This window comes from Cohnella sp. AR92 (genome assembly GCF_003990975.1).
Classification (GTDB): Bacteria; Bacillota; Bacilli; order Paenibacillales; family Paenibacillaceae; genus Cohnella.
In genome coordinates, this window is the sequence record NZ_RZJR01000023.1 from 1 (window position 1) to 57671 (window position 57671).

Consider the following 57671-nt stretch of genomic DNA (forward strand, 5'->3'; position numbering starts at 1 on the left):
GTTTTGTTCTTCAAGCTTTTTCAGCTTTTCATAATCAACAAACACCTGCGATTTTTCTCCGGCATTAGCAAACTTTTTTCTCCATGCACGAATGCTGCTTACGGGAATGTCCAGCTCTTTAGAAACTTCAGCTGGTGTTTTACCGTTCTCTTGCATGTGTTTAATCGTTTGACGCTTAAACTCATCATCAAAATGCTGACGGATATCGCCCATGACACACCTCGACCTTTTTAGTGATTTTATTGTAGCAGGTCGCTGTTACAGCGTGTCTACTTTCTAGACTACATCCATTCGTGCGCTGTTATTGAACAAAGTTCAATAACTCGGAGCCGCGAACCGCCATTCGTGCGCCGTTATTGAACAAAGTTCAATAACTCGGAGCCGCGAACCGCCATTCGTGCGCTGTTATTGAACAAAGTTCAATAACTCGGAGCCGGGGACCGCCATTCGTGCGCTGTTATTGAACAAAGTTCAATAACTCGGAGCCGGGGACCGCCATTCGTGCGGCGCGCCTTAAGCCACAGAGGTGTGCGAGTTAGTCGAAGAAATCGACTAACGACGCGCCCCAAGGCTCCGATGCAGGCGAGATAGTCGAAGAAATCGACTAACGACGCACCCCAAGGCTCCGATGCAGGCGAGATAGTCGAAGAAATCGACTACCGGAGCATCTCGAGGCACAGGAGCAGGCGAGATAGTCGAAGAAATCGACTATCGGAGCATTTCGAGGCACCGAAACAGACGAGATAGTCGAATAAATCGACTATCGGAGCGCCTGGAGGCACCGGAGCAGGCGAGATAGTCGAAAAAATCGACTATCGGCGCGCCTTAAGCCACAGAGGTGTGCGAGTTAGTCGAAGAAATCGATTATCGTTTGCCCCCTCCGACGCGCCATACGGCAGCAGACGACGCAAAAAAGCCGCTCCCCGGTCGCGGAGGACTCGGCGGAGCGGCTAACTAGAGCTTTATTTTCCCATTAGCGCATGATCTTGCAGATGTCGTTCGTGAACGCCACCGGATCCTGAACCGGCAGGCCTTCGATAAGCAGCGCCTGGTTGTACAGCAGGTTCGTGTACAGGCTCAGCTTCTCCTTGTCGTTCTCGTACGCGTTCTTCAGCGATTGGTAGACCTCATGGTTCACGTTGATCTCGAGCACCTTGTCGGCTTGGATGTCTTGGCCGCTCGGCATCGCCTTGAGAATCTTCTCCATCTCGATCGTCACGTCACCTTCGGTGGACAGGCAGACCGGATGGCTCTTCAGGCGCTTGGATGCCTTGACCTTCTTCACCTTGCCCGCGAGCAGGCCGTTCATCGACTCGAACAGGTCCTTGCTCTCGTTCTCTTCCGCTTCCGAAGCCTTGTCGTCCTCGCTAGGCTCGATGCCGAGATCGCCGCTGGAGACGGAACGGAATTCCTTCTCCTTGTAGCTCATGATCATCTTGATCGCGAACTCGTCCACGTCGTCGGTGAAGTACAGAATCTCGTAGCCCTTGTCCGCGACCACTTCGGTCTGCGGCAGCTTCTCGATCCGCTCGATCGATTCGCCGGATGCGTAGTAGATGTACTTCTGGTCCTCCGGCATGCGGGACACGTACTCTTCGAGGCTGACGTTCTTCTTCTCCTTGGAGGAGTAGAACAGCAGCAGGTCCTGCAGCGTGTCCTTGTGAGCGCCGTAGTCGTTGTAGACGCCGAACTTGAGCGTGCGGCCGAACGACTTGTAGAACGCCTCGTACTTCTCGCGGTCGTTCTTCAGCAGGTTCAAGAGCTCGCTCTTGATCCGCTTCTCGAGGTGCTTCGCGATCATCGTCAGCTGGCGGTCCTGCTGCAGCAGCTCGCGGGAGATGTTCAGCGACAGGTTCTCGGAGTCGACCATGCCCTTCACGAAGCTGAAGTAGTCCGGCAGCAGATCGGCGCACTTGTTCATGATCAGGACTCCGTTCGAGTAGAGCTCAAGCCCCTTCTCGAACTCCTTCGTGTAGTAATCGAAAGGAGTGCTCTCCGGAATGTACAGGATCGCGTTGTAGACGACCGCTCCGTCCGCGCTGATGTGGATGTGCTTCACCGGCTGGTCGAAGCCGTAGCGCTTCTCCATGTAGAAGTTGTTGTAGTCTTCGTCCGTCAGCTCGCTCTTGTTCTTGCGCCAGATCGGGATCATGGAGTTGACGGTTTGCTCTTCCTTGAACTCCTCGAACTCGCCTTCTTCGCCTTCCTTCGGACGGCGGGACGTCATCTCCATCTTGATCGGATAGCGGATGAAGTCGGAGTACTTCTTGATGATCGCGCGCAGGCGGTACTCTTCGAGATATTCATCGTAATTGTCGTCTTCGGTGTTGTCCTTGATCTTGAGGAAAATGTCGGTGCCGACCGTTTCCTTCTCGGCAGGAGTGATCGTGTAGCCGTCCGCCCCCGTGGATTCCCACTTGAACGCTTGGTCGCTGCCGAGCGCGCGGCTGACGACGGTAACGGTGTCCGCTACCATGAACGCGGAGTAGAAGCCGACGCCGAACTGGCCGATGATGTTGTGGCCGTCCTTCGCTTCGTTCTCGTTCTTGAACGCCAGCGAGCCGCTCTTCGCGATCACGCCGAGATGGCTCTCCAGGTCTTCGGCCGACATGCCGATGCCCGTATCGGAGAGGGTAAGCGTGCGGGACGCCTTATCGGCCGTCACCTTAATATAGTAATTGTCCTTGTCGAAGACGAGGCTGTCGTCGGTCAAGGCCCGGTAATAGATTTTGTCGATCGCGTCGCTGGCGTTGGAGATCAATTCCCGGAGGAAAATCTCCTTCTGCGTATAGATCGAGTTGATCATCATCTCCAGCAAACGTTTGGATTCCGCTTTGAACTGCTTCTTGGCCATGCCGTGGATCTCCTTTCCTTCATTGAGAGATATGGGATTGTTTCTTATCACCGTTATTTTAGCACTCAATGCCGTCGAGTGCTAATCTTTTTTTCGGACGGAAGGCGGCTACGTGATAAAATCCTTCATTCTTTGCTTGCCCCATTCGTACATCATCAGAATGATCGGCAGCAGGCTCTCGCCAAGCGGGGTGAGCGAGTATTCCACCTGGATCGGAACGACCTCGTGGTACACCCGCCGGTGAACGATGCCGTCCTCCTCCAGCTCCCTCAGTTGATTGGTCAGCACCTTGTGGGAAATCCTCGGAAACAGCTTCTGAATGGCGTTGAATCGGTGCGGTCCTTCGACGCCCAGATGATAAATAATGACGACCTTCCATTTGCCGCTAATGATGGACAGCGTCAGCTCTTTCTCGCAATTGAACTCTTTGTTCTCGATTTTGGTCCGAATCTCTTGCCGTAGATCTCTCATTAACGAATGCCCTCTTCCTTATTCTAAGGTTGCCTGGAGGTAACCGCGTAACCTAGAAGTGCGTCCTTATCTTAACGTTCGGTCTGTTATAGAATAAACGAATCGTTCCCAAATAAAAAATGAACCGAGAATAGGAGACCTACCATGCAATTGAACAACCAAACCGCTATTATTACAGGCGCTGGCAAAGGAATCGGCAAAGCCATTGCGACTATGCTGGCCAAGGAAGGCGTACACGTCGGACTCATTGCCCGCAGCGCCGCGGATCTTGAAGCATTGCAAGCATCGTTAACGAACGAGTACGGCATCCGGGCGTATATCGCTTCTGCCGATGTTTCTAATGCTTCCGAAGTCGAGGCAGCCGTCGCCTCCCTGAAGAAGCAGCTCGGCTCCATCGACATTCTGATCAACAATGCGGGAATCGCGCAATTCGGCGCCTTGGTCGATATGGATCCGGCGCAGTGGGAACGGATCATTCAAGTCAACCTGATGGGCACCTACTACGTGACCCGCGCGGTGCTGCCTACGATGCTCGAGCAGAACAGCGGCAGCATCATCAACGTCGCTTCGACGGCGGGCGAGCGCGGCTTTGCTACCGGATCGGCCTACTGCGCTTCCAAATTCGGTGTACTCGGCTTGACGGAATCGGTGCTGCAGGAGGTTCGCAAATCGAACATTCGCGTGACCGCATTGACTCCGAGCACTGTCAACACGGAGCTGTCCGTCAATGCCGGCCTCAAGATCGGCGACGAGGACCGCATGATGCAGCCGGAGGATGTGGCCGAGCTGGCGCTTGCGACGTTGAAGCTGCCGAAGCGCGTGTTCGTGAAGGCCGCGGGGATCTGGACGACGAATCCTCAATAATCCGTAATAGAATTGTTATCCGTTATCCTAATAATTAAGCAGCCTGCCCGGCCCCTCGAAGGAGTCGGGCAGGCTGTCTTTTTACCAATTATTCACCGCATGCTCCGCGAAAGCGACCAAGTCCTTGAACTCGACCGTCCGCCCGTCGTCCAGAACGGCTCGGCCCGAGAACGTTCCGAACACCTGATGGATGCAGTTGTCGACGAACAGCATTTTCGTGATCTGCAGGTTATCGTAGATCGGAACGAACTCCATATCGAGCCTTCCGTCGTCGCTGACGATTCTCTTCTTCGACAAGTAGCCGCCGCCCGCCAGATCGAAGATAACCTTGCCAAGCTTATGGGCGGTGCCGTCGTAGAACAGCATGTTCTCCGTCGCCGCGGACGTATTGCCGAAGCCGTAGCCGATGTTGAAGCCGAAGCGCTTGCCGTCGACGTACCCGCTCCCGCTTCCCCAGTACCATTCGTGGTGGAACGGCCACACGCCGCGCCCCCAGTCGAGCAGGCCGAAGGCGCTGTCCGGCTCGAACCGGTACTCCTTCTCGCCGATGCGCACCGTTCCTTCCGCCGGCATGCAATTGATCTTGTGATTGTAATAGAAGTAGGCCGGATTCTCGTCGAAAGGAGTGGCGATGACGATAGACGACGGATCGGGCTGGGCGAGCTTGATATCTACCGTAATCGGCGGCGACTTCTTGTCGGTCGCTTCGCAGCGGAGCGACCTCTCTCCCGCCGACTGGCGGAACTCCATCTTCATTCCGCCGCTGCGGTATATCACGTCTCCTTGCTCCGCCGACGAAGGAAGCTTCAGCCGGTTGAAGGGCAGGACCAGCATCTTCGTGATCTCGTACCGGACGCCCGTCTTGAACTCGAACAGCTTAACCGAGACGTTGCCGGCGTAGGACACATGGCCGATCGTCATCTGGAGACAGAAGTCGTCGTTCGACACCTGATAGAAATCCCACTCCTTGATCTTCCAGGGAGCGGCCTTGATTCCGTCGCGATTGTAATGAAGAACCGATCGGGTGGAGTAGCCCCTCTGCTGCAGGGAGCCGTTCGGCCCGAGCACCGGACCGGCGTTCGTGATGCGGGTTTGCATGCTTTTATCCCTCCAAGTGAGTTGAAGAATCCGTGGGTACGGACGAGCCTAAGCGGCGCATGGCTTGCTTCGCGGCGGGAATGAGCGGCAGGAACGTAAGCAGCGTCACGGCCGCCGCGATCAGGAACAGCGTCTCATTCGGAACCATGCCGGCCACGCCGTCGATCTCCATATGGACGCCATGATGCTGGATCACCGCGTTGGAGATCAGCGGTCCGATCACCATCGGCACGCAGACGGCGAAGATCATGCGTACCCCTTCGAATTGGCCCCTCTGCTGCTCGGGGAACAGGTTCTTCACCCAAGCGGTGATCGTCTGAATGACGAGCACGTAGCCCGCTCCGGCGAAGAACGTGCCGATCAGGAGCACCGCGATCTGAGAGGACAGGTAGATCAGCAGCAAGCCGATGAAGTTGGAAACGACCGAGATCGCGATGATCCGAGCGGTCTTCTGGGCATTGATCCACTTGGCCGCCGGCAGCGTGAGGAAGATCGCCGCGACGAGACCGGCCGCCTGGATGCCTCCGGACAGCGTGTAGTTCATGTCGAGATAATTATTGAAATAGATCGTGATATACGGAAAATAAACGTTGAAGGAGATGAAGTAAACGGCGTTGACGACCAGCACCCAGAAGAGCTCCTTGTGGCGCAGCACCGTGCGAACGTGGAACACTTCCGCGAATTGCTTCCAATAGCCTCCGGCATTCCGGCGGGCGGTTACCTTCGGATCATCCTTCAAAGCGAAGAGAGAGAAGACGCCGATCAGGGAGACAAGGCTTCCCATCAGGATAAAGAAGGGGAAGAAGTCGAACAGGTCCACGAGCATCCCGGAGACGACGGCGCCGAAGATCGTGGCCAGCACCGGCATGGAAGCGAGCGCTCCGCCGAGCTTGCCCCGGTTGCGTTCGTTCGAGATGTCCGTCGTCCAGGGCTGATAGGCGGCGTCATAGCCCGTCGAGCCGAAGAAGCTCATCACGGCGTCCGCCGCGACGACGAATACGATGGCCGCGATCAGGGGATCGCGGGGAAGAAACTCCGCCGTGCCGAACGCAATCGTGAAGATGCCCCAGCAGATATAACCGACCGAGATGAACGGCTTGCGCCGGCCGGCCCGGTCGCTCCAGGTACCGATGAAGAACGTCGCGAACGTCGACACGATCGCGCTGACCGCGACCATCCACGTGATGATCGCCGAGTCCTTGGCGATCTTGTCGTAGACGAAGTTATTGAACCAGGAATTCTCGATGTTCCAGCAGATCTGGCCGGCCATGCCCAAGATCCAGATCAGCGTCCAATTCCGCCTCGTAATCCGCTCATCCGCCATCCGTTGCCCGCTCCTCTTCGCATGCGCGCGTTTCTCGCGATTCTATGAACCGATGCAGCTCCCGCAGCCTCGCGGGATCGATCTTGACGACCTCGCGGTCGTACGTCATCAGGCCGTTCGCTTCGGTCTCCACGTCCGTCAGCTGCGTATAGACCGCGGCGGACAGCCCTTGGGGAATCAGCGGCTTCAACTGGTCCTCGATGAGCGATCTATACTTCTCGTAAAGCTGCTCCGCGCTCTTATACTTCCGATAGCCGAAAGACTTGCCCTCCCGCCACGCATGACCGGGGAGCGGCAGTCCGTATCCGCCGTATTCGGACAGAACGTAAACTCTCTCTCGGCTCCCCTTGTCTCGCGGCTTCCGCAGCTTTCGAAAGTAGGTATGAACGCTTTTCAGATCTCCGTAGCCTTGATCGTGCCAGCCGCTCGCATGATCGACGGGCCTCGTCGGATCGCAGCTCTCCACCCAGGCTGCCGTCTCCGCAGCGTGGAATTGTCCCCATGCTTCGTTGAACGGCACCCACATTCCGATGCACGGGCTGTTGTAGAGCGCATCGATCATTTCTTTTAATTCCTTGCGGTACTGTTCCCGATTCGCCGGATCCGCGCGGCCGAGCGCCCGCAAGGTTCGCTCGGAGCGGTCGTCGATCCTCGCCGAGCCGAACAGGTTCGGCAGAATCAGATGATGAAGGTGGTTCCAGCCCGCTCCGCCGTTCGGCATATCCTGCCAGACGATCAATCCTAACCTGTCGCAGTGATAGTACCATCGGGCCGGCTCGACCTTGATATGCTTGCGGATCATATTGAACCCCATCGCCTTCGCCATCTGCGGATCATAAGCGAGAGCTTCGTCCGTCGGCGCGGTATACAAGCCGTCCGGCCAGTAGCCTTGGTCCAGAAGCCCGTGCTGGAACAAGGGTTCATGATTGAGGCACAGCCGCTTTCGACCGCCGCCGTCCGCCTCGATCGTGAAGCTTCTCATCCCGAAGTAGCTCCCGATCCGGTCGAGCACAACGCCGTTCTCGCCAAGGAGCCGGATCTCGAGCCCATAAAGGAACGGAGTCGCAGGGCTCCAGAGCTTCGCTTCCGGAATCCGCAGCTTGATCGGGGAAGACGCCTCACCTAGAGCGGAGGCGACTTCCTTCCCATCCTCCATGGCGACGGCTTCGACCGTCAACAATCCCGACGCCTCGCCCATATCCAGCTCGATCGTCAACTCCCCGGCGTCGATATCGGGAGTAAGCCGGAAGGAGCGAACGTGCCGCTCGGACACCGGCTCCAGCCAGACCGTCTGCCAAATCCCCGATACGGCGGTGTAGAACAAGCCCTTCGGTTGTAGCGTTTGCTTGCCCCTCTCCTGCCCGTAGGCATCGGTCGGGTCCCAGACGATGATAGCGATTACATTTTGCTCCGCGAAGCGGATATGGCGAGTGATGTCGAAGCGGAACGGACAGTACCCGCCCGAGTGCTCGCCGACGACCTGCCCGTTGACCCGAACCTCCGTCTTCCAATCCACGGCTCCCAGATTCAGGATCACCGAGCGCCCTTCCCACTCCGCGGGCAGCTCGAAGCTTCGCCGGTAACACAGCCTCTCCTCCGGCCTCATCGGCCGACCAACGCCCGACAAAGCCGACTCGATCGGGAACGGGACAAGGATCGTCCCGTCATAATCCTTGTCGGCTGCCTCTTCCGCTTCGAGCGGGCGAACCGCGTACTCCCACAGCCCGTTCAGATTCATCCACTCGTCGCGAACCATCTGAGGCCTCGGGTACTCGGGCAGCACGGCCTCCGGATCCACATCCGCCGACCATCTCGTGCGCAGCCCCTCGCCAGCCATTCGCCATTCCCGCTCTTTTTGGCCGATTGCCGTCACGCCCGTCATCCTCTCCCGTTGTACTCAGACCGCCTTGGTCCCATGGAGCTTCGTCAGCTTCGATGTCTTCCCGTCATGCTTCACGAGAGACAGGAAAACCAAGGCGATCAGCATGCCGCCCGCCGCGCAGACGAACAAGGACCGATAGCCGAATTCGTCTATCGCCAGCCCCAGCAGCGGAGGCGACGAGATCGCCGCGAGCGAGGATGCGAGATAATAGATTCCCGTGCGAGTGCCTACGCTGCTCTCTTCTCCCGTCGATACGATGAAGGGGTATGAATTGATATTGATGCACGCCCAGAAGATTCCGCCGAGAGCCAGCAGCACGCGAAGCAGAAGCAAGGACTTCGCCAGCGGAACCGCCGCGAAGACGAGGAACAGCCCGCAGATGCCGATCAGGATCGTTTTTTTCTTGCCGTAGCGGTTGCCGAGCCAGCCGCTCGGGATCGCGAACAGGACGAAGAACAGCGAGAAGAACGTCAGCGAGAAGGCCGCGGCGCTCTCCTCCAGGCCTAATTGATGCTCTCCGTACAGGGTGAACAGAGCCTCCACGCCTTGATAGGAGACGAACCAGAAGAAGATCGCCCCGAGCAGCAGCACCGTCGTTCGGTCCAGCTCGTCTCTCCACTTGATCCGGATTTTCTCTTCCGCGGCCGGGACGATACCGTCCCGCTTCTCGTTTACCGTGCGATAGAGAATCAGCAGGGAGAGGAGCGTGATGCAGGCCGCCGCGAAGAAGGGGAACGACTTGTCCGAGTCGTACAGAATGGAACCGGCCCCGTAAGCGAGAATGCCCCCGATGCCGCCCATAAAATTGACGATCCCGTTGGCTTTCGTCCGCTGCGCTTCCGGAGTCAGATCGGGCATCAAAGCGACCGTCGGGGAACGGTAGAGGCTCATGGCCAGATTCATCAGCATCATGAACAGCACGAGGGTGAACAAGCCGGTGTGAAAAGGAATCAACGTGACGAAGACCGCGGCCAGCGGCATTCCGATGAGCAGGTAAGGCATTCTCCGGCCGAATCGGGTATTCGTCTTATCGCTTCGGCTGCCGATCCAAGGCTGCAGGAACAGCGCGAAGTAGTTGTCGATCGTCATCATGAAGCCGATCAAGGCCGTGCTCTCGAGGTAATCGTCCAGGAAGAACGGAACGAAGCCGTTGTACAGCGCCCAAGTGATGCTGATGCTGAAGAAGCCGAAGCCAAGCAGCCAGGTTCTTCTCATCAAGCGTCCTCCCGGGACTCGCGAATGACCTCGGCCAGGCGGTCCGGATAATCGGTGATGATTCCCGCCGCTCCCGCCTCGATCAATCGGCTCATCGTCGCGGCGTCGTTCACGGTCCACGGATAATAGACGATGCCCTTCGCGGCCGACTGCTCGACCCATTCCGGCAGCACCGCATAATGATAGGCGTGCAACGCGGACGCGCCGATTCCCGCCGCATACTTCCAAGGCTCGTACAAGCCTTCCATATAGAGAATTCCCGTGCGAATCTCGGGAGCCAGCAGCTTGCACTTCACCAGCGAATAGTGATTGAAGCTGGAGAAAATGACCTGCTCGCTCAGCCCGAAACGCCGAATCTCCTCGATCGCCGCTTCCTCCATCCCCGGATAGAGCACGACGCCGTTTTTTAACTCGATATTGACGACGAGATCCGTTCCCCGGACAAGCGCAAGCAGCTCCGCCAGCGTCGGGATTCTCTCTCCCTGGAACTGCGGGCCGAACCAGGAGCCGGCATCCAGCTCCTTAAGCTCCGCCAGCGTAACGTCCTTCACCAGCTTGGGCGAGCCCGTCGTGCGCTTAAGCTGTTCGTCGTGAATAAGGACGAGCTGGCCGTCCGACGTCATCTGCACGTCCGTCTCGATGCCCGTCGCGCCCAGCTCGATCGCTTTGACGAAGGCGGCCATCGTGTTCTCCGGACAATAGGCCGAAGCGCCCCGATGGGCGAAATTTAGGATCGTAGCCATTGCTTCATTCCTCCTGCAGACCGCTTAATTCGATGAATCATTCCGATTATACAGGATACTAAGGCAAAGATAACCCATTTTGCGTAAAAAAGAAAGCGTTATCATTACGAGGCAAGGACGATTGGACGGTTCTATGCGGAATTGCTCGAAGACGGACGGTCGCAAACCGATAGCAAACAGGGCAAGAATGGAGAGTCAACCATTCCCTCGAAGAATGTCGCATTGGAGGGAATCAGCGGGATTGGCCGTCGCTGCCGCCGAAGAGGCTTTGCAGGTGCCGCTCGAAGCTCCGTCCGTATTCCTCCGACCACACCGTCAGGCCGCCTCGCCGGATCTCGGTCTCGTAATGCTTCGGAGGGGGCACCTCCCGCTCCGATTTCCGAATGACGAGGAAGGTCAAGGCATCCTTGACGGTCCTGCGGCCCATCCGAATGTCGACGAAGGCGGGGCGGTAGACTCCGCTATGTACCCCTTCCCTGCGCTTCAGGTACTCCAGCGCCTCCTGTCCGATCCGATAGACTTTGCCTTCGACGATTCCTCCCAGCTCCGCCATGTCGGCCCTTCCTCCGTCTTTGGCTTGGTGCGAGAACTTCAGGGAATACCCATGCAGCGTCCCTTTGCCCAGCATGTCTAGGAATAGGTGCGCCTTGCCCGCCCTTATGAATCTCTCGTCATCCATGCAGGAGCCGTAAGCGAAGTAAAGCAAGGGCTTGCCATCCCTCGCCCTTCGGTCGTACTTCCAATCTCCCAGCTCGATCGGCCGCGCTTCGCCGCTCCTTTCCGCTGATTGGATATAGACATATGCCTCCACCGTCCCGGAATCCGTGTGCACCGGCTGGCTCACGCGCAGGCTGTTCCTGCCCCGCCCATCCTCGTCGCACCCTTCCCAGGCATTCAATCTGCGCAAAATAGCGGGACTTACCCGGTACAGCTCCCCATACACGCTGCCGTTGCCGCCTGGAATCATAACGGGATAGCCGTTCCCCGTATCGTAAAGCCGGCCGGCCGTGCGGCATTGCTCCGCGGCAAGCTCCGAACCGGCGAGCAGCCGATGATTGCCTTCGTTCTTGCGCATGTTGCCATAGTGGAACACGAGAGAATTAGGTATGTTCATGGGATGGACACCCTCCTTATACAATCTCAGCAACCTATCGTATGAGCGTGAACGGCTTATCAGAAGGTCCTGCCCGATGCGGGAACGATTCGGAAGAGTTCGGATGCGCTGGGAGGCAATCTAAAGCCGTTGAGATGCGCGGAGGATGCGTTGGGAAGCCTTCGAATGCTGGTACTGGATGCAACAAATCGAGCGGGGATGCGCGGGAATGCGTTTGAATGCGCTTGGGGAGCAAACTCCTGCGGATAGGGCGGATACACATGCCATTCCCTCCGAATGCTCATATTTTAGGAGAACGAGGGGGGACGAACGTGAATCGGTATCGAAGCGTGTCCATCAAGAGCAAGTGGGTCAAAACGAAGTGGCTTCTGGGAAGCGAAGCTTTAAAGGATCATGTTCCTCCAACCGTGCCCTTCTCTCGGGACGCCTTGAAGCGAATGCTGGAGAAATACCCGACGGTTTACTTCAAGCCTACCGGAGGAACGGGCGGGTTCAATATCATCCGCATCGCGAAGCAGGGAGCAGGCTTCCGGACGAAGCAGAAGTCGGCCGTGCGCCGGCACTCCGGACTCGATGCGCTTTACGGTTTCTTGAGTCCGAAGGCAAGCCGCGAGCCTTACCTTCTTCAGAAAGGGATAGCGCTCGCAACCGTCAAAGGCAAACCCTTCGACATTCGCGTCATGGTCCAGAAATCGTCGGAGGGCGTCTGGACGAGCACCGGGGTCTTCCTGAAGATCGGGAAGCCGGGTACCGTGGCAACGAATTACGCCCAAGGCGGCAAAATCGGCTTCCTCGAGCCGTCCCTATCCGCTGCCGGCTTCAGCCGGCAAGGCATCGCGGAGGTGCGCGGCGACCTGGAGAGGCTGGGCGTTCAAGTAGGCAAGCTGTTCGATAAGCGCAAGAAGGGCTTCCGGGAGCTTGGGCTTGACGTGGCGTTGGATAAGCACGATAAATTGTGGATTCTGGAGGTCAATACTCGGCCCCAGTTCTATCCGCTCCGGAAGGCGGGAGACCGGAAGCTCTTCCGAAGGATCCTCTCGTTCGCCAAGCAATACGGCCGAACGCGATAACAATAGGGGCCGTCTCCGAGTCTTCACGACAGGGAGACTTGCCCCTATTTCCTTAGCAGCGGCGATTATTGCTCCAGCTCGATGCGGTAAACGCCGGAGCCCAGCCGGAAGCTTAAGCCCTGCGGCGCTTCCGTCACCCGCGAGACGCCTGCCGCGCTCGCCAGCGGTTGGCCCGAATCCTTGGCGCCCGCCAGCTTGGCGCCCGCCAGCACGACGTCGGCGGAAGAGTTAGCCGGAATCGTCAGCTCGTAGACGATGCCGCCGTTTCCGCCGCGGCTCCATGCCGAGCGGATCTCCCCGTACGGCGAATCCAGAGTCGCTTCGGCGTATGTCAGGGAGCCGCCCGGCAGAGGGCACAGCTTGATGCGGCGATAGCCGGGCTCCTCCGCATCCGCGTCGATGCCCGCTACGGCGCCGAACAGCCAATCCCCCACCGCGCCGTAAGCGTAGTGATTGAACGAGTTCATGTCGTCGCTCCAGAAGCTGCCGTCCGGCTTGATGCCGTCCCAATGCTCCCAGATCGTCGTCGCCCCGCGCACGACCGGATAGAGCCAGGACGGATATTCCCGTCGCTCCAGCAGCCGGTAGGCAAGCTCCCCGTATCCGTAACGAGCCAGAACGTGGCACAGATAAGGCGTTCCGACGAAGCCCGTCGTCAACTGGTTACCGCTCTCCTCGATCAAGCGGGCGAAGCGGTCCGCGGCTTGCGGGCGATCCTTCTCGTCGAGCAGGTCGAACATCAGCGCCACCGCGTAAGCCGTCTGCGTCGGCGAAGCGACCCTGCCGCTCGGGGTCACGAATTCCTCTCGGAACGCCGACACCACGCGATCGTGCAGCTTCGCGTACTCGGCCTCCTCCCGCTCGAAGCCGAGCGCCTTCGCAGCCTTCGCCACGATTCCCGTCGAGTAGGCGTAGAAGGCCGTTGCGATCAGCTCTCGCGGAGTGGCTCCGACGTAGCTGTTCTCCTTCGCGTCGAGACCGAGCCAGTCTCCGAAGTGGAAGCCCGTGTTCCACAGGTATTCGTTGTCGCCCTGCGCCCGAATGTACTCGACCCAGCCCTTCATGCTCGCGAACTGGTCTCGCAGAACGCGCTCGTCCCCATAGCGCTCATAGACGACCCAAGGGCAGATGACCGCCGCGTCGCCCCATGCGGCCGAGTTATGGCCGGCCATCTTCACCTCGGGAACGACATGCGGAACCCCGCCGTCCGGCTGCTGGTCCGCCGCCAGATCCTTCAGCCACTTCGCGAAGAAGGGCGCGACGTTCCGGTTGTACGTAGACGCCCGGATAAACGCTTGGGCGTCGCCGGTCCAGCCCAGCCTCTCGTCCCGCTGCGGGCAATCCGTCGGCACGTCGACGAAGTTGCCGATCTGGCCCCATACGATGTTGTCGGCCAGCTTGTTGATCAGCGGGTCCGAGCACCGGAAGCGGCCCGCGGGCTTCAGATCGCTCGTCAGCACGCAGCCGGCGAATCTCCCGGCAATCCGCTCGGCGGGTATCCCCTCTACCTTCACGTAGCGGAATCCTTGGAAAGAAAAGGTCGGCTCGAACGTCTCCGGCCCCTCGCCGGAACAAATATACGTGATCTTCTGCTTCGCCGTTCGCAGATTGCCCGCGTAGAAGTTGCCTTCGCGGTCGAGCACCTCGGCATGCTGCAGCGTAATGGTCGTGCCCGCCTTCTCCTGCACGGTGAACCGCATCCAACCGACCATGTTCTGGCCGAGATCGAGAACGGTCTCTCCGCGCGGCGTCGTTATTACCGACACCGGGACAAGCTCCTCGACCTGCCGAACCGGTTCGTTCTCTTGGGCGACGAGCGTGGTCTTCCCATAGGCATAAGGCTCCGCGTTCCCCCACCCTCCGTCCTCGCAGCCCGCCAAGCACCAGTCCTTCTTTTCCAACCGCGCATCATGAATCTCGCCGTGATAAATCTCGGACAAGCGAAGCGCCCCATCCGAGCCCTTCCAGGAGCCGTCCGTGCCGACGATCTCTTCCGAACCGTCCGCGTACCGGACGTGAAGCTTCGCCAGCAGCGCCCGCGTATTCCCATACAGGCGCTCCGGCTGGAAGCCCAGCTCGCTCCGATACCAACCGTTGCCCAGCATGGCGCCGAGGGCGTTATCCCCTTCCGTCAGAAGGCCGGTCACGTCATAGGTCTGATACTGCAGCCGCTTCCCGTAGCTCGTCCATCCGGGGTTCAAGTGCGTGTCGTCGGCCGCCCGGCCATTGACGAACAGCTTGTAGGCGCCCAGCGCGGTTGCATGGATGCGAGCGGCTGCGATCGGCCCTTTCAAGCGGATGCTCTTGCGCAGGTAGGCGATGGGCTCGTTGCCCTGTTCATCCGCAGGCAAGGGATAGGAGATCCAGTCCGCGCCGCCCCATTCTTCCTCCGAGTAATAAGCCGTCTCGAAGAACGCGGGAGCGCTCCACTCCGATTCGGCTCCGTTCGCTCCCCAGACCTTGACCCGATAGAAGTACCGCGTTCTCGGCCGAAGCGCTTCTCCCTTGTAGGACACGAGTACCGATTGGCCGCTCTCGACCTTGCCCGTATCCCAGACCGGCGGTTGCGCGAAGCTCTCGTCCTCGGCCGCCTGGAGGCGATAGGCCCCCTGAAGGAATCCCCTGTCCGTCGAACGAAGCTTCCAGCTCAGCCTAGGCTCCCGATCGTCGATGCCGACCGGATTCGTCTTGTGATTGCACGTCAACTCATAGATTTCGATGTTCGCCATCCGTCTCTCTCCTGTTCGGATCAAGTTTTCTACTTGCCTGAGAGGAGTGTAACGCGCTAACATCGCTAGTAATAGGGCTGAAACGGACGGATTACGGTGGTAAAATGGACATCGTAACCCGAAGACTCGGATGCGAAAATGGCGGATTGCGGATACGTTGGAAAATCGGGTTGAGCGGATATGCAGACATTAAAGGGTGGAGGCTCCTTCATGAGAACATCCCGGCATACGCTGAGAGGCAGCGAGCTGTTCCGAGAGGGACAGCGGATCTACGTCAATCGGATCGAGGAGAAGTTCGATCTCGGCCAGCACGAGCATGACTTCATCGAATGGAATTACGTGGCGGAGGGCAACGGCTATCACTACCTGGAGGATCGGGCGCTGCCGGCCTCGCGCGGCGATCTGTTCGCCCTCCCCGTGGGCAGCTCCCATGTTTTCCGTCCTTATTCTCTGGAGAAAAACCGTCGGCTGGTCGTCTACAACGTCGTGTTCGCCGAGGAGCTTATGGGCGAGATCGCGGAATCCGCGCCGGAGCTCGGGCTCGGCGAGCTATGGCGCTCGCTGTCCGCGGGCCCGCTCGAAGCCGGCATCGTGCGGGACCCGCTGCTTAGGCTGGAGCCGCTGTTCGAGCGGATGCACGAGGAGCATGCCGCCGCCAAGCCCGGCTACGGCGCCCTGCTCCGCTCGATGCTCGCGCAGCTCGTCATCGAGTGGGCGCGCCTGCTTTGCGCGGAGGCGGTTCCGGGGAATCGAACCGGCAGCGATCTGATCGGCGATGCCGCCTCCTTCGTCCGCGAGCGGGCGGCGGAACCGCTGACGATCCGCGAGGTCGCGGAAACGTTCCGCTTGAGCGAGCGGCACTTCCGCCGTCTGTTCAAGCGCCATACGGGGCAGACGTTCCACGAATTCGTGCAGCGCCAGCGAATCCTGACCGCCTGCGAGCTGCTGCGCACGACCCGCCACAAGCTGGACACGGTGGCGGGGATGGTCGGCTACCGGGATCTCCAAACCTTCTCGCGCGTCTTCAAGCGGATCGAAGGCAGCTCCCCGGGGCGGTATCGGAAGTCGTTCTTCCGGTGACGAGCCCTGCCTTGCCATTTCGCGTTCCGGCAAGACTTACCTCCGCCCGCCTCACCCATGCCACCGACTCACATTCCTGGACAGAGTCGATTCTCATTCGTTGGACAGTGTCTATTCTCTAACGGAACTGAGAGACCTTATTCAGCTTCAAAAGCACGATTTTAAATTCTAACGGAACTGAGAGACGTTAATTTAAAGATAAAAGCCGTTAACGAGCCATTGGATATAAATTAAGGGCTCTTATTTCCGTTAAATTTTTTATTGCCTGTTTTTCGGGCAAATAAAGGCTGTGAGTTCCGTTAGAACCGTCCGCGCGGCGAGGCTGGGTTTTTGGGTGGTTAGTATGGTGCATGGTTGGGTAGCGTGGCGTGCGGTTGACATGGTGTGCGGTGGCGTGGTGCGTGTTAGGCGTGTTGTTTGGCCGGCGTGGTAAGTAGTTAGCATGGTATGTGATTGGCGTGCTATGCGGTTGGCGTGGTGCGTAGTTGGCATGGTACGTAGTTAGCGTGGTATGTGGTTGGCGTGCCATGCGGTTGGCGTGGTATGCGGTTGGCGTGGTATGCGGTTGGCGTGGTATGCGGTTGGCGTGGTATGCGGTTGGCGTGGTGCCCGATCGGCTTCGATTCTCTGAGTAACTCCGTCCGATAACCCCCTCTGAGCTGCCGTTACTTCGATTTTCTGAGTAACTTGCCCACATGAGGACTCTGTCGTGTACCCTTCTTCATCAATCGCCTATGCCTTAGACTCGAATCAGGTGATCTCAAAGCAAATCTCTGGATCAACTTGCGAGAATAGAGAAAAATAAGGCGCAGAGCCAAGCTCTGCGCCTTGCTTTAACTATGGAAGTTCGTCCCGTCCGTTACCGCCTTCACGTAACCGGCGCGGACGACGAAATCGCCGAAGTGCTCTCCCTCGCTCCGTTCAACCGCATAGCGGTTGATGATCGGCTTCAGGGTATCGATGATCTCCTCTTCGCCGATGTTCTCGCGGTACATCTTGCTGAGGCGGTCGCCACGGAAGCTGGCGCCCATGTACATGTTGTACTTGCCCGGGGACTTGCCGATGAAGGCGATCTCGCCCAGCGCGGGCCGTGCGCAGCCGTTCGGGCAGCCCGTCATGCGAATGTTGATCTCTTCGTCGCGCAGGCCGGCTTCCTCCAGAATCGGCTCCAGCTTCTCGATGAGCGACGGCAGGTAGCGTTCCGCTTCGGCCATGGCGAGGCCGCAGGTCGGAAGCGCGACGCAGGAGAGCGCGCTGCGGCGAAGCGCCGAGTATTGCGAGCCTTCGCCGATGCCGTATTCCTTCAGGATGGCGGCGATCTTCGTCTTCTTCTGGCTCGTCACGTTCGCGATGACGAGGTTCTGGTTCGCCGTCAGGCGGAAGTCGCCGGTGTGGATCTTCGCGACTTCGCGCAGCGCCGTGCGAAGCGGATAGCCCTCGACGTCCTTGACGCGGCCGGCTTGAACGTACAGGTTCAGGTTCCACTTGCCGTCCTTGCCCTTGATCCAGCCGTAACGATCTCCCGTGTGCTCGAAGCTGAACTCGCGGGCCGGCTGAAGCTTCCAGCCGAGGCGGTCATGCAGCTCGTCCACGAACCATTCCAAGCCATGGCGGTCGATCGTGTACTTGAAGCGGGCGTTCTTCCGCACGGAGCGGTTGCCGTAATCTCGCTGGATCGTGACCGTCTTCTCTGCGACGGCGAGCACCTGATCCGGAGTGACGAAGCCGATCACCTTGGCGAGCTGCGGGTACGTCGCCGTATCCCCGTGGGTCATGCCCATGCCTCCGCCTACGCAGACGTTGAAGCCGACCAGCTTGCCCTTTTCCACGATGGCGATGTAACCCAAATCCTGAGAATAGATGTCCACGTCGTTCGACGGAGGAACCGCGATGCCGATCTTGAACTTCCGCGGCAGGTAGACCGGTCCGTAGATCGGCTCGACCGAGTCGCCCTCGATGCCGTCGCTCTGCGGCAAGCTGTCGAGAACCTTCTCGCCGTCCAGCCAGATCTCATGGTAGGCCGGCGTCTTCGGAGCCAGATGGCTCGTCAGCTGCTGCGCCCAATGGAACACCTCGCCGTGAACCTCGGACTGATAGGGATTCGGGTTGCACATGACGTTGCGGCTGACGTCGCCGCAAGCGGCCAGCGTCGAGAGCAGCGCCTGATTGATCTCTTGGATCGTTTTCTTCAAATTCCACTTTAGCACGCCGTGAAGCTGGAACGCCTGGCGAGTCGTGAGCTTCAGGCTGCCCGTGCCGTACTTGTCGGCCAGCTCATCCATGACGAGCCATTGCTCCGGAGTCGCGACGCCGCCCGGGGTGACAACGCGAAGCATGAACTGGTAGTAAGGCTCCAGCTTCTGCTTCTCCCGCTCGTTGCGATGATCGCGATCGTCCTGCATGTAGCTGCCGTGGAACTTCAGCAGCCGGTTGTCCAGATCGGGCAGGCCGCCCGTGACCCGGTTCGCAAGAGATTCCGTAAGCGAGCCCTTCAGGTAATGACTCTCCCTCTTCAGGTGCTCGACGTCGCTCGGAGGTCCGCCGATCGGCTCCGCCTTGTGGTTCTTCGCCATAGTTGTCAACTCCTTCGATTATGCGATTAATAAACGTCCCGTTGGTAACGGCCTTGTTCTTGCAGTTCGGACAAATATTGCGCGGCAGCCTCGGGAGACTTGTTCCCGTACTGTCCGATAATCGTCAGCAAGGCGGATTGCACGTCATGGGCCATGTGCTTCTCGTCTCCGCAGACGTACACATGAGCGCCGTTCTGCAGCCACTTGTACAGCTCTTCGCCGTTCTCAAGCATGCGATGCTGCACGTACACCTTCTCGTCCGTATCGCGGGAGAAAGCGACGTCGAGCTTCGTCAGTACGCCGTCCTTCAGCATGCGCTGCCAGTCGGTTTGGTACAGGAAGTCGGTGACGAAGTGACGGTCTCCGTAGAACAACCAGGACGGACCCGTTGCGCCCAGCTCTTCGCGATCCTCCATGAAAGCGCGGAACGGAGCGACGCCCGTGCCCGGCCCGATCATGATGACCGGCGTCTCCGGATCGACCGGCGGCTTGAAGTTCGGATTCTGCTGGATAAAAATCGGCAGCGTGTCGCCCGGAACGAGACGTTCGGAAGCATACACCGAGCACACTCCCTTGCGGTCGCGGCCATGCGCTTCGTATTCCACCTTGCGGATCGTCAAGTGCACTTCGTCCGGATGGGAGTTCAGGCTGCTCGCGATCGAGTACAAGCGCGGCGGCAGCTTGCGAAGCAGGTTCGCCAGGTCTCCGGGCGCGAGCGTCCATGGTGAGTAATCCTTCAGCAGATCCAGCAGATCGCGGCCGTCGATGTAAGCCCTCAATTGCTCTTTATTCTCCGGCTTAACCAGCTCCGCGAGCTTCTCGTCGCCCGAGTAAGCGACGGCTTTCTCCAGCAGCGGCTTGGTCAGCACGGTAATCTCGTAATGGTTCAGCAATGCCTTGCGCAGCGGGGACGTCTCGCCGGCCTTGCCGGTCGCGACGGGCTCCTCCGGATTCCACTGCTGGTAAGCGATGATCTCATCAACCAGTGCGGGGTCGTTCTGCGGATAGACGCCGACGGCATCGCCCGGCGAATAGGTCAGGCCGGAGCCCTCCAGCGACAGCTCGATATGGCGGGTCTCGCGGTCCGAATCCCGGCCGTTCAGGTTCAGGCTCTCCAGCACTTCCGCGTGGAACGGATTCGCGCGCGAATATTCCGATTCCCCTGCGGCAGGAGCGGCAGCGGACGCCGCCGTTGCGCCGGCCGCGGAAGCCGTCTGCGCAGAAGCCGCGCTGACTGCCTTGCCTACGGCAGCCAGCCATCCGGAAGCCGCCTCCTCGAAGTCCACGTCGCAGTCGACGCGGTCCGCGATTCGTTCCGCTCCGAGCTCCGCGAGTCTGGCGTCGAAGTCTTGGCCGGTCTTGCAGAAGAATTCGTATGAAGTATCTCCGAGCGCAAGGACGGAGAACTTGATGCCGTCCAGCTTCGGCGCGCGCTTGCTATGCAAGAACTCGTAGAAGGAGATCGCATTGTCGGGCGGATCGCCTTCGCCATGCGTGCTGGCCAGAATGAACAGATGGCCTGCCTTCTTCAGGTTGTTCGTCTTGTACTTGTTCATCGCGGACAGCGTAACCTCGAAGCCTTGGCCCTTCAACTGCTCGGCCAGGCGTCCGGCCAAACGCTGCGCGTTGCCCGTCTGGGAGCCGAACAGGATCGTCGCTTCGCGCGGCCCTTGCGGCACGGCTGCGGCAACGGCTGCCGGCGCTTCCGGTGCTTCGATCGCGGCCGAAGCCTGCAGCGCGGCCCCGGCGTTGCCGCCGGCGCGATAGAAAGTCAGAAATCCGTTCAGCCAATGAATCTGGGCTTCCGTCAGCGTCGGGAGAAGCTTGTTGAGAAGCTCGGCTTGCTCGCTTGTGAACGGACTATTCGTTACATGAAGTTGCAACTGCATCCACCTCGCACGATTCGTTATATATCCGACAACGTCACTATGTTTTCATTGTTTTAATACTACCCTAGACGGAAGCAACCTTCAATGACTTCGGCATGAGTTGTCTATAAGACTTTCTGCAGGATTTATTATTTTTCATTATAAAACGGCCGAACTCGGCAAAAAAAACAGCGCGCCGCGGGATGCGGCGCGCTGCTATCTCACCTAAGGTTAAAGCTCAGCATACGATGTAGGCGAATATATGGAGAGGAAGTTGATCCCTTGTATTATTCGCCTATCTATCGGAATGAAACGAATCCGTCCCAGCCATCGGGTTCTGCAAATGCCGCGAATCCCTCAAGCAATCCGGTTCCCGCTCTGTTTCTAGACCTCGAGAAAGCGCTGAACGGAGAATATTCCGCCATTGCCTGCTACGAGCAGCTAGCTAAGCTGGCTCCGAACGAGGAGCAGCGGAACCGAATTCTCGAGATTCGGAACGATGAGATCCGGCATTACCAGATCATCTCGCAGATGTACGTCACGATGGCCGGCAAGCAGCCCGCTCCGCAGCTGACGGAACCGTGCCCGACCGAGTATAAGGCCGGACTTCTCGCCGCCTTCAAGGACGAGCAAGAGACGGTGGACTTCTACCTCGGCATCACCGACCAGACGAACATCCCTTACGTCAAAGAGACCTTCCGAAGAATCGCGGCCGACGAGCAGAACCATGCGGTGTGGTTTCTCTATCTGCTTATGCAATGCTAATCGAAATCCGAGGCCAGAAGGCCTCGGATTATCTTTATCCTCTCTTCTTGCGCGTCATGACGTCGAAGATAACGGCTGCCGCCAGTACGCCGCCGCGGATCATGTACTGGTACGAGATACCGACGCCGAGCAGGTTCATCCCGTTCGTCAGCGATGCCATGACGATGGCGCCGATGATCGATCCGGTAACCTTGCCGACGCCGCCGGCGGCCGATACGCCGCCGACATATGCGGCGGCAATGGCATCCAACTCGAACAGCGTGCCCGCCGTCGGCGCTGCCGATTGCATCCGCGCCGTGAACAGAATGCCGCTTAGCGCGGAGAGCAGGCCCATTGAGCCGAAAACGATATAGGTAATCTTCTTCACGCTGATCCCGCTGAGATGCGCCGCTTCCGGGTTGCTGCCCACCGCATAGATATGGCGGCCGAGCACCGTCTTCGTCGTCAGGAAGTGATAAATCACGACGACGAGCACCATAATGATGGCCGTCCATGAGAAGCCTTCGTAACCGGCGAGAATCCACGTGATGTACGCGATGATCGCCGAGATAAACACAAGCTTCGCCGCGAACATGCCGCCGGAGAGAACCTCGAAATTGTACTTTTGCTTATTCCGACGATTCTGGAATTCAAAGTAGATGTACAGCAGAATGACGACTAGACCGAGAATCAGCGAGAGCAGCTTCAAGCCCCCGACCTCGGTAATCTCAGGCACATAGCCGTTGCCGAGAGCGTTGAAATGCTCGTTGGCGATGCTGATCGTACCCGTCTTCTCCAATACTTGCTGCAGGGCGCCGCGGAAGATCAACATCGCGGCAAGGGAGGAGACGAATGCCGGAATCCCGACCGAAGCGACCAGTACGCCGTTGAACATTCCGATCACGATGCCGAGCACGAGGACGATCAGGATCGTCAGGTAGACGGGAACGCCGTTCTTTACCATCAGCAGCGCGGCTAACGCTCCCATGAAGCCTGCCGCATAGCCGACAGATAAGTCGATGTGCCGGATGACGATGACGAGCGTCATGCCTACCGCGAGCACGGCGATGTAACCCGTTGCGTCGATCAAATTGCTAATGTTGCGCGAAGAGATGAACAAGCCATCGGTCATGATCGAGAATACCGCGATGATAACGACCAGGGCGATGTACATCCCGTACTCGCGAATGTTGGATTTGAGAAGCGTCCCCGCTTCCTTTAGCAACGTTGGTTGAGGCTGCCTCGCCTCTTGGACAGCGTTGTTCAAATTCATGGTTGTTCCTCCTATTGCGTAGCAAGATGCATAATTTGTTCCTGATCGGCTTCCTGAGCGGACAGTTCGCCTTTGATGCGGCCTTCCGCCATGACGTACACGCGATCGCTCATGCCAAGTACTTCGCCAAGCTCCGACGAGATCATGATGATGCTCATGCCTTCGTCGATCAGCTTGTTCATAATCGTATAAATCTCGAACTTGGCGCCAACGTCGATTCCGCGGGTCGGCTCATCGAGGATGAGCAGCTTGGGACCTACGAACAGCCATTTGCCGAGGGATACCTTTTGTTGGTTGCCGCCGCTCAGGTTGCCGACAAGCTGCTCGATAGAGGGCGCTTTGATATACAGCGAGTCCTTGTAGGAATTCGCGACCTGAATCTCTTCGTTGGCGTTGAGAACTCCCCTGGAAGCGACGCCGCGTAAGTTCGCGGCCGTCAGGTTGCGGCGAATGTCTTGAATGAGGAACAAGCCGTCGCCCTTGCGATCCTCTGTCACATACGCCATCCCCGCCTCAATGGCATGGCTCGTATGCCGGAACGTTGCCGGCTTGCCGTTTACCAGCATCTCCCCCTTCAGCCGATAAGCTCTGGGATTGCCGAAGATGCTTAGCGCGAACTCGGTTCGTCCCGATCCCATCAAACCGGCGATGCCGATGATCTCACCCTTTTTGACATGCAGGTTAACCTCTTTGACGACCGTTCTGGCCAGCTTGGCATCGTACGCGGACCAATTCTTCACTTCGAGAATATTTTCTCCGAACGATTTCTTCGCTCTCTTCGGGTAAATATCTTCGATCTCGCGGCCGACCATGTTCTTGATGATGACGCGCTCCGAAAGCTCTCCTTTGGAAGCGTCGAGCGTGCAGATCGTACGCCCGTCGCGGAGAATCGTCGCCTTGTCCGCAACCGCGATAACTTCCTTAAGCTTGTGCGAGATCATGATGCTGGTAATGCCTTGCTTCTTCAGCTCCCGCAACAAATTAAGCAGATTCTCGCTATCGTTCTCGTTCAAGGCGGCCGTCGGCTCGTCTAATATGAGCAAACGAACGTTTTTACTCAGCGCCTTGGCAATCTCGACAAGCTGCTGCTTGCCTACGCCGAGATCCTTGATCAACGTCTCGGGATTCACGTCCAGCCCGACTTTGGCAAGCATGCTCTTCGCTTGCACGATCGTCTGATTCCAGTCGATCGTGGCGCCGCGTTTGATCTCGTTGCCGGCAAAAATATTTTCGTACACGCTCAGATCCGGAAACAAGGCAAGCTCCTGATAAATGATGCCGATGCCCGCATGCACGCTGTCCGCGATCTTCTCAAACTTCTGCACCTTGCTATCGAGTACAATATCTCCGGAGTACGTTCCGTGCGGATACACGCCGCTAAGCACTTTCATCAGCGTCGATTTGCCTGCGCCGTTCTCGCCGACGAGGAAGTGAATCTCGCCCCGCTCCACCTTGAAGTTGACATCGGACAGCGCCTTGACGCCCGGAAATTCCTTGGAGATCTTGTTCATTTCCAAAATATAGTCACTCATCGTTTGCACTCCTTAGCCAACCAATTCCGCAACTCCCATATCGCCCGTAGATAAAGGAATAGTGATAGACGAATCCATCACTATTCCGCGCGAACTATTCGACGTCCAATTCTTACAGACCCTTGAAGTCAGAAGCTTGGTAGTAACCCGAATCCACAAGTTTCTCCTTGACATTATCCTTATCGACGGAGATAACATCCGTCTGCTTCGACGGAACATCCTTGTTGCCGTTGTTCGATACGCCGTTCGTCTCGACCGTCTTGCCGTCAAGGATGTTCAAGGCTACGCCCATTGCATCCTTAACAAGCGTGCGCACATCCTTGAACACCGTCATCGATTGCTTGCCGTCAATGATGTATTGAATGGAAGACTTATCCGCGTCTTGACCCGTGATCACATAGCTCTTGATCGCGCTGTCGGCAGCGAAGACGTCCGCGATGGAACGGGAGGTGCCGTCGTTCGGAGCCAGGATGGCAACGTCGCCCTTCATGTCTGCGGCAGCGGCCGTAAGGTGCGTCTGCGCCTTGTTCTTCGCTTCGTTCGGATCCCAGAGCGTCGTCACCTGACCGATGATCTTCGCTTCTTCTTCATGCGTCAGCGTCGCCTTGCTTGCAAGAGCCTGCGCTTCGCTGGAATTCGCGATCTTGAACGTGCCGTCCGCGATCTTCGGTTGCAGCACTTCCCAAGAGCCTTCGAAGAATTGGAAGGCATTGTTGTCCGTCGCTGCTCCGGCGTACAGATACAGCGGCTGGCCCGAACCCTTCGCATGATCGACGAGGTATTGCGCTTGCTTCGCGCCAACCGTCTTGCTGTCGAAGGTTACATAGTAATCCACGGCGTCCGTATTCATGATCAAACGGTCATACGAGATAACCGTGATCCCTGCGTCTTTCGCTTTCTTGACCGCCGCTCCCGCCGCCGTTCCATCGAACGGGCAGATGATCAGAACTTTGATGCCTTTGTTGATCAGGGTCTCAACGTTTTCCGCTTCTTTAGCGGAGGAGCCTTCGCTGAACAGAACGCTGGTCGTGTACTTCGAGCCCTTTAGCGCATCCTTGAAGCGCTGTTCGTCCTGAATCCATCTTTCTTCGCTCTTCGTCGGCAGGACGATACCGATGCTGACTTTACTGCTGCTTCCGCTGTCTCCGTTTTTGCTTCCGCAGGCGGCGGCCAGTACGGTGACCAACGCGAGAATCATCAGGACCGATAATGCTTTGAGGCCTTTTTTCATTCTTTTTACCCCTCTCGAAATATTGTCTAATGGCCTAGCAATAACAAATATAGCATCGGACAGGCTCTATGAAAGCGCTGTCGTCTAGCACTCTTTTATGACCTTCTAGACTTTTTTAACCTGGGGCAAGATTAGGAAGGTTGGGCTTCCCACACTTCCGGCCGTTCCCCCGCCATCCCCGCTAATTTGTTGCATCCAGTACCATGCTTCGGACCATCCGCCAGCAATCCCGCCGATTGGCTGCATTCAGTCCCATACCTTAATGAGGAAAATATGTAGGCAGACTGACTACCTTCTTCGATAGACAACTGCGGCGATTGGCGAATGTAAGTAACCGGATTACTTCAGTTCGTGGATAAGTGCTTCTGTTGGTGGAGGAGAGTAACGAAGTTGCCCACATGAGAATATGTGCAGAAATGCGTGGATAGTGTGGCTAAGTTCAGCCGTATGATCTATCCCCAGCATCACCGTAATGACGGAAATGTGTATAACCAAAAATAGCGCCATCCCCGTCCCTCAGGACGAGAATGGCGCTATGGCTTCCCGGTCGTTCCAGTGTGCATAAACGGCTCAAAACAAAGCTATGCTCTATTTCTTTGGCTTCGCTAACTTATACACATCCTCGCGGGAGTGGAAGCCGTCGGCGATGACGGTGTTGTCGATGTTGGAGGTATCTACCGCGATCGGAGATAGCAGCACCGACGGCACTTCAGTCTTGCCGTTGTTGACCTTCTTGTCCGTCTGCACGGACTCGCCGCGCGCGAGCTTGACCGCGAGCTCCGCCGCAGTGTCGGCGAGTTGCTTGATCGGCTTGTACACGGTCATCGTCTGCGTGCCGACGACGATCCGCTGAGCGGCGGCCAGGTCGGCGTCCTGGCCGGCAACCGGAATTTTCCCGGCGAGCCCCGCTTCGGTCAGCGCTTGGACGACGCTGGTCGCAGTGGCGTCGTTCGCCGCGATGACCGCGTCGATCTGATCGCCGTTGGCGCGCAGCGCCTCCCGCATGTTCAGCAGGGCGTTCGCAGGCGCCCAGTCCTTCGTCCACTGATCGTAAACGACCGTAATGTCTCCTCGATCAATCAGCGGTTGGAGCACGTTAAAGACGCCTTGCTTGAACAAGTGGGCGTTGTTGTCCGTATCGGCGCCGCCGATGTACACGTACTTGCCCTTCGGCACCAGCTTGGTAATCGCCCGCGCTTGAAGTTCTCCGACCTTCTCGTTGTCGAAGGAAACATAGAGATCGACCTCGGAGTTCTTGACCAGGCGATCGTAGGCAAGCACCTTGATGCCGGACAAATGGGCTTTCTTGACGATCGCCGCGGTCGCCTCGGCATTGTGAGGGACAATGACAAGGATATCCACGCCTTGTGTGATCAGCGTCTCCGCTTGCGAGATTTGCTTAGCGTCGTCTCCCCCCGCCGCCATAGTGGATACTTCGGCTCCCAAAGCTTCCGCCGTCGACTTGAACAGATCCCTATCCTTCAACCACCGCTCCTCTTGGAACGAATCCAAGGAGAAGCCGATCTTGATTTTCTCGCCTGAGATCTTATGATTTCCGATCGAATCTGCTCCCGGAGACGCCTTGGATGGCATCGACGGTTCCAAATATCTGTTCGAGGTGGTACCTCCGTCGCAAGCCGACAAGACGCACGTCACCCCTAACACAAGCAAGAGGAACCTGGCTTGTTTGAAGCCCTTTCTCATTTGCTGCACTTCCTTTTTTTGCAGAGAATGAATGAGCAGTTATCCCTTTCTGCCTAGCAGCGTCTTTCGGTACTCCGTCGGCGAAACGTCGCACATTTTTTTGAACACTTTGCTGAAATAATTCGGATCGCGGTAGCCGACCTCGAACGTAATTTCCTTTAAGCTCCGCTCGGGATCGCCCATTAGCTGCTTAGCCTTCTCGATGCGGCATTCCGTCAGAAAATCGATATAGTTGACGCCCAACTGGTCTTTGAACATTTTACTAATATAGAACGGGCTTAAGCCGACTCTTTTCCCGATTGCGTCCAGCGAAATATCCTTGTGGGAATGCTCGATAATGTATTGCTTGATCTGCTGAATCGTATCCGGCTCCAAGCGATCTTGATACTCCTCGAACGATTGCCGCATCCGGTCGAGCAGGAAGCCCGTTTCGGAACGGAGCTGTCGATAATCCTGAGCTTGAAAAGAATACATGGGCGAGTCCGTCTCGACTCCCATGCCGAGCAGTGCGCGCGAAGCTATCCATAACAATTCCAGCACCCGTTGCTGCGCTTGCAGCAAATCGGCCCCCTCGTTCTCGTAACGGCGAATGAACTCCACGACGTCCGCGCACATCTGCTCCCACTCGCCAAGCCGGATCCGGTCGAAGAACTGCTTCTCCAGCAGCCGGGCCGAATACCCGTCGCGGGTCACCCCCAGCACGGGGGTGTCGGAGAAGAACCGATACTTCACGGGAAGGCTCGAGTCCATCGAAGCGATAAGCGCCTCCTGGTACGATTGGCGAATCTGCCCCAAGGTCTCGCAGACATTGCCGATGCCAATAAACCAACCGTTGCCAGTCCCAGCTCCAACTCCAGCCTGTAACCCGCTTTCCATCCCTAATCCCAATCCAGTCCCGGCACCTGTCTCTGCTCCAGCTCTCTCCCTGCCACCAACCGCTCCCCCGCTTGGCCTCGTCAGAGCCAGCAGGTCCATAGCGATCTTCATCGCCTGCGTGCGGTAAGACTGGGCAGGGTCGCGGAACACGATAATCGGGATCTGACGTCCGTGCATCGCCCCGACCCAACCGCTGCCCATCTGCCTGATCTTGCTCTTGACTGCGGAGTACATGCTCTCCAAGCCGGCGGGCAGCAGCACGTTGATCGCGAACTTTCCGTTCGACGTACTCACTCCCAGCAGGCTGACAAGCTCGTCGGAATGCACCTCATGGACATGGTCGAACAGCAGCTGCGTGACGATATCGGTCTCGACGACCGGCAGCACTTTCTGCAGCGCGTCCCGTTGGAGCTTGTTCGTTTCCTGGGTCGCTCGCTCCTCCTCGATTGTTCCAAGCGCCTTCCTCACCGTTGCCACGATATCGCTCGCCTTGCTCGGCTTGAGCAAGTAGTCGATGACGCCCAGCTTGATCGCCTGGCGGGCATAGTCGAAAGTATCATAAGCCGTTACCATGATGAACTTGACGTTCGGATCCTTCGACCGAATGATCTCTATCGCTTCCAGGCCGCTCATTCCCGGCATCATAATATCCATCAAGACCAGATCCGGCTCGAAATCCTCAGCCAACTGAACCGCCAACTTGCCGTTCTTCGCCTGCTCGATGATCAGATCGGGGATTCCCTTGGCTAGAATGGCCTGCAGGCCTTCCCGCTCGATCTGCTCGTCATCCACGATCAGCAGCTTTGTCATCTTTCTCGCTTCTCCTCACCTTGGGGATTAACAGTATGACTCTCGTTCCGAGCTGCTCTCCGCTCTCTATCTCGATAATGTCATTCATTCCATAGAACAACCGAAGCCGCCGAACGACATTGCTGAAGCCGATTCCGGTCGAGTGACCGCCCGTCTGCACTCCACGCTCCTCCAGGATCTCCTTGATCTTGTCCTCCTGCATGCCAGGCCCGTTATCGGAGATCTCGATTCTTACCCTCTCGCCGTCCTGCGCGATTCGGAAGTCAATCGTTCCCCCATCCTCCAGCGGCTCGACCGCATGGATGACCGCGTTCTCGACGATCGGCTGCAGCGTCAGTCCGGGAATCTGGACGTACAGGCAGGACTCGTCGATCTCCGTGTTGAAGCGAAGCCGGTCGGTGAATCGCGCATTTTGGATCTCCATATACTGGTGCAGCACCTTCACTTCGTCATAGAGCGTCACGGACCGATCCAGCCGCTTTAGATTGTAGCGAAGAAGCCCCGCCACGTTCGCGAGTAGATCGCTAGTCTCCTCGGAGCCTTCCAGATAAGCCTTCTTGGAGAGGGTATCCAGCGTATTGAACAGAAAATGCGGATTGATCTGGCTCTGCAAGCTGCGAAGCTGGCTCTCCTGGAGCAGAAGCTTGTTCTGTTGGAGTTCGTTCTCCAACTGCGCCTTCTGTTGGATCTCCACAATTAGGTTGTTGATGTTGATCCGCATGCGCTCGAACATCTTCGCTAGGAAGGAGATCTCGTCGTTGGAGGTGACCTCGACCTTCAGGTCGAAGCGCCCGCGAGACAGCTCCTTGGCTGCTTGCGTTAATTTCTGCACGGGTCTCGTAATACTACGCGAGAACCAATAGGTGAAGAACAGCAGCAGGAACGTGATCGACAGCAGCAGCCACACCCCGAACGTCTTCAGCTCCGTGGATTGCTCGATAATGCCGCGGTAGAACCGATCGTACGTCTTCAGTTCCGAATCGAGCAAGGTCAGCGTCATCTCCGAGATGTACTTCGACATGCGAGTCGCTTCCGAGACGGCATTCGTCGATTCCTCGGTCTCCTCCTCGGACAGGAACATAATCGACCGGTCCGTCGTCTCAATCAGGCTGTCGATCAGGTTCATGTAACTCGTCAACGCGAAGTCGTTCTCCGCGTTTCTCAAGTCCATCACTTCAAGGCGAGCGACGCGAAGCCTCTCCTTGTTGCTGTTCACCTGCTGCAGGTTCTTCGGATTTGGATTGACCAAATAATTGTTGAGCGCCGTCACCGTCTGCTGGCTGGCGTTCGTGACTTCGTTCATGTGCAGATAGCGCTGCAGAATGGAATTGTATTGGTCTTGAGTCTTCTGGTTGTAGTAAGTAAGAGAAAGCCAGATCGCCGCCATGACGAACATGACGGCCGCGGCGAGCGTCAATATTTTCCTCTGGATGCTGTTCATCGCAAGTCAGCCGCCCTCAACATTCTAATTCTCGTCAGATAGCCGTCCGCGTTGAGCGGCACCGTCTCCCCGCGGAGCCACTCAATGATCCGCTTCACGCTGAGCCTGCCCATCTCGTCGGGTGACTGCTCGATGATGCCGTCAAGCTTCCCCGCCTTCAGCAGCGGCAGCGTATCCTTGCTATCGTCGAAGGAATAGATATCATACGGCGCGACTTGGGAACGCCGTCCGATCTCCTGCACCATGGCGTCCGTAATATTGGCGTTGACTGCAATGAAGGCATCCACATCCGGAATTCGATTGAGGACGTCTTGCGTCGTAGCTATGATTTTCTCGCGCGACTCGGTCGTCTCCGCGTATTCGGTCCGAACACCGGGATATTTTTGCAAAATGCTCATGATTCCGTTGACCCGCTGCTGCTGGTAATACTCCTCCTGGCTGTCTCCCATCAACGCGACGGTTCCGGTTGTGCCCATGTCCGTTAGCAGTTGCTTGGCGATCATCTGCCCGGCGAGGAACTGATCGGAGCCGACGTACGTCCTCCTCAGGCTGTCAGCCATTGGCACATCGTTGGCCACGGTGATGATCGGAATGCCATAGAAGGCCGCCTTGATCTTGGTTAGCTCTTTGAAATCGTCGTTATCCAGACCCTGCACGATGATGCCGTCTACCTTGGAGTCGATGGCGATCTCCAACTTCTTAAGGAACTCCTCCTGATCCTTAGCGTAGCTCCCCCATACCTCTATGCTTGACCCGTTGTTGTCCGCCTCTTCCTTCGCGCCCTCCGCCACTTTGACCCAGAACGGCGCCTCCAGCTCCTGCGTGATCAAGACCAAATGATATTCCGCTTGTTTCTCGTATGGCGGCCTCGGCAGCTGCGGGCCGGCTTGAAGCACCTTGTCGGCCGAGATCAAGGTGATCGCCAAAAGGATAACGCATACAATTCCAAGAACGAAACTGAACGCTTTGCTCAAGTCGGCGCTCTCCGTTTCTATTATGATATAGGCATAAAATAGGTTAAAACTATCATATCATCCCTCGTTTTCTTTTCAACGCAAAAAAACGCGAAGCCGTTACGGCTCCGCGTTAAGAGATTCATGCGCGTTCAGGCTTCAAGCGTTCAAGCGTTGCTGTCCGGATCGATCGGATCGAGACGACAAAAAAGACGCACGGGACCTCTCCCGGCGTCATCTTCGAATCGGATTCTTCGAATCGGATTCCCTTCCCGTATCTTCTTCTCGGCTTCGCTTACTTCGCCTCGTATTCCTTATTGGCGGCAGCGAGCATGGAAGCCCAATCGGCGAAGTCGGTCTCCCTGGCGATATGACGGTCGAACAGCTCGCCAACGATGTTGTTCAAGTCGTCATGCGTCTTCGCTTGGAATTTCCCCTTCTCCAGAAACTCGTCAAAGCTCGTGAACGGAGAATGCTTGCTCATGAATGTCTCGTTAAACAGCTTCCCCAGCGAGATATGATTCGGATCCTCCTGAATCGTTCTCTGTCCTTGCAAATCCAGCAGCAACTCTTCGAATGACATCGGCTTTTGCTTTTTCAAATGGCAGCCCCTTGAGTTTATTGGGTACTTCGGATGAACCTCTTCAAGTAATCCCTTGCTCCATTATACTTTGTATTGTCATTCGAAGGGGGATTAAATCGGCACTTTGCAAAAAAAGAACCGACGAAGCCGCCGGATGCCGTTCGGTCAAGCGACGTCATCCCTTCAGCCGATGCAACAAACGAGAAGTCGCGTAACAGACGGCGAGGCTGAGCGCGGCTCCGGCCAGATCGACGAGCACGTCCTGATAAGCCGGGGTGCGGGCGGGGGAGAATCGCTGATTCCATTCGTCCAGCAGGGCGACGATCAACGCAACGAGCAGCGACAACGCGGCGATCGCCGGGTTCCGCAAGCGGTACGATCGCAGCACGAGGGCGGAGGCTGCCGCCAGAACGCCGTAAACGAACAGGTGGGCTCCTTTGCGGAACAAGAACTCGATCATCCCGAACGGGTTGACGTCCCGGCTGTATCGGTGTCCGTCGTAGCGAATGCTCAGGCTTGGCAGCAGACGCTCGGCCGCTTGGAAGCTCAGCTTCTTCTCCAGGAAGGGCTGAATGGTTTGGACGCGGTAGGGCTGCGAGGATAGGGTGAAAATAACGGCGATCACGCCGCATAGCAGGATAAGAGCGGTAAGGTGTCTCCAAATCCGATGACCGGTCATGTCCGATCGCTTCCTTTCCCTAGAGGATGGCGTCCCGTCTTCCGTTCAATTGTCCTAGCGGGCGGTCCTACCGGAATCGCGACGCCGGATTCAGGCTTTCCTCCCGAACTCTATGATAAAATCGAACAAAACCGGCAATCGGGACGGAGGGACAACGATGAATCTCAATAGCGGCAACGTAACCTGGCAGCATTCCAAGCTGACGCGGCAGGATCGGCAGCGGAGAAACGGACACCCGAGCTGCGTGCTCTGGTTCACGGGATTGCCCGGCTCCGGCAAGTCGACGCTGGCTTTCGCCCTGGAGAAGGAGCTGGAGTCCAGGAAGATGGCATCCTACGTGCTCGACGGAGACAACATCCGGCACGGGCTGGGCCGCGACCTCGGCTTCTCGGAAGCCGACCGCGCGGAGAACATCCGCAGGGTCGGCGAAGTGTCGAAGCTGTTCGTCGACGCCGGCCTTATCGCCTTATCCGCGTTTATCTCGCCGAGCGAAGCCGACCGCCGGAAGGTCAGGGAGCTGTTCCCGAACGGCGATTTTATCGAAGTCTACGTGAAATGTTCGCTTAAGGAATGCGAGAAGCGCGACCCCAAGGGCCTGTACAAGAAAGCGCGCGAGGGACGGATCACAAGCTTCACGGGCATCGACGCGGGTTACGATGTTCCCGTCAATCCCGAGCTCGTCCTGGATACGGAGAGCTTGTCCGTCGACGAGGCTGTCGCCGTCCTGATCGGCTATTTGGATAAGCGCGGCGGACTCCGGGCCGAATGACCCTCCCGCCTCTATCTAAGTTTGCTGACGCACTTGTCTCCAGAGCCAAACGAACGGCCTGAGCGGAAAATAAAGAAAGTAAAGGGGCTTCGGCAGGGGCAGCGCCTCCGCATCCCGATAGCTCGGGTACAGGCGGCTTAGCAGGTACCGCCTCTTCTGCGAGCCCGTTCTCAGCTCGAACAAGTAGCGCTTGTAGTCTCGAGCCGCTTGGCCCGCGTTCGGATCGGTGGACAGAACCGTCCCATCCCGAATGAAGCCGAGCGCGAGCGTCGCCAGCTCCCTCCCGCGGCTCTCGGAGAGAGCGCCTTCCATCGCCGGCGGAATCGGAGTATCCAGCAGCGAAGCGGACAGGACAAGCGCCTGTGCCGCCGCGTCGAGAGACTCGTAACTCCGAAGAAGGGCCAGCAGCTTCTCCCAATCCAGATCTCCGCGTCTGGCCATCCGGTCGATATCCGCCAGCCAGCGCAAGCGAAACCAGCCGTGGCGGGCACCGTGCGTCGCCAGATAATAGAAGAGATGCTCCTCTCCCGGCATGAAGAGAGATGCGCCGAGAGCGCAAGGCTGTCTTGCGCCCCAGAGCTCTTCGAACGACGGCTCCTTGCCGCCTTCCCCGTTCAGCCGCCAATGCAGCTCCACTTCGATTCCATGCTCCGAGTGCAGGAAGGCAATATGGTGGGTCTTCCATTTCCAGTCGCCCAGGCCGCGCGGAATCGGGCGTTCCGCCCGGTAGCCCAGCTCGTTCATCAAGCGTTCGGCCGTCTCCAGGTCCGAGACGGGAATCAGAATGTCCGCGTCCTTCGACGTTCGAAGCGATACGTCCCCGTACAGGAGACAGGCGAGCGCCGGTCCCTTGAGCAGCAGCGACCTTATGCCCCGCTCGGCGAGCGCGCGGCATACGCGCTCCGTCTCTCCGCTGAGGCGCAGCATGCGGAACGCGTTCCGCTGATAGTCCCTGCCTATGGTTTGCAGGACATCGGCGGGAATCAATTCGCCGTCCGGGTGGCCCTGAAGCTGCGGGTACACGCGATGGTGCCGGACCAGCTTCAGGAATTGATTCCAATCGATGTGCGGCAATTCCGGACCGCGATGCGGCCTTTCCCCCGCCATGTTCGGTCTGCGCAACGCCTGCAGCATGACGGTTAGTTCCTTGGGCAATGCCTCGATATTCAGACGGATTGGCTTTTCCATGATTTCACCTTCAAACTTGGCTATTCTTTGGGTTCCGTCGCGAAGCTCGCCACGGTCGTAAACAATCTCCGCTCTCTGGCGCCGGTCAGATAGACCGGGCCGCTGCGAAGCCAAGCGTGCGCGATCAGCTTGCCCTGCTTGTCCTTGGCCGTGCCTAAGTAGAGAGTGCTGTCCAGCTTGCGCCGCTCCAGCATCTTGCGGGCCGCCAGCGCCTGAACCAGGCACTGGCTCTCCCACAGGGTGTGGCGGCTCATGACCCGGACCGCCTCCGAGATCCGGCGGATCAGGCGTTCCTGCTCCAGAGGATGAACGTGCGGCGTCTCGGCCATCGGCCTGCCGAACGAGAGCTTGAGGCGCGAGAACGGAAGCATCTTGAGCGCTCTCGCCCAGGCCAGGAAGACCAAAGCCTCCGCGAGCAGCCTCTTCTTCTCGGATGGCAATGCCATATACGTCCTCATCCGGCGTATCATGCCGACCGAACCTCGATCAGCGACTCCTTCAGCAGGCTGCGCAGAAATTCCCCGACCTGCATCTCGCAGGAGGTTCGATCCACCTCGAATTCCTCCGTAAGCGAGTCGACCAGCTTGCCGATCGGGACCGGGGACTCGATCAGCTCCCAGATGCGCCCTCCGACATGGCCCAGGTTGAAGTACTTGCCGGAGTAGATGCTGAACATCACCTTCTCCCCCTTCATGTCGCTTACGAAATTCCCTTCCCTGCGAACGACCGATTGTCCGGTATAGATCAAGTTAGTCATGCTTGGATTGCCCCTTTCTTTACGTATTGTTCAATGGACTTCGCCAGCGCGGGCGCCGTGAATCCGGTCCGCGGCCGCTGAAGCCGGCAAGCCTCGATCCTCGCGGCGACGGCCGCGGACGTGCGGAAGTGCCAGCCCTCCAGACCCAGCCTGGGGATCAGCCGGTTGCGGTACGTATGCTTCATCAAGACGCGAAGCTGCTCGAATCCGGACAGGGACGTCAAAGCGATCTTCCGCTCGCTTGGTTCCGGCGAATCCGGCTTCATCGACCCTGGAACCCCCGAATTCGGCGTTAATCCCGGCGGCGACGCCTCCGACGCTGCCGCCTCCGGCTTCGCCAGCTCGAACACCCCTGCAAGAGGCACGGGCTCCGCGCTGAAGCGCCGGGCCGACGGAACCGCGAATTTCTCCGTCTCGCGGTAGATCGGGCGGTACTCTTCCCCCTCCATCCCCAATCCCTCGAGGCTCTCTCGCCATAGCTTCTGCTGGGGATAGGAAGGGTAAACGACGGGAGCTCCGGCTCCGTCCAGCGCGACCGCGACGACGTCGTCGCTGGCGAGCCGATGCCCCATCGCGGCGCATGCCGCGGCCAGAGTGGACTTGCCGGCGCCCGAATCGCCGAGGAAGGCATACGCCTTGCCGTCGATGACGACCGCGCTGCCGTGCAGAGGCAGCACTCGCCGCATGAGAAGCAGCGCGCCCAGGCAGGTGCCGAGCAGATAGACCCGCACCTTCTCCGGATCGGCTCCCGCCGCCGGAGCGACGGCAATGCGGCGTCCGTCCTCGATGGCATAAACGGCGGTCTCCGGGATAAGGAACAGGAATCGTCTGCCGCCCCCTCGCGAATAAGCGAAGTTGCTGCCGCAGTCCTCCAGCTCCTTCATCAGCCGTGGATAATCGCCCCAATCGATCTCGACGTCCGGCGCCATTTGCGCCGCTTCGACCGCCGACTGGACGCCAAACAGCGGCAATTCGGGCAGCGGGATCCGGCTCGAGATCCTTAGGCCGAATGCCCGGTAAACGGACGCGCGCAGAGCAGGTATCCGATCGTTCAAGTCGTTCTCTCCTCTCCGGGCCTATTTGAAGAAGTCCTTATCCAATCCCCGGGGGATTGGATAAGGACGCGAGAAATATAGGAACTCCGCGTCAGCTCGGGCTATAGATGTCCATGTCTTCCACCGTCACGAAATCGATGTGCGTCAGTCCCTTGCCGTACATCGTCTCGGCCACATCCAACGTCTCCAGCGTCGGCTCGTGCCACTGCTTTTTCTCCATTCCGATCTTCTCCATTCAAGCTCACCTCCTTTCGCTGCGATTCGGATGAGACGGCCGCATTAGGCGAATCTCTTGATGAAGCGGTATAGAATCAAGCTGCGCATGAGCAGCCTCATCTCGGGGTGAAAAGCAAGCTCCGGGCGCGGCTCCCGTCCGATGCCTGCGGCGGCTTCCCGGATCCGGCCGACGTTCAGATAGCCGGCGACGTCCGGATCGGAGCAGAGACGCGCCACTTCCTCGGTCAGCATCGGCCACATCGGGGCGGAGCGATGGACCCAATCCGCCCCCTGAATGCCGCGCGACCGTTGGTTCAGCCGGACCTCGTCGGGGAGCACGTTCGCCGTCGCCCTGCGGATAAGCGCGCGGTCCTTCCCGCCCCGAACGTATTGCTCGAAGGGGACGGCGAGACAGAAGCGGACGACCCGCAGGTCGCAGGTCGGATCCCGCTCCCATGTCCCGTAGCGAAGCGACAGCTTCGAGGCGGTCGCTCCGTTCTTGTTCGCGGCCGCGGGACTGGCGAGCTTGGCGAGGCGAAGCGCGGCGGGGTCCGCGGCCGTTCGCTCGCTCTCCCTTCTCTTCAGAAGGTCGAACACGCCCGTCCGGGCCGCAAAACCGGGATGGATGAGCATAGCCGGCAGCTCCGGCCTTGGCTCCGGCTTCGCGCGGGAACGGCGCGTTAGAGCCGGGAAAGCCAGCTTGCCGACGGCCGCGAGCAGGCGCTTCCTGCCGATCCCCTTGTTCTCGCCGTATTGGCGAAGCTCCCTCGAGAGGCTTAGCCATCTCATCTGCCTCATCAGAAGGGCGTAATAGTCGAGGGCCGGTCCCCACGACACCGTGAAGTTGCCCCGCGCTCCGGTGAGCAGGATGCCCGCGCCTTGCCCGGACGCCCTCTCATGGATTCCTTTGAGCCAATAGGAATTCTCGAAGAACTTGTACGGCGTCTCGAGCAGGTCCAGCCATTCGTCCACCTCGGACAGCGGGCTGATCCCCTTGAAGTCCAGGTACGTTTCCGAGATATTGCCGGCATGGCGGGCGGTTGCCCGAATGAACGGGCGCTCGTCCGCCACCGTGCCGCGAGGCGTCCAATCGTCGAATTCGGGCGTCGGCACGCTGCTGTATGCCTGCAGCGTCTTGCCCTCCTTCCGCAGCGCCTTCGCCGCGAAGCTGGCCACCGTTCCCGAATCCAAGCCGCCGCTGAGCGTCACGGCGACCTTGCGGAACGTGCGCAGCCGGCACGCAACCGCTTTCTCGAATACGGCCCGGAAGGCCTCCTCGTACTCGCCGTCCGACTTCAGCCGCAGCGGTTCGCCCGGCTCCAGGGTTCCGTACCCGGCCACCGACACACGGCCTTCCGAGACGGCAATCGCATGGCCCGGAGGCACTTGCCGGATCCCGAGGTAAGGCGTCGCCTCCGGGTCCGTCGACTCGAACATCTCCGGGATCGCCATGAATTCCGCGAGCCATTGCTCGTTTAATCTATTCGGAGTTCCTCTCAGCACCAGAAGCGGAGCGATGGCGGTGCAGAACGCCAGCCTTGAGTCGCTGCGATGGTAATAGAGCGAACGATTGCCGAAAGGATCCCTCGCGCCGAACAGGAGCCTCCGCTCCGCATCCCAGATCATGAAAGCGAAATCCCCGAGAAGATGCTCCGGCGCCTCCCGCCCCCACTTCCGGTAAGCGAGCAGGATGAGCTCGCTGTCCGTCATGCCGGCGCGGCGATCCCGGTCTACCTGCAGCCGCTCGAACAATTCCGTCCGGTTGTCGAGAATGGCGTCGGCCGCGATCAGAAGGCGGCCTTCCGGGTCTCCGCCCGGCATTCGCTCGGAGACGGATTCGGGCGTGATCCACCGGATGCGGCAGCCGAGGAAGGCCGGCCCGGCGAGCTTCATTCGCTCGTCGTCGGCCACATAGCCGCGCATCGCGACCATCATCGCTTCCCCGTCCTCCAGCTCCGCGTTCTGCCCGTCGAACCGGACGAACCCTGCGATCGCGCTCATTTCTTCTCCCCCGTTCCTGCCAGATAAGAGGACGCCATCCTGGACAAACGGGCGCCGAAAGGTATCGCCGCCTTCAGCCAGTTCGATTTGCGCTTCATGGCTTCCAATTGGGAACGAAGCCGCTGCCGCTCCGCCAATCCGCTCTCGAGCCGCCGCTCGAGATTGCGGATGGTCATTCGGAGCTGCAGCTCCCGCGAATCCGCCGACTCTCCCGGCAGCGTCGCTTGGGCTTCTGTCTTCGATGCGGCCGGATTCCCGCCTGGAATATCATGCTCGGGAAGATCAAGCCCGGGAAGCCCAGGCTCATGCTCCCCGGGCTCGGAGCGGATCGCATAATACTCCTTCCACCGGTACCCGGTTGCTTCGGCAAGCTGCCTCGTCCGATAAGCCGCCCAGGCGTCGTCCGGCTCCGCTTCGAAGCGGACGCCCGCCAGCTTCTCCGCTTCCGCCAATTCCTCGCCATACCCGAGGCTTTCGATCAGGCTTGCCCCGAGCAGGCGCCCATACAGCTCGATCTCCCGCTTCGTAAGAATCTCCTTCCAGGCATGGACGGAATCCTCATGCGGGGCATCATGATCCGCGACGTTCGGATCCCCGACGCCCATGCTGAAGTAGAGGCCGTTCTTCGGAGTGTCCATCCGCCGGCCGTAGTTCTCCATTCCTTCCTCGTATTCCTTGCCGAGGAAGCGGCAGACGCCGCCGAGCTGTTCCCTTGGAGCGGCAACGAGCTTCTCGTACGACAGCCGATAAGCATTCGGATCGGGCCGGGAGAAATAGGCGGCATAGCGGAGCAAGCCGATCGTCAGATCGGCCGCCTTGATGTCGAAAGCGGAGCCGCCGAGAAGAGCCGCCAGATCGGACGATCCTCCTCTCGAAGCCCCGAGCTTCTTGTAGGAAGCGAGAACCGCGAACGGGTTGCGAACGAGCCAGATGCGCTTGGAGCTGGGAAACAGGGTATCCAGAAACTCCAGCAGGCAGTAGTACCGAGGGGACTTGTCGATGATCGCCTCCGCCTCGCTGCCCTGCAGGAGTCCGTTATAGACCTGAAGAGCGAAGGCCCGGCCGGCCTTCTCGAACGCTTTCTCCGGAAGCACGCCGCCATAGAACCGCTCGAGGATCGCCCCTCCGCCGTAAGCCCGCTTCTGAGCCGACTTCAGATCGAGCAGGCTCAGCAGAAACCACATCTCCTGCGTGGCGAACAGCTTGCTGTGATTCTGCAGCATGACCGTTGCCAGAGAGCTTCCGCTTCGGGGCGTGCACAGCAGGAAGACCAGGTTGTTGCCGCGCTCATCGACCATCCGATCGCCTCCTTTTTACTTCTGGCTGAAGTCGTAGTAGAATTTCGGCCGCTGGCCGAGCATGATCTTGTAGATGTCGTCGTTCGTGATCTTGGCGGCCGATACATAATCCTTATACGGCCGGTCCGCCGCGTTCACGAGGCCGGAGTTGTAATGCTCGCCCCAGACCCCCTGCCAATATCGGCCGAGACCCGCCTGATCCACGTAGTTGAATACGTTCGCGCCGACCACATAAGGCAGCGACGCTACGCCTTCCACGTAGTTCCGGTATCGCATGCCGCGCTGGAACTGGTTGACCGCGGAGTTCGGCAGAAGCGCCGCAAGCCCTTGCTCCGTCGTGCCATAGCCGAATTCGCTCATCAGAATCGGCTTGCCTCCCGATCTCTCATAGACCTCCTGCAGCAGATCGGGCTCCAGCTTGTACGTGTAGTAGTTGATGCTGATGACGTCCATGTATTTGCCCTCCGCGTCCGCAAGCGCGCGGCGAACCGTCTCGTTGTGGAACGTCGTCGTGATCCACCGGTCTCCAAGCAGCAGATGGTTGGGGTCGTACTTGCGGTAGAGGCGCGACACCGTGCCGAAGAACCGATCCAGATAGTCCGCCAGGAACGCGTCCATATCCCGCCAAGACGGAGAAGTCTTGAGCGTAAGCGCCGCTTCGTTCAGCTCGTCGAACGATTTGTAGCTCATTTTCCACGCCGCGTTGAACGCTTCGATCGTCCCGTACTTGGTCCGCAGCATCTCCACGAGCTTGCCCTTCATGGCGGTCTTGCTCGCTTTGAGCTTCGGCACGTCGGTGTAGAACCGATGGAAGTCGAACTCGTTCCCGACAAAGGTGCCGATGAGCATCCGGTCCTCCTTGTACGGAGCGACCGATTGGGCGAACGCTTGATCCAGCTTGGCTTCGGCGTCCGGGGCGTAGATGTCGAAGAGCGACAGCCCGTCGATCTTGGCCCAGCCCATGGAATCCAGCGGCAGCATGCGAACGTAAGGGAAGTACCCCTCCTCGCCGTACTTCTCGGGGGAGTAAGCTCCGATACCGTTGAAGCCCCACTTCTTCAGCCTTTCGATCGCCTCCATGTAAATGTCGTGCTCCGTCGGGAAGACTCCCGTCTTCAAGTACTTGTTGGCTACGAAGAACGAGAAGCTGTCCGTCCCGGTATAAGCAGGCTTGAACTCTCCCGCATACGGGGGAACGTATTCGAACTTCTCCTCGCGCCCCTTGACGAGCGTGTACGTCTCTTGGGCCGTGACGCCGTTGACCCCGAGACTGAAGAACAGATTCCCTTCGGGCGTCGTCAGAACGGGCCGATCGCCCATTCTCTGAACCGCGAAGAAGCCGGTTGCCTTAAGCCCGTACTTGTCCGCGCTTCCGGCAAGCCCTCCGTAAGAATCCCGGTCGTCCGGCGTTGTTAAGCTTCCGTAATACGCCGCGTCCGCCTTGGCGTCTTCCGCCAGCTGTCTCTCCTCGGTCACCTTGCCCGCGAACTTCGCCGTCTCCATCTGGCCGAACCGGTCGACCTGCACGTTGCTCCCGGCATTGACCGTATAGCTGCGGATCGGGCTCGGCAGGAAGCCTTCCTTCACCGCGTAAGTCTCCAACTGGTTGTAGCCGGTCAGCTTAAACGGAAGGATATAAGGGGTGAAGTCGACGCTTTTGTTCAGCCGGTAATAGATTCTCGCGCCCGCTGTCGAAGCCGCGATCGTCGCCAGCATGCTGCTGCCGCTCTTGACCGTGGTCAGCGTGGCGGAAGCCGTGTTCCGGTTGATCGTGACCTCCGAGACTTGCGGCGTCCAGGACTTGGACTCCCCGAGCAGCTCGATCTTCAGATAACGGATGCCGGCCGGAAGAGACATGTTCTCGTACGCATAGGGCTGCCAATTGCCCACCGGGTTTCCGGATGGGTACGATTCCGCGGTCGCCTCTTCATACTGGACGCCGTCCGACGAGACATAGAATCTCAGCTTCTGGAACGGCTGCCCCGAGAAGTAGAAGCTTCGCACCGCGAACGACTTCATGTCCTCTCCCGCGGTATAAACCAGCATTCCCGGTGCCGTCGTCGCCCGGACCGCGCGGCTGATGTCGTTGTCGAAGTAACCCGGCGTGCTCCGCTCCAGATACACGTTCGCCCGAAGAGCCGTCTGGGAGAAGTTGTCCAACAGGTCGGAGATGCCTGCCACGGGAGGAGCCTGCGGGTAGGGCGTGAACGAATAGGTGGAAATTCCTTGTCCTTGGGAGGAAGAGGCGTCAGCCGCCATATGGGCTGTCTCACCCGGACCGCTCGTCGTCTTCAGCAGCGTCTCGGCAACGATCGGGATCGGCGCGGTATAGAGCTTGCGAGTCGGAGAAGAACGCGGGTCGCTGCCATCCGTCGTGTAATAAACCGGGGCGGAGCCGTTCTCCGAAGCCAGCATGATCATGCTGCCGTACAGCACCGGACCCGAGGGCTTGTTCGCGCCCGCGCCGGCCGTCCCGTTAAGCGTGACCTTGCCGATCGAGAGGGACTTGGCATCGCCGCTCGGGAACACGATCCTCAAATACTTCGTGCCGCTGGGAAAATCCCTCGATTCAAAGCGAACGGAAGGAGGATCATCGGCATCCGAGTGGATGTCCGGCGTTACGGAGCGAAAGGACTTGCCGTCCGCCGAGATCGAGAACGTCGGCTGCCTGTAGATGCCGCCCTCCTTCCCGTAGGCGTACACCGCGAAGGAGCGAAGATTGCCCTTCGACTTGTAGGTCAGATATTCCCCGGAGACTCCGGTTCCGACGACTAGGGTCGAATCCGGCGAGTCCTTCTGGCCCGCGATCAGCGACAGCGTCTTCGAATGCGAGTACGCTTTGCCCCAATTGGCGAGATCGTCGGTCTCCAGCGGGTATTTGTCGGCGCCTTCCCCTAGCGTATGGGAGGAAGAGACGATCAACAGAAGCAAGAACAACGCGAGCAAGACCGCTTTTCTCTTCACTAATCTCTGCTCCTTCCGTACTAAGCGTCAGTATTGAAGAAGCGGAACTTTCTCCCTGACTCCTTGATTGAGGCTTGGACGGCCGATGGAGTAGTAGACGAAATCGGTTCCCGCCACATCCTCTTCCCGGAACACGTTGCGGCCGTCGATCAGGATCGGCCTGCCCATGACTCCCTGCAGCTCCGGCAGATCCGCCTTGGCGAACTCTTCCCATTCCGTCAGCAAGCAGAGGGCATCCGCGCCCGTTGCCGCTTCCAGGGCCCCTTCGCACCAGGCAACGCCTCGGTCCCCGAAGAGGCTTCGGAAGTTAGGCGTCGCGATCGGATCGTAAGCTCGAACCTTGGCGCCGACGTCCGTCAGATGCCGCATGATCTCCAGAGCCGGCGATTCGCGGACATCGTCCGTATTCGGCTTGAAGCTGAGGCCCCAGACCGCGATCGTCTTGCCGCGCAGCTCGCCGCCGAAGATCATCTCCAGCTTGCGGACCACGTTGAAGCGCTGCTCGCGGTTCACCTCGACGACCGAGCGAAGCAGCTTGAAGTCGTACTCGACATGGCCGGCGATCTGGATGAGAGCCCTCGTGTCCTTCGGGAAGCAGGAGCCTCCATACCCGATGCCGGCCTGGAGGAAGGCCGGGCCGATCCGCTTGTCGTAGCCCATTCCTTCGGCGACCTGCGTCACGTCCGCGCCCACCTTCTCGCAGATGTTGGCGATCTCGTTGATCAGCGAGATCTTCGTGGCGAGGAAAGCGTTGGACGCGTACTTCAGCAGCTCCGCGCTGCGAAGATCGGTGATCATGATCCGATCCGTCAGCGGCTTGTGCAGCTCCGCGACCTTGTTCGCCGCTTCGCGCGATTCGGCCCCGATGACGACCCGGTCCGGCTCCAGCGTGTCGCGGATCGCCGAGCCTTCGCGGAGGAATTCCGGCAGCGACACGCTGTCGAACGGCTCGTCCGTTCGGCTGCGGATCAAGTCGCGAACCCGCTCGTTCGTGCCGACCGGGACGGTGCTCTTCACGGCGACGATCGTGTAGCCGCGGAGAGCGTCCGCGATCTCGGCGGCCGCCGCTTCGATGTACCTTAGATCCGCTTCGCCGCTAGGCAGCGGCGGAGTGCCGACCGCGATGATGACGAGATCGGCGCCATGGACCGCCGCTCGAAGGTCGCCCGTGTAGCTCAAGCGGCCGGCGGCGACGTTCTTCGTCGAGAGCTCCTGCAGGCCCGGTTCGTAGATCGGGATTCCTCCGCTCTGCAGGGTGGCCAGCTTGAACGGATCCTTGTCGACGCAGACGACGCTATTGCCCAATTCGGCGTAACAGATGCCCGATACGAGCCCGACATAACCGGTGCCAATGACCGCGATATTCAATGGGATCCCTCCGATGCTTTGCATAGTTGAACGATCTCGGGCCACTTCAGCTCCAGCCGGACGATATCTTCCTCGATCAGAAGCTCGCCCGTCTGCACCTCGATGATCTCCAGGTCCGAATCGGCGCGAACGCTGTGCCGGCTCTCTTTCGGAACGATGAAGACGTCTCCGGCCGACAGGGTAAGCTCCCGCTCGTTCAGAATGACGGTTCCTTGTCCGGAGACGACGGTCCACACCTCGTCGCGGAAGCTGTGGTACTGGTAGCTCAGGTTGCGGCCGGCGGCGATGAAGATCCACTTCGTCAGCACTTCCTTGCCGTCCGCGTATCTGCGGTAATCCAGCACCCGATAGCGGCCCCAGCGGCGCTCCTCGTACATCGGACGCTGGTCCGAATGCTTCATCATGTCTTTGACCTGAGGGCTGAGCGCCTTATCCGCCACCAGGATGCCGTCCGGGCTCGCCGCCACGATAACGTCGGTCAGGCCGAGAACCGCGACGGGAATCTCCAGCTCGTTGATCACGTGGGCGTTCTGCGTGTGCTTCGAGACGATACCTTTGCCGATGAGCGAAGAATCGATCTCTTCCGTCAGCGTGTTCCAAGTCCCGAGATCCTTCCAGTCTCCTTCGTAGCGCACCGCCGCGATGCGGTTCGCCTTCTCGACCACCTCGTAGTCGAAGCTGATCTGCGGAAGCGAGCCGTACCGCTTGAGCATCTCCTCGTATTGAATCGGAAGCTCGTACGCCATCAGAATGTTGATGAGCATGTCGAGCTTGAACGCGAACACGCCGCAGTTCCAGAGCGCACCTTGCTCGATCATCTTCTCCGCTTCTTCCTGGCGAGGCTTCTCGCGGAAGCCCGCGACGCGGACGAACGGCCGATCGGCGCCGCTGCCCGGCTCGGGGACGATATAGCCGTACTTCTCCGAAGGATACGTCGGCTGAACGCCGATCAGCGCCAGGTCGGCTCCGGAATCCTTCAGCGCTCCTTCCAGCTGTCCCAGCTGGCGGAAGAAGTCTCCGTCGACATAAGGATCGACCGGCATGACGACGACCGTCTCGTTCAGGCTCACGCCTTCCATCGCGTACAGGTAGGTCGCCGCGAGCGCGATGGCGGGGAACGTATCCCTTCGCTGCGGCTCGGCGATCAGCCGAATGTCGTTGCCGATCTGGCCGTAGATGATCTCGACCTGGGACTTGCCCGTCGCCACGTAGGCGCTGTCTTGCAGCCCGGCTTCGCCGATCTGCCTCCAGACCCGCTGAATCATCGACTCCGGCTGGCCTTGCGGATCCTTGAGCACCTTCAAGAACTGCTTGGACCGCGAATCGTTGGACAGCGGCCACAGTCTCTTGCCCGAGCCGCCCGATAATAGAACGATCTTCATGCCATGCCTCCGCTCTTCTTGTTCGCCGTCTCCGCAAGCAGCTTCGCCGAAGCGATTCCTTGCGTCCAAGTGCGATAATAGCTGGCGTTCTTGCCGTAAGCGTTGTCGATCAGGACGTTAGGCTTGTCCATTAGGCAGGATAGGATGTGCCCGTGCAGCCTAGAGGTCTGAACGGCGCGGTAATGGCCGAAGCGGACGACCGCCTTCTTCACCAGACGATCCGTATACTTGCTCCAGATTTGCCCCATCGGCAGCTTGCCCTTGCCCATCCTCATCACGTCCGAGAAGAGACGGATCGACTTCTGCTCGGTCCGGCTGTACAGGGTCGGCCAATCCAGGCAATCCCCCGTCTCGCCGCCCTTCTCCAGCCGGTCCTGATCGGCCGTCTTCTCGATGTCGGTCCGCAGGAACCGAAGCAGCTCCTTCCCCGGCTCGGCCTTGGAGCGAATCGGCCAAAGCTGATGGGCCATGTCCGGGGACAGGTACACGCGGCAATTGCTGAACTTATCCTTCGCCAGCTCCAGCGAGATCGTGTCGCGAACGAACAGATGAACGTCCGAATGCTTGTTCAGAATATCCGCCGTCTTCTCGAACTCGCGCACATCCTTGTAGAAGATCGTCTGGGGCAGCATGACGATCCGATGCTCGGGGTAGTCGGCGACGACCTTCTCCCTCAGCTTCTGATGGACCGGATACAGATCGCCGAAGTTGCCTCCGCCGTGCAGCACCAGGATCGAATCCCGCGGAATGGACAATCCGTCCGGAAAATCCAGCGCGCTGTACCGGGCTCTCACCCGAATGCGGTAGTCCCTGAAGAAAGCTTCGGTCCCTTTCATGATCAGCAGATCGCCGCCATTGCCGTGAACCGGATAATCGAGATAATAGACATCCGATCCGGGAGGAATCACGTCCAGGATCTGTTTCAACCTTTGCTTGAGCTCATCCATCGGATGAGCGGTCCGTACGACCTCCATGCCATTCCCCTCCTATGCGCGTCTTTTGCTAGAGTTGCTAGAGTTGCTAGCGCCGCATCCTGCCCTAAATGCCGCAATTCGTTATAAGGACCAGATTACGTTGTCCCGAATCGGCTTCGCCGGGACACCCGCGACGAGCGTTCGGGCGGGCACGTCCTTCGATACGACCGCTCCGGCCGCCACGACGGCTCCGGGGCCGATCGTGACCCCCTTCAGAATGGTCGCCCGGCAGCCGATCCACACGTGATCGCCGATAACGACGGGACTCGTCGTCTCCGTTCCCTCCAGCTCGTGGTAATCGGTATCGGTGATCGTGACATCCCAGGAGATGGCGCAATGGCTGCCGATTCTCACGTTCTGCTTGCACAGGATCTCGCTTCGCCGATTCAGAAACGTATGGTCGCCGATCTCGATGACCGCCTGATTCGAATCCAGGTACAATCCGGTATTCCGATACAGGATGACATGATCCCCGAGGTAGAGCTTCGCTCGCCTCGATTTCGAGACCGTCACTCCGCCGGCTACCCTCAGGAGCTTGCCGCACCGATCGGTTTTCCTCCGGAACAGCGCGCCAAGGAACAGCCGATAGGCATGCTTCCCGTAATCCTTAAGCCTTCTTCTCCGTTGCATCCTTCCCTTGCCGCCCTTCCGCCTTGTTGTCAGAACTAGGATTGCCGCGACAGGCGTCCCATAAGGAAGCGCCAGTCGCCTCTGTCGAACAGAATGCTCGCGACGGGCGTCTTGAAGACGAGCTTCATCGCCGCGATCGTGATGACCAGCCGGCTGCAGGCCCCGACCAGCATAGCCAGCGCAATGCCGTTCAACCCGTATAGCGGCGCGAGCACGTAGAGCAGCGCGATGGTCAGCGCCAGCGCGATCGCCTGGCGTATCGCCACGAGTCCGGGGCGCCCCATCGCGTTGAACGAGGTCGCGAGCACCCAAGACCCTCCTCCGACGATGCATTCCAGGGAGAGCAGCGCGAAGGCCGTGCTCGACTCCAGGAAGGCCGGCCCGTACAGCAAGCCGAGCATCCAGCGTCCGACGAGCAGCCCGGGAACGAGCGCGACGGCCATCAGCGCGAAGCTGAGGCGGAAGGCCCGGCAAACCTTCGCGACGATCATGCTCGGGTCTTGGCCCGTCACCTTCGGGAATACGACGCTCGTGACGGCCGTCTGCACGGTGTTGAATACCCGCGACAGCGTGTAAACCACCGTGTACAGCCCGAACGCTCTCGGAGAGAGGAGCGCCAGGATAATCAGCTTGTCGCACTGGCCGTACAGCGTGCCGAGAAGCTCGACGCCGTACACCCGGCTCCCGTATCCGAACAGCGATCGGATCGCCTTGCGGTCCGAGAATCTTCCGAACCAGCCTACGGCCAGCTGCTTGCGCATTCGGTACAAGGACCAGACGATGACGACCAAGCTCGTCCCCAGGTAGATCAGCGAGGCGGAGCCTTGATCCAGCAATCCGAACGCCCATAGCGCCGCAAGCCCTGCCAGGTTGCTGAGCGGCACGTACAGCCGCAGGCCGTTGTACAGATTGAAGTTCTCCATGCTCTGCGCAAGAGCCGTCAGAAGACCGACGGCCAGCAGCATCGGAAGCATGAGTACGGTGTACCACCGGGCGATGCTTATGATCGATTCCGAGTAGTTCCCCATCCAGTAGGGCAGGCCGTACCAGGCGACCGCTCCGGCCAATAGGCTGACGGGGAGTTGGAACAGGAATCCCGCCCGGACCACTTCCGCGTTCTGTCCCGGATTCTTGCGCCGGTTGTAGATCAGCGAGGTCGGGAGCCCGAAGCTCAATACCCCGGCCAGCAGCGTAGGCCAGAAGACGATCGCGGCGAACTCGCCCTTGCCCTCGACGCCGAACCAGTGCGCCGTGACGATCGAGCTTACCATGCCGATCAGCATGACGAGCACGCCCGCGGCGCTTGTCCGCATGATCGCGGCCATGGCCCCTCTGCCGGTCAGAACGCGCTTGAACGCGAACGGCTTCCTTGCGCTCCTTATCATGCTTGCTTCCTTCCCGCTCATTGATAGGTCCTCAGCACGCCGCTGATCAGCCCGTTGTTGTAGACGATCCGCCGGACGTTGCGAAAGACGCGTCTCTTGTCGTACAGCACCGGGATCGACAGGAGGACGAAGGCCGGCACCTTCAGGAGCGACTCCGCCAAAACGCGGGCTTTGCTCCTGGAGCTGACCGCCCGGCTCACCCCTTGCCAATAGATGCGGCGCAGAAGCCACTTCCGGTTCATCCGGCTTCGCGGAATCTTATGCAGAACGGAAGCGTGCGGAGTGTAATACACCGAGTACTTGCCGCGGATTCGTTCGATCAGCTCGGATTCCTCGCTGGAGAGCAGATTGCTTCCCACTCTCCCCAGATCCTCCCGGAACATGGCCATGGAATCGAAGATCGACCGGCGAAAAGCGACGTTGGCCCCGTACGGCATAGCGGAATCCCGCATCTCCCGAACTTCGGCGGAGTAGTCGAGAATGGTATAAAGCGAACGGTTCTCCTCCGGCAGCCAGTCCGGCGCTTCGCCCTCCCAGGCGGGCTCGATTCGGCCGCCGACGCAGCCGATCTTCGGGTCCTTGTCGAACACCGAGACGATTCCGCCGATCCAATCGGGGGACGCAACCGCGTCGTCGTCCAGGAACAGGATGAACTCTCCCTTCGCTTCGCGGATCGCGCGGTTCCGGGCGACGGAGAGACCCAGACGCCCTTCGTATACATAATGGACCGGGAAGGAGGCCGTCCTTCCGAACTCTTGGACGGTTTGCGCGGTCTGGTCGGTGGAGCCGTTATCGACCACGATGACCTCGAAGGAATCACCGAACCGCTGAGGCGCAAGGCTGAGCAGCGCCTCCCGCACGTCCGAAGCCCGGTTGTGCGTGCAGATCGCGACGGATGCTCTCATGCGGTCGGGGGGTCTTATGCTTTCCGTTGCTTTCATGCTTTCCGTTGCTCTCATGCGTTCGGATGCTCCATTGCGTTCAGATTTGCGTTCCGTTTCCCTCATGCGTTCACCTCTTGAGGCACGGCTCCGGCGTAGGCGCGAAGCATCCTGCCGGCGATGCGATCCCAGTCCAGCTCCTTGAGCTTGTCCGAGATTCGCTCCTCCGCGGCCTTCTTGTTCAGCTTCATCGATGCGAGAAGCGCCTTCCTCAGGCCCTCCGGATCCTCCGGGTCGTACAGGACTCCGCCGCCCTCGGGCACGTACTCCCCGAGCGAGCCAAGGTTCGGCGCCACGACCGGCTTCTTGTACGACAGCGCCAGAATGGCGCTGCCGGAAGTCGTGATCTGCCGGTAAGGCAGCACGACCGCGTCCGCCGCCCGCAGATAATCGGCGAGCTCGCCGTCGTCGACGAAGGAAGGGTGGACCTTGATCGTTCCGTCATTCGCGGCGTCGATAAAGTCCAGGCCGTATCCCGCGTCCGCTTGTCCCGCGATCAGCAAGGAGCAGGCTTCGGACGGCAGCGACCGATAAGCTGCTACGAGCTGCTCCACTCCCTTGTAAGGATTGATTCGGCCGACGAACAGGAACAGGAAGCGATCCTTCGGAATGCCGAATCGAGCCCGAATGTCCGCTCCGCTCTCCGGATACGCTCCCAGGTAATGCCCGTGCGGCGTGACGACCAGCTTTTCCTCGGGCACCCCGAATACGGAGACGGCTTCCTGCCGGACCGACTCGCTCAGCGCGAACGCCGAATCGCAGAGGTTCAGGATGCGCCTGCGCATGAACGCGTCCCAACGCGACTTGCCCGTATGAGGCCAGATATTGTGGACGGTCCAGTACAGGCGCACGCCCATGCCTTTGTAAAGAAGCAGAAGCAGAAGGAACAGCGACGATTTCGCGATCGTCAGCGGGAAGACGGAAGCCTGGTAGGTGTAGCTCGGCCAGTGAAAATGGACGACGTCGCCCTTCCTAGGCTTCAGGACCGATCTGGGCCCGTAGTGCTCGACGTGCTGCCCCTGCCGCTCGATCGAGTCGGACAGCAGCTCCGAATACTTGTTGTGGGGACTCTTCTTCGGCCACATATAAACGGTAGGCTCGCCCATCTAATTCACCTGCCCGTAAGCGGCTTGAGCGGCAAGCTCCGGACGATGGGACAGGATCCGGGAGTACAGCTCCAGATGCTGCCCAAGCAGCGAAGCTTGGGTGAACTTGAGGCAATGCCGGACGCATTGCTCTTGAATGCTTCTTTTCTCGTCCCCGGACAGCGAATGGAACTCGAGAATCTTCGTCCGGATGACGGCGGCGCTCCCCGGGGGGAACAGGAATTCGTCCGGGTTCCAGACCGCGTCGGGAATCCCGCCTACGGCGGAAGCGTACACCGGCGTTCCGACCTGATAGGACTCGATGATGACCCGCCCGAACGGCTCCTCCCAGATGGACGGAACGAAGTTGGCGTCCATCTCCGCCATCAGGCTTCTCGCCTCCGCCGGCTTAACCTTGCCGGGGAAGACGAAGCGCGGGTCCTGCCGGCACAGCTCCTGAAGCTCCTGCCGGATGCTCCCCTCTCCGCAGATGACGATCCGCTCCACGACTTCGGCGGGAAGCGGCAGCGCCGCCTCGACCAGCTGGCGGACTCCCTTCTCCGGCTCGATCCGGCCGAAGTAGCCGATGCGAAGCGGCTTCCGGTCGAAGTCCCGCTCGGCGGCGGCAATCTCGCCCTCCACCGCGTTCGGAATGACCGATCTGGAAGCCTTCGGGAACAAGCCGGCCTTCGTATGCCGATTCAGAATGTGCGAAGAGATGCCGACGACCGCCGATACCCTTCCGCTGAAGCCGGCCGAGCTCAACGCATAGAGCTTTGCCAGCGCGGGGTTCCCGAGCGGGGAGCTGACCGGCGAGAGCAGGGAGTAGTCCCTTAGCGTATGCACGATCGGTACCTTCCGGGAAGCGTTCGCCGTCCAGACGGCGGCTCCGAAGCCCGACAGGTTCTGGGTGTGGATCAGGTCCGGCCCGATCGCTTCGAGACGTTCCCTCACCGCGCCGACTTGAAGCGGATTGTACAGATCGGTCAGCCTTCGGGCCGTTCGGGGCAGCACCCCTCTCCGCTTCCCGTCGCCGATCCAGTAGAGGTTGCTGTACGGCAGCCGATGGACGGTCACGCCGGAGATCTTCTCCATCCGCAAGCCTTCCCCTCGCTTCTGCCCGCCCAGCGTCAGGACATGGACGTCCGCCTCCGAAGCCAGCGCTTCCGCGAGGATCTGCGTGGAGATCTCCGCGCCGCCGATGATATGAGGCGTATATAAACTATTGATAAGGACGATTCTCATGCGGTATTTCTCAACTCCTTCTCGTTTGGCCTATCCCCTTCTGCCGCCGGGGCGGCCATGCGATCTTCGAACAATCCGCCCCGAATCCAGCCGATCAGCAGCCAGAAATTCACAAACGAATAGGAATCGAAGTTCATGACCAGCGACACGCATAACGCGAACGCGAACTGGGCGTATACGTTGCTGCGCGCGCTGCGCATAACTGCGGCCAAGAACCCCAGGAACAAGGAGACTCCGACGATGCCTTCCTCCGCGAACAGCTTCGCCCACAGATTGCGCGAGGTCGCCTCCTCGGGATGAAGCTCCACGAGAATACGCACCTCTTTGAATTGCAAGCCGTAGTCGTAATGCGCGAGAATCAAATCCGCGAATTCCTTGTAGTAAAACCCGCCGCCGACGCCGAAGAGCGGATGCTGCCCGAACTCCATGAATCCGATAGCCGGGAAAACGACCCGAACGAAAAACGAATTGTCCGATCGAATTAAATGTTGGAAATCGAATTGGAACCGGTCCGTGAAGTACCCGCTCACGTGAAGCGTCTCCAGAAGATAAGGGACCCCGTACCCGATAATGGCGGCAATCCCGGAGAGCGCGAGCAGCATCCGCCCGCGATACTTGTTCGCGATCAGAATGTAGACCAACAGCGCGGTCAGCAGCACGACGTACGAGTACGCCGAGAAAGAAAGGACAAGGAGCAGGATGCAGCCAAGCAGCGGAATAAGCGTCAGCCTGCGATATCCTTTCTTGTACAGGTAGAGCAAAATAAGGCCGCAACTCAACAGATGGATGCCTGCCCAAGACGGCTCTCCCGACAGCATCTGGATTCTTCCGCGATACACCTTCTGCGAGAAGAGCGCGGTCAGAGAGCCCGACATTCCGCTATGCAGCAGGTAGGCGTCCGCCGTCTGCAGCAGCCCGACCGCCAAGGGCGGAACAAGGCCGATCAATAAACATAGGGCGATTCGCCTCAGCAAGGTCTTGTCTTCCCTGACCTGCTTGGCGATGTAGACGGACACCCTGTACATCGAGATCCCGAACAGGAGCGTAATCGCGTGCTTGATGCTGCTGCCCGTATCCCCGTCGGCGATGGACACGATCAGCGAATGCCCGACGCTGTAGGCGGCGAAGAGAGTCAGCAGCAGGTCTCCCGTTCGGAACCGAAAATCGGTGAAGAGCAGGAGCAGCGAAGCGGCGAACATGGGAAACATCGCAAGCGGACGATACACCGAGAACGGAATGTACGGAAGGCTATCGTAAGTGATGACGGTTAGGGAGAAAAGAAACAGAGCGACGATCGTCGCCCGCAGCACGACATCTTTTCGCTCTGTAGGCTTAGGCTTTAGGATAGGATCAGCTCCATGCTGCTGCGAGTGGCGGAGCCGCTGAAGCGGCGCGTCACGTAGCGGATCGAATTGCCCGACACGCTGTCGTTCATCTCCCTGTCGCCCATCAGAAGCAGCACGTCCTTCACCATCTCTTCCTCCGATTCGCAGACGAACAGCTCCTCCCCGTGGCTTGCGTCGAGCCCCTCGCTGCCGATCCGGTTCGTCACGACCGGCACTCCCCACGCCATCGCCTCCAGAATCTTCGTCTTGATGCCGGTGCCGAAGAGAAGAGGAGCGACCATTACCGCGGAATCGCCGACGGTCGTCTTGACGTCGTCCACCTCTCCGGTGACGATGACGCCGGGGTACTCGTCCTGCAGTCGGCGCACCTCCGCGCTCGGGTTCTTGCCGACGATGTAGAAGACGGCAGACGGCATCTCGCGTTTGATGCGAGGCCAGATCCGTTCGCAGAAGTACACGGCGGCGGAGCTGTTGTGCGGGATGTCCATCTTGCCGACGAAGGCAAGCTTGTTCTTGTCGTAACGCCGGGAGCCGCTCGCCTGAGCGTCGGGCTCGACTTTCATCGGAATTCCGTGGCACGATTCATGACGGGTCGCTTGGCGGAACAGCTGCGCCTCTGCGGGAGAGGTAAAGATCAGGTGATCGAAGCGGGGAGCTACCTTCCGCTCATATGCGGCGAGCCGTTTGCTCTCGAAGGAGATCAGCCATTTCTGCATGAACTTCAGATCCGCGAGCCGCTTCAGGCTGCCCGGCAGCTTGTTCGAGAAGCCTCCGAGCACGGACGGGATGTATCGGAACCAGTCGAGCTGGCGCCGGTACCGGAGGGACAGCAGGTCGTCGTAGCTGAGCACCTTGCGGCCCGTCCCTTCCGTCATGTATTCCGCGACCCGGACCATATCGTACAGAATGAAGTCGGGCTTCTCCTTCCGGAGGAAGCCGCGAATCTGCCGATGCGTCTTCCGGCTGTAATAAGCGGATACCTGAATCGGCCATTTCTTGCGGATAAGGGTATGGAGAATGACGTTGTACAGCTTCTCCGCCAGGCCCGGCAGCTTCAGCTCGATGACCCGGCCGATCTCCGGAGGCTGCTGCTCCAGATATTTCGGGTCGTCCACGAAGCTGAGATTGACAATCTCGCTGTCGGGATAAATCTCCTTCATCTGCCGGATATACTGGAGGAGCATGTTCTTGCGTCCGTCCGTTGCGGGGAAGGGCAGCCGGTTCGTGATAAAAACAATCTTGTCCATCGGTCGCCACCCTTTCGGTTAATACGCGTCTTTGGCTCCAAGCAGAAGCTTGAAAGTCCGGAAAATAATCTTCAGATCCCCCCGAATGCTTCTTTGCCGAATGTATTGCAGGTCCAGCTCGACCATCTGCTCGAAGCTGAGCGCGTTGCGGCCGTTTACCTGCCACAACCCCGTGCAGCCCGAGTCTACCGTCAGGCGGAGCTTGTCGTATTCCGTGTACTCTTCCACCTCCCTGGGCAGCGGCGGCCTCGGGCCGACCAGCGACATTTCTCCTCTTAGCACGTTGAACAGCTGCGGAAGCTCGTCGAGGCTCGTTTTGCGAATAAACTTGCCGATCCGGGTCACGCGCGGATCTTCCTTCATCTTGAACATCGCGCCTTGAATCTCGTTCTTCGACAGCAGCTCCTGGAGCTTCTTCTCCGCGTCCGGCACCATCGAGCGGAACTTGAACATGCGGAACGGCTTGCCGTGCTTCCCGATCCGCGTCTGCCCGAACAGGATCGGCGCCTTCGGATCGTCCAGCTTGATCAGCAGAGCCACGGCCGCGAGCAGCGGCGAGAGCGCTACTATTCCCGCGGTTGCGCCCGCCACGTCCATGGCTCTCTTGGCCGCGTAGTAGAACGCCAGGTTGTCCCCGCTTCTCTCCGCGATCCTTCTCCGCTCGAATTCCGTCATCCTCGCGACAATCTCGCGATCATACTGCAGGGCCATGGCTTCCGCTCACCTTCTCTCTGTAGAGAAGCTCTTCCAGTTGGGTCATCAGGCGGTATTTCAGCTCGTCGTTGCGAAGAGCGAAATCGACCGTCGTCATGATGAACCCGAGCTTCTCGCCGACATCGTAGCGCATGCCCTCGAAGTCGTAGGCATAGACGCCAAGCTCCTCGTTCAGCTTCTGGATCGCGTCCGTCAGCTGGATCTCGCCGCCGGCGCCGATCTCATGCCTGCCGAGATGCTCGAAGATCTCGGGAGCGAGCACGTAACGGCCCATGATGGCCAGGTTGGATGGAGCTTGTCCTTGCGGGGGCTTCTCGACGAAGCGGCGAACCTTGTACAGCCGGCCGCTTTTCTCATAGGGATCGAGAATACCGTAGCGGCTTGTCTGGTCCGTGCCGACCGCCTGCACGCCGATGACCGACTTGCCGGTATTCTCGTATTGCTTGATCAGCTGCTTGGTGCAAGGCGTATCGGACTGCACGATGTCGTCGCCCAGCAGCACCGCGAACGGCTCGTTGCCGATGAAGTTGCGGGCGCACCAGACGGCATGGCCGAGTCCCTTGGCTTCCTTCTGCCGGATGTAGTGAATCTCGACGTTCGACGACTGCCGGACCTTCTGCAGAATGTCGAGCTTGCCTTTCTCCTCCAGCGTCTGTTCGAGCTCGAAGGCGATGTCAAAGTGATCCTCGATCGCCCGTTTCCCCTTGCCCGTGACAACGATGATATCCTCGATCCCGGACTCGATCGCTTCTTCCACGATGTACTGGATCGTCGGCTTATCGACGATCGGAAGCATTTCTTTCGGCATCGCCTTGGTGGCGGGCAGGAACCGAGTACCGAGTCCGGCCGCGGGTATAATTGCTTTTCTCACTTTTTTCATTCGCTCTCACCCCATCTATGTCTGATTGTTGCATGTCCACTTCCAAGTCAAGCAAGTATCCAAATCAAGCAAGTGGGCATTGAACCCAACCTCTCGCCACACCCTTGACGATGTACGTCTAAGGCCGTCAGGCCCACAGCATGGCCGAGTGCCTCCGGTGATAAAGGAGCAGGAGACATTTCCTTCCCTTGCGGGATTGCCGATATTCGCGAGCTTTCGATCGTCGGCGGCCTTAGCGGCCTCTATGGTTCAGGATGGCGCCGACCATTCGGGTCCGGCTTGCCTGCAGCGTCAGCTTCGCCTTCTCGGCGGCTTCCAGCTTCGTTCTGCCTCGCCGGATCACGAGTACCGCCCCGTCGCATTTGTCGGCGACGATCAGCGCGTCCGACGTGCTCTTCATCGCCGCGGTATCGATAATGACGACGTCGAACTTCTCTTTGGCCGCCGCCAGCAGCTCGGTCATCGCCTCCGACTCGAGCAGCTCGGAAGGATTGGGCGGAATAGGACCCGCGCACAGCACCTGGAGGTTATCGATCTCCGTCCGTTGAGCGACCTCGTTCATCTCGCCGATTCCGGCCAGGATAGTGCTTAATCCCCGGTCGTTGCGCAGCTCGAAAATTCGATGCAGCGTCGGCGATCTCAGATCGGAGTCGAGCAGCAGCACCTTGCGGTTCGCTTGGGAGTAAGCGACGGCGATGTTGGCGGAAGTGGTGCTTCTGCCCTCTCCTTGCTCGGCGGAGACGACCGCGATCGTCTTCAAGCCTCCGTCCCTTCCCAGGATCTCGATGTTGGTCCGCAGCCGTCGGTAGCTCTCGGCGGCCGTCGATCCCGGATTCTCGCTCATGATCCGAGCCCGTTTAAGCGTCCATCGTGACATTCGATTCCCTCCTTCCCGCCATGGCTTTATTCCGGCGATTGCCCTTGCCGCTCGAACCCCGGCTTCCGATTCGCGGCACTTCCGTCAGCAGCGGCATGCCCAGCTTCTCGTTGATCTCCTTCTCGCTCTTGACGCTGTCGTCCAGCTGTTCCAGCAGAAAGGCGAGACCGCCTCCGAGCATTAGCGATACCACGAACACGATCAGGACGGTCTTGACGGGCTGCGGCGATACCGGCAGCCGGTTCTCCGACGGATCCGCCCAGTTGATCACGGACACGTTGTCCAGCTTCATCAGGGCGCGAACCTCTTGCTGGAACACCTTGCTGACGGCGTTGGCCATCTCGGCCGCCCTGGCGTATGAGTGATCCGAGACGGTGACCGTCATGATCTGCGTTTCGGCCGTCGATGAGATACCGATCTTGGCCGCAAGCTCGTCCTCCGTCGTCTGAAGCTTGGGATATTCCGTAACAACCTTGCCCAGAACGCGCGGAATAAGAATTAGCTGCTTGAAAGTCTTGATCATCTGAATGTTGGAGTTGATCGAACCGGAGTCAGCCATCATCGAAGCATTGCCCGCGGCTCTTTGCTGATACACCAACAGCTTCGTGTCCGCCTGATAAACCGGCTTCACCTTCTGG

Annotated in this window: 48 protein-coding genes (1 of these 48 running past the window's edge); 5 read left to right on the plus strand and 43 right to left on the minus strand. The window is 59.1% G+C overall.

Annotation, left to right across the window (positions count from 1 at the left end; all coding sequences use genetic code 11):
- The 3 genes from ELR57_RS26160 to ELR57_RS26170 all read right to left on the minus strand — a co-directional run.
- The coding region (locus tag ELR57_RS26160) for a transposase (RefSeq protein ID WP_148125564.1) at nucleotides 1–213 on the minus strand (213 nt) is incomplete at its 3' end.
- A 760-nt stretch (nucleotides 214–973) separates the two neighbouring features.
- Entirely contained in the window at nucleotides 974–2854 is a 1881-nt protein-coding gene (htpG, locus tag ELR57_RS26165; protein WP_126962607.1) for a molecular chaperone HtpG, read from the minus strand.
- 108 nt (nucleotides 2855–2962) lie between these two features.
- Nucleotides 2963–3325: a winged helix-turn-helix transcriptional regulator gene (locus ELR57_RS26170; protein ID WP_126962609.1), complete on the minus strand. Its 363-nt coding sequence runs from the start codon at nucleotides 3323–3325 to the stop codon at nucleotides 2963–2965.
- A 144-nt stretch (nucleotides 3326–3469) separates the two neighbouring features.
- On the opposite strand from ELR57_RS26170, the gene ELR57_RS26175 reads away from it, so the two are divergent.
- Nucleotides 3470–4189 (plus strand): 3-ketoacyl-ACP reductase, encoded by a 720-nt coding sequence (locus ELR57_RS26175; protein WP_126962611.1) that lies wholly within the window; start codon nucleotides 3470–3472, stop codon nucleotides 4187–4189.
- An 81-nt stretch (nucleotides 4190–4270) separates the two neighbouring features.
- Here ELR57_RS26175 and ELR57_RS26180 read toward each other — a convergent pair whose 3' ends face one another.
- The 6 genes from ELR57_RS26180 to ELR57_RS26205 all read right to left on the minus strand — a co-directional run bounded on the left by ELR57_RS26180 (nucleotide 4271) and on the right by ELR57_RS26205 (nucleotide 11565).
- On the minus strand, nucleotides 4271–5287 hold the full coding sequence (locus tag ELR57_RS26180) for a DUF2804 domain-containing protein (protein ID WP_126962613.1): 1017 nt from the start codon (nucleotides 5285–5287) through the stop codon (nucleotides 4271–4273).
- 4 nt (nucleotides 5288–5291) lie between these two features.
- Nucleotides 5292–6611 carry an MFS transporter gene (locus tag ELR57_RS26185; protein WP_126962615.1) on the minus strand — a complete coding sequence of 440 codons (1320 nt, stop codon included), beginning with the start codon at nucleotides 6609–6611 and terminating at the stop codon, nucleotides 5292–5294.
- Nucleotides 6601–8484 (minus strand): glycoside hydrolase family 2 protein, encoded by a 1884-nt coding sequence (locus tag ELR57_RS26190; RefSeq protein ID WP_202866432.1) that lies wholly within the window; start codon nucleotides 8482–8484, stop codon nucleotides 6601–6603. Before ELR57_RS26190 ends, ELR57_RS26185 begins: the two co-directional genes overlap by 11 nt.
- A 24-nt stretch (nucleotides 8485–8508) precedes the next feature.
- Entirely contained in the window at nucleotides 8509–9708 is a 1200-nt protein-coding gene (locus tag ELR57_RS26195) for an SLC45 family MFS transporter (protein WP_126962620.1), read from the minus strand.
- Entirely contained in the window at nucleotides 9708–10451 is a 744-nt protein-coding gene (locus tag ELR57_RS26200) for a glycerophosphodiester phosphodiesterase (RefSeq protein ID WP_126962622.1), read from the minus strand. The genes ELR57_RS26195 and ELR57_RS26200 overlap by 1 nt, the downstream gene beginning before the upstream one ends.
- 232 nt (nucleotides 10452–10683) lie before the next feature.
- Nucleotides 10684–11565: a gamma-glutamylcyclotransferase family protein gene (locus ELR57_RS26205; RefSeq protein ID WP_126962624.1), complete on the minus strand. Its 882-nt coding sequence runs from the start codon at nucleotides 11563–11565 to the stop codon at nucleotides 10684–10686.
- A gap of 311 nt (nucleotides 11566–11876) precedes the next feature.
- Between ELR57_RS26205 and ELR57_RS26210 the strand changes: the two genes are divergently transcribed.
- Complete coding sequence (locus ELR57_RS26210) at nucleotides 11877–12635, plus strand: YheC/YheD family protein (protein WP_238162704.1); 759 nt, start codon at nucleotides 11877–11879, stop codon at nucleotides 12633–12635.
- Nucleotides 12636–12700: 65 nt separating this feature from the next.
- Here ELR57_RS26210 and ELR57_RS26215 read toward each other — a convergent pair whose 3' ends face one another.
- Nucleotides 12701–15364: a family 78 glycoside hydrolase catalytic domain gene (locus ELR57_RS26215; RefSeq protein ID WP_126962628.1), complete on the minus strand. Its 2664-nt coding sequence runs from the start codon at nucleotides 15362–15364 to the stop codon at nucleotides 12701–12703.
- A gap of 210 nt (nucleotides 15365–15574) precedes the next feature.
- Between ELR57_RS26215 and ELR57_RS26220 the strand changes: the two genes are divergently transcribed.
- Nucleotides 15575–16444: a helix-turn-helix domain-containing protein gene (locus ELR57_RS26220; RefSeq protein WP_158630183.1), complete on the plus strand. Its 870-nt coding sequence runs from the start codon at nucleotides 15575–15577 to the stop codon at nucleotides 16442–16444.
- Nucleotides 16445–17277: 833 nt separating this feature from the next.
- Here the strand turns inward: ELR57_RS26220 and cysI are convergent.
- A complete protein-coding gene (cysI, locus tag ELR57_RS26225; RefSeq protein WP_126962632.1) occupies nucleotides 17278–19017 on the minus strand; it encodes an assimilatory sulfite reductase (NADPH) hemoprotein subunit in 1740 nt (579 codons plus the stop codon).
- Nucleotides 19018–19043: 26 nt separating this feature from the next.
- Nucleotides 19044–20900: an assimilatory sulfite reductase (NADPH) flavoprotein subunit gene (locus ELR57_RS26230; protein WP_126962634.1), complete on the minus strand. Its 1857-nt coding sequence runs from the start codon at nucleotides 20898–20900 to the stop codon at nucleotides 19044–19046.
- Nucleotides 20901–21263: 363 nt separating this feature from the next.
- Between ELR57_RS26230 and ELR57_RS26235 the strand changes: the two genes are divergently transcribed.
- Complete coding sequence (locus ELR57_RS26235) at nucleotides 21264–21650, plus strand: ferritin-like domain-containing protein (protein WP_126962687.1); 387 nt, start codon at nucleotides 21264–21266, stop codon at nucleotides 21648–21650.
- A gap of 34 nt (nucleotides 21651–21684) precedes the next feature.
- Here ELR57_RS26235 and ELR57_RS26240 read toward each other — a convergent pair whose 3' ends face one another.
- From ELR57_RS26240 to ELR57_RS26280, 9 genes are all read right to left on the minus strand, one after another.
- On the minus strand, nucleotides 21685–22902 hold the full coding sequence (locus ELR57_RS26240) for a sugar ABC transporter permease (protein WP_126962636.1): 1218 nt from the start codon (nucleotides 22900–22902) through the stop codon (nucleotides 21685–21687).
- A gap of 11 nt (nucleotides 22903–22913) precedes the next feature.
- Nucleotides 22914–24434, minus strand: coding sequence for a sugar ABC transporter ATP-binding protein (locus tag ELR57_RS26245; protein ID WP_126962638.1), 1521 nt, complete (start codon nucleotides 24432–24434; stop codon nucleotides 22914–22916).
- A gap of 112 nt (nucleotides 24435–24546) precedes the next feature.
- The gene (locus ELR57_RS26250) at nucleotides 24547–25665 is read right to left on the minus strand and encodes a sugar ABC transporter substrate-binding protein (protein ID WP_126962640.1); all 1119 of its coding nucleotides are present in this window, start codon (nucleotides 25663–25665) and stop codon (nucleotides 24547–24549) included.
- Nucleotides 25666–26253: 588 nt separating this feature from the next.
- Entirely contained in the window at nucleotides 26254–27369 is a 1116-nt protein-coding gene (gene xylF / locus ELR57_RS26255) for a D-xylose ABC transporter substrate-binding protein (protein WP_126962642.1), read from the minus strand.
- A gap of 39 nt (nucleotides 27370–27408) precedes the next feature.
- A complete protein-coding gene (locus tag ELR57_RS26260) occupies nucleotides 27409–29055 on the minus strand; it encodes a response regulator (RefSeq protein ID WP_126962644.1) in 1647 nt (548 codons plus the stop codon).
- Nucleotides 29030–30496, minus strand: coding sequence for a sensor histidine kinase (locus tag ELR57_RS26265; protein ID WP_126962646.1), 1467 nt, complete (start codon nucleotides 30494–30496; stop codon nucleotides 29030–29032). The genes ELR57_RS26260 and ELR57_RS26265 overlap by 26 nt, the downstream gene beginning before the upstream one ends.
- The gene (locus tag ELR57_RS26270; protein WP_126962648.1) at nucleotides 30493–31470 is read right to left on the minus strand and encodes a sugar ABC transporter substrate-binding protein; all 978 of its coding nucleotides are present in this window, start codon (nucleotides 31468–31470) and stop codon (nucleotides 30493–30495) included. Before ELR57_RS26270 ends, ELR57_RS26265 begins: the two co-directional genes overlap by 4 nt.
- Nucleotides 31471–31744: 274 nt before the next feature.
- Complete coding sequence (locus tag ELR57_RS26275) at nucleotides 31745–32032, minus strand: hypothetical protein (protein WP_126962689.1); 288 nt, start codon at nucleotides 32030–32032, stop codon at nucleotides 31745–31747.
- Nucleotides 32033–32207: 175 nt separating this feature from the next.
- Nucleotides 32208–32711 carry a VanZ family protein gene (locus ELR57_RS26280; RefSeq protein WP_126962650.1) on the minus strand — a complete coding sequence of 168 codons (504 nt, stop codon included), beginning with the start codon at nucleotides 32709–32711 and terminating at the stop codon, nucleotides 32208–32210.
- A gap of 157 nt (nucleotides 32712–32868) precedes the next feature.
- On the opposite strand from ELR57_RS26280, the gene cysC reads away from it, so the two are divergent.
- On the plus strand, nucleotides 32869–33480 hold the full coding sequence (gene cysC / locus ELR57_RS26285; protein ID WP_126962652.1) for an adenylyl-sulfate kinase: 612 nt from the start codon (nucleotides 32869–32871) through the stop codon (nucleotides 33478–33480).
- Between the two features lie 15 nt (nucleotides 33481–33495).
- Here the strand turns inward: cysC and ELR57_RS26290 are convergent, their stop codons facing one another.
- The 22 genes from ELR57_RS26290 to ELR57_RS26395 all read right to left on the minus strand — a co-directional run.
- Nucleotides 33496–34668, minus strand: a complete 1173-nt coding sequence (locus ELR57_RS26290) for a nucleotidyltransferase domain-containing protein (RefSeq protein ID WP_126962654.1) — start codon at nucleotides 34666–34668, stop codon at nucleotides 33496–33498.
- A gap of 20 nt (nucleotides 34669–34688) precedes the next feature.
- The gene (locus ELR57_RS26295) at nucleotides 34689–35114 is read right to left on the minus strand and encodes a lasso peptide biosynthesis B2 protein (RefSeq protein WP_238162705.1); all 426 of its coding nucleotides are present in this window, start codon (nucleotides 35112–35114) and stop codon (nucleotides 34689–34691) included.
- A 20-nt stretch (nucleotides 35115–35134) separates the two neighbouring features.
- On the minus strand, nucleotides 35135–35425 hold the full coding sequence (locus tag ELR57_RS26300; RefSeq protein ID WP_126962659.1) for a lasso peptide biosynthesis PqqD family chaperone: 291 nt from the start codon (nucleotides 35423–35425) through the stop codon (nucleotides 35135–35137).
- Complete coding sequence (locus ELR57_RS26305; protein ID WP_238162706.1) at nucleotides 35422–36480, minus strand: aldolase; 1059 nt, start codon at nucleotides 36478–36480, stop codon at nucleotides 35422–35424. The genes ELR57_RS26300 and ELR57_RS26305 overlap by 4 nt, the downstream gene beginning before the upstream one ends.
- A gap of 91 nt (nucleotides 36481–36571) precedes the next feature.
- Complete coding sequence (locus tag ELR57_RS26310; RefSeq protein WP_238162707.1) at nucleotides 36572–36715, minus strand: paeninodin family lasso peptide; 144 nt, start codon at nucleotides 36713–36715, stop codon at nucleotides 36572–36574.
- Between the two features lie 44 nt (nucleotides 36716–36759).
- Nucleotides 36760–38697, minus strand: coding sequence for an asparagine synthase-related protein (locus ELR57_RS26315; RefSeq protein WP_126962661.1), 1938 nt, complete (start codon nucleotides 38695–38697; stop codon nucleotides 36760–36762).
- Nucleotides 38694–39995 carry a sulfotransferase gene (locus ELR57_RS26320; RefSeq protein ID WP_126962662.1) on the minus strand — a complete coding sequence of 434 codons (1302 nt, stop codon included), beginning with the start codon at nucleotides 39993–39995 and terminating at the stop codon, nucleotides 38694–38696. The genes ELR57_RS26315 and ELR57_RS26320 overlap by 4 nt, the downstream gene beginning before the upstream one ends.
- 15 nt (nucleotides 39996–40010) lie before the next feature.
- Entirely contained in the window at nucleotides 40011–42959 is a 2949-nt protein-coding gene (locus ELR57_RS26325; protein ID WP_238162708.1) for a chitobiase/beta-hexosaminidase C-terminal domain-containing protein, read from the minus strand.
- 27 nt (nucleotides 42960–42986) lie between these two features.
- Complete coding sequence (locus ELR57_RS26330; RefSeq protein WP_126962664.1) at nucleotides 42987–44327, minus strand: UDP-glucose dehydrogenase family protein; 1341 nt, start codon at nucleotides 44325–44327, stop codon at nucleotides 42987–42989.
- The gene (locus ELR57_RS26335; RefSeq protein WP_126962666.1) at nucleotides 44324–45709 is read right to left on the minus strand and encodes a sugar phosphate nucleotidyltransferase; all 1386 of its coding nucleotides are present in this window, start codon (nucleotides 45707–45709) and stop codon (nucleotides 44324–44326) included. The genes ELR57_RS26330 and ELR57_RS26335 overlap by 4 nt, the downstream gene beginning before the upstream one ends.
- Entirely contained in the window at nucleotides 45706–46683 is a 978-nt protein-coding gene (locus ELR57_RS26340) for a polysaccharide pyruvyl transferase family protein (protein ID WP_126962668.1), read from the minus strand. Before ELR57_RS26340 ends, ELR57_RS26335 begins: the two co-directional genes overlap by 4 nt.
- A gap of 81 nt (nucleotides 46684–46764) precedes the next feature.
- The gene (locus ELR57_RS28555; protein ID WP_148125565.1) at nucleotides 46765–47313 is read right to left on the minus strand and encodes an acyltransferase; all 549 of its coding nucleotides are present in this window, start codon (nucleotides 47311–47313) and stop codon (nucleotides 46765–46767) included.
- A 35-nt stretch (nucleotides 47314–47348) separates the two neighbouring features.
- Nucleotides 47349–48698 (minus strand): lipopolysaccharide biosynthesis protein, encoded by a 1350-nt coding sequence (locus ELR57_RS26350; protein ID WP_370452360.1) that lies wholly within the window; start codon nucleotides 48696–48698, stop codon nucleotides 47349–47351.
- Between the two features lie 17 nt (nucleotides 48699–48715).
- Complete coding sequence (locus ELR57_RS26355) at nucleotides 48716–49657, minus strand: glycosyltransferase (RefSeq protein WP_238162709.1); 942 nt, start codon at nucleotides 49655–49657, stop codon at nucleotides 48716–48718.
- 44 nt (nucleotides 49658–49701) lie between these two features.
- Nucleotides 49702–50745, minus strand: coding sequence for a glycosyltransferase family 4 protein (locus ELR57_RS26360; RefSeq protein ID WP_126962670.1), 1044 nt, complete (start codon nucleotides 50743–50745; stop codon nucleotides 49702–49704).
- Nucleotides 50746–51969 (minus strand): glycosyltransferase family 4 protein, encoded by a 1224-nt coding sequence (locus tag ELR57_RS26365; RefSeq protein WP_126962672.1) that lies wholly within the window; start codon nucleotides 51967–51969, stop codon nucleotides 50746–50748. It lies immediately after the preceding gene.
- The gene (locus tag ELR57_RS26370; protein WP_126962674.1) at nucleotides 51966–53279 is read right to left on the minus strand and encodes an O-antigen ligase family protein; all 1314 of its coding nucleotides are present in this window, start codon (nucleotides 53277–53279) and stop codon (nucleotides 51966–51968) included. The genes ELR57_RS26365 and ELR57_RS26370 overlap by 4 nt, the downstream gene beginning before the upstream one ends.
- Nucleotides 53280–53308: 29 nt before the next feature.
- Nucleotides 53309–54562, minus strand: a complete 1254-nt coding sequence (locus ELR57_RS26375; protein ID WP_126962676.1) for a glycosyltransferase family 4 protein — start codon at nucleotides 54560–54562, stop codon at nucleotides 53309–53311.
- 18 nt (nucleotides 54563–54580) lie between these two features.
- Complete coding sequence (locus ELR57_RS26380; RefSeq protein WP_370452361.1) at nucleotides 54581–55273, minus strand: sugar transferase; 693 nt, start codon at nucleotides 55271–55273, stop codon at nucleotides 54581–54583.
- Nucleotides 55257–56156 carry a UTP--glucose-1-phosphate uridylyltransferase GalU gene (galU, locus tag ELR57_RS26385; protein ID WP_126962678.1) on the minus strand — a complete coding sequence of 300 codons (900 nt, stop codon included), beginning with the start codon at nucleotides 56154–56156 and terminating at the stop codon, nucleotides 55257–55259. Before galU ends, ELR57_RS26380 begins: the two co-directional genes overlap by 17 nt.
- Nucleotides 56157–56388: 232 nt before the next feature.
- Nucleotides 56389–57033, minus strand: coding sequence for a CpsD/CapB family tyrosine-protein kinase (locus tag ELR57_RS26390; RefSeq protein WP_126962680.1), 645 nt, complete (start codon nucleotides 57031–57033; stop codon nucleotides 56389–56391).
- Nucleotides 57014–57671: the 3' portion of a YveK family protein gene (locus tag ELR57_RS26395; protein ID WP_126962681.1), read on the minus strand. Its footprint extends 98 nt past the window's final position; only the last 658 of its 756 coding nucleotides appear in the window; the start codon falls outside the window, past its right edge — the gene reads right to left on this strand; it ends in the stop codon at nucleotides 57014–57016. Before ELR57_RS26395 ends, ELR57_RS26390 begins: the two co-directional genes overlap by 20 nt.

What these genes read in the sequence shown, in the direction of transcription:
- htpG (WP_126962607.1), bottom strand. Translation starts at nt 2,854, where the DNA reads ATGGCCAAGAAGCAGTTCAAAGCGGAATCCAAACGTTTGCTGGAGATG.
- ELR57_RS26170 (WP_126962609.1), bottom strand. Translation starts at nt 3,325, where the DNA reads ATGAGAGATCTACGGCAAGAGATTCGGACCAAAATCGAGAACAAAGAG.
- ELR57_RS26175 (WP_126962611.1), top strand. Translation starts at nt 3,470, where the DNA reads ATGCAATTGAACAACCAAACCGCTATTATTACAGGCGCTGGCAAAGGA.
- ELR57_RS26180 (WP_126962613.1), bottom strand. Translation starts at nt 5,287, where the DNA reads ATGCAAACCCGCATCACGAACGCCGGTCCGGTGCTCGGGCCGAACGGC.
- ELR57_RS26185 (WP_126962615.1), bottom strand. Translation starts at nt 6,611, where the DNA reads ATGGCGGATGAGCGGATTACGAGGCGGAATTGGACGCTGATCTGGATC.
- ELR57_RS26195 (WP_126962620.1), bottom strand. Translation starts at nt 9,708, where the DNA reads ATGAGAAGAACCTGGCTGCTTGGCTTCGGCTTCTTCAGCATCAGCATC.
- ELR57_RS26200 (WP_126962622.1), bottom strand. Translation starts at nt 10,451, where the DNA reads ATGGCTACGATCCTAAATTTCGCCCATCGGGGCGCTTCGGCCTATTGT.
- ELR57_RS26205 (WP_126962624.1), bottom strand. Translation starts at nt 11,565, where the DNA reads ATGAACATACCTAATTCTCTCGTGTTCCACTATGGCAACATGCGCAAG.
- ELR57_RS26215 (WP_126962628.1), bottom strand. Translation starts at nt 15,364, where the DNA reads ATGGCGAACATCGAAATCTATGAGTTGACGTGCAATCACAAGACGAAT.
- ELR57_RS26220 (WP_158630183.1), top strand. Translation starts at nt 15,575, where the DNA reads ATGAGAACATCCCGGCATACGCTGAGAGGCAGCGAGCTGTTCCGAGAG.
- cysI (WP_126962632.1), bottom strand. Translation starts at nt 19,017, where the DNA reads ATGGCGAAGAACCACAAGGCGGAGCCGATCGGCGGACCTCCGAGCGAC.
- ELR57_RS26240 (WP_126962636.1), bottom strand. Translation starts at nt 22,902, where the DNA reads ATGAATTTGAACAACGCTGTCCAAGAGGCGAGGCAGCCTCAACCAACG.
- ELR57_RS26245 (WP_126962638.1), bottom strand. Translation starts at nt 24,434, where the DNA reads ATGAGTGACTATATTTTGGAAATGAACAAGATCTCCAAGGAATTTCCG.
- ELR57_RS26250 (WP_126962640.1), bottom strand. Translation starts at nt 25,665, where the DNA reads ATGAAAAAAGGCCTCAAAGCATTATCGGTCCTGATGATTCTCGCGTTG.
- xylF (WP_126962642.1), bottom strand. Translation starts at nt 27,369, where the DNA reads ATGAGAAAGGGCTTCAAACAAGCCAGGTTCCTCTTGCTTGTGTTAGGG.
- ELR57_RS26260 (WP_126962644.1), bottom strand. Translation starts at nt 29,055, where the DNA reads ATGACAAAGCTGCTGATCGTGGATGACGAGCAGATCGAGCGGGAAGGC.
- ELR57_RS26265 (WP_126962646.1), bottom strand. Translation starts at nt 30,496, where the DNA reads ATGAACAGCATCCAGAGGAAAATATTGACGCTCGCCGCGGCCGTCATG.
- ELR57_RS26275 (WP_126962689.1), bottom strand. Translation starts at nt 32,032, where the DNA reads ATGTCATTCGAAGAGTTGCTGCTGGATTTGCAAGGACAGAGAACGATT.
- ELR57_RS26280 (WP_126962650.1), bottom strand. Translation starts at nt 32,711, where the DNA reads ATGACCGGTCATCGGATTTGGAGACACCTTACCGCTCTTATCCTGCTA.
- cysC (WP_126962652.1), top strand. Translation starts at nt 32,869, where the DNA reads ATGAATCTCAATAGCGGCAACGTAACCTGGCAGCATTCCAAGCTGACG.
- ELR57_RS26290 (WP_126962654.1), bottom strand. Translation starts at nt 34,668, where the DNA reads ATGGAAAAGCCAATCCGTCTGAATATCGAGGCATTGCCCAAGGAACTA.
- ELR57_RS26295 (WP_238162705.1), bottom strand. Translation starts at nt 35,114, where the DNA reads ATGGCATTGCCATCCGAGAAGAAGAGGCTGCTCGCGGAGGCTTTGGTC.
- ELR57_RS26300 (WP_126962659.1), bottom strand. Translation starts at nt 35,425, where the DNA reads ATGACTAACTTGATCTATACCGGACAATCGGTCGTTCGCAGGGAAGGG.
- ELR57_RS26310 (WP_238162707.1), bottom strand. Translation starts at nt 36,715, where the DNA reads ATGGAGAAGATCGGAATGGAGAAAAAGCAGTGGCACGAGCCGACGCTG.
- ELR57_RS26315 (WP_126962661.1), bottom strand. Translation starts at nt 38,697, where the DNA reads ATGAGCGCGATCGCAGGGTTCGTCCGGTTCGACGGGCAGAACGCGGAG.
- ELR57_RS26320 (WP_126962662.1), bottom strand. Translation starts at nt 39,995, where the DNA reads ATGGTCGATGAGCGCGGCAACAACCTGGTCTTCCTGCTGTGCACGCCC.
- ELR57_RS26335 (WP_126962666.1), bottom strand. Translation starts at nt 45,709, where the DNA reads ATGAAGATCGTTCTATTATCGGGCGGCTCGGGCAAGAGACTGTGGCCG.
- ELR57_RS26340 (WP_126962668.1), bottom strand. Translation starts at nt 46,683, where the DNA reads ATGGAGGTCGTACGGACCGCTCATCCGATGGATGAGCTCAAGCAAAGG.
- ELR57_RS28555 (WP_148125565.1), bottom strand. Translation starts at nt 47,313, where the DNA reads ATGCAACGGAGAAGAAGGCTTAAGGATTACGGGAAGCATGCCTATCGG.
- ELR57_RS26350 (WP_370452360.1), bottom strand. Translation starts at nt 48,698, where the DNA reads ATGATAAGGAGCGCAAGGAAGCCGTTCGCGTTCAAGCGCGTTCTGACC.
- ELR57_RS26355 (WP_238162709.1), bottom strand. Translation starts at nt 49,657, where the DNA reads ATGAGAGCAACGGAAAGCATGAAAGCAACGGAAAGCATAAGACCCCCC.
- ELR57_RS26360 (WP_126962670.1), bottom strand. Translation starts at nt 50,745, where the DNA reads ATGGGCGAGCCTACCGTTTATATGTGGCCGAAGAAGAGTCCCCACAAC.
- ELR57_RS26365 (WP_126962672.1), bottom strand. Translation starts at nt 51,969, where the DNA reads ATGAGAATCGTCCTTATCAATAGTTTATATACGCCTCATATCATCGGC.
- ELR57_RS26375 (WP_126962676.1), bottom strand. Translation starts at nt 54,562, where the DNA reads ATGGACAAGATTGTTTTTATCACGAACCGGCTGCCCTTCCCCGCAACG.
- ELR57_RS26380 (WP_370452361.1), bottom strand. Translation starts at nt 55,273, where the DNA reads ATGGCCCTGCAGTATGATCGCGAGATTGTCGCGAGGATGACGGAATTC.
- galU (WP_126962678.1), bottom strand. Translation starts at nt 56,156, where the DNA reads ATGAAAAAAGTGAGAAAAGCAATTATACCCGCGGCCGGACTCGGTACT.
- ELR57_RS26390 (WP_126962680.1), bottom strand. Translation starts at nt 57,033, where the DNA reads ATGTCACGATGGACGCTTAAACGGGCTCGGATCATGAGCGAGAATCCG.